Origin of the sequence: Desulfosporosinus sp. HMP52, assembly GCF_000765145.1 — a bacterium.
Lineage (GTDB): Bacteria > Bacillota > Desulfitobacteriia > Desulfitobacteriales > Desulfitobacteriaceae > Desulfosporosinus.
In genome coordinates this window covers 115,343-168,961 of the sequence record NZ_JMGA01000050.1, presented here as the reverse complement: position 1 = coordinate 168,961, position 53,619 = coordinate 115,343, and the positions used below count along the sequence as shown (strand labels likewise).

The following is a 53,619-nucleotide window of genomic DNA, read 5'->3' as shown; positions in this document are numbered from 1 at the left end:
CCTCTCCATGCAATGGGTTCGCTCCTGTGGACGAATCTGCCTTCTTGCGGGGCTAGGGATACTTCTGCACATTATTCGGGTCAATTTTTTAGAGTAGAGTTGAAGTTCGTTTGTTTTAGTTATAAAGACTCAAGGATAAATAAATAAATCAAAAAATAGCGGTTCCGAGAGGTGCCTCTATTTTTTTGAATAGGTGGTGAAATTGTGGAGACAGCTTTTTTTGAACTTAGGGGGATCAGTAAATACTTTGCCAAAGTTATAGCTAATCAAGATGTTTCTTTCTCCATTCAAAGAGGGGAAGTTTTAGCTTTGTTGGGAGAAAACGGAGCAGGTAAAAGTACGATTATGAAGATCCTCTACGGATTATATAAGGCTGACGAAGGGAAGCTATTTAAAGATGGCAAGGAGATAAAAATAGATTCGCCCAAGGAAGCCATGGAGCTGGGGATTTCCATGATCCAACAGCATTTTTCTCTGGTGCCTGCTCACACAGTGACCGAAAATATTATCTTAGGCAATGTTAAGGGAATAATTGAGCAGAAGTTGCTTGGCGAAGAAATCAAAAGGTTGGCCAAGCTTTATGGCTTCGAGCTTAATCCTGATGACTATATCCGCGACTTGGCCGTGGGTGTTCAACAAAAGGTAGAAATTTTAAAGGCCCTGTATCAAAAAACCAATCTGTTAATTATGGATGAACCAACGGCAGTTCTCACCCCTCAAGAGGCTGAAAACCTTATGAGCTTTGTCAGGGATTTTACCGCCCAAGGGAATTCGGTTATTTTTATTACCCACAAGTTAAAAGAGGTCATGAGTGTTGCGGATCGGATTATTGTCATGAGGGCAGGAAGGGTCTATGGAGACATAAAACGGGCTGAGACCAATGAACTGGAATTATCCAAATTGATGATCGGCCGAGATTTAAATTGGGTAACTAAAGATGAGCGGCAGGAATCTCTTGATCAGGAAGTGCGCTTGGAACTCCAACAGGTTACCCTGCAGGAGAAAACCGGGGTTCCGGCCTTGAAGGATATTTCGTTGACCTTGCACAAAGGAGAAATTCTGGGGATTGCAGGGGTTAGCGGCAATGGTCAGCAGGAACTCTGCGAAATAGTGAGTGGTGCTCTTTTGCCCACAAAGGGAAGAGTCTTTTTAGATGGGGAGGATATTACTGAACGGAAAATCAGAGACAGGATTGATTTGGGAATTGGCTATGTTCCTGCGGACAGAAGCAGTGACGGCATGATTATGGATATGTCCATTGCCGAGAATATGCTGCTGAAGAGTAGTTATGATAAAAAATGGCAAAAGCGTGGGTTTATTGACAAGCAAAAGCTTAATCAATACGCCTTACAGGAGATCCAAGACTATTCAATTAAGGCTCCTTCCCCGGAGACCATTGCTCGGGGTTTATCAGGGGGCAATCAACAAAAAGTAGTTTTAGCCAGGGAAGTGGATAATGGAGAGAAGGTAATCGTCTTCGATCAACCGACCAGAGGGTTAGATCTGGGTGCGGTTAACCACATTCACCAAGTTATTCTTAAGGAACGTGCCAAAGGAAAAAGTATTTTACTGGTTTCTACTGAGCTTTCGGAGATTTTTGCCCTTTCTGACAGGATTGCGATCTTGTATAAGGGCGAAATACAAGGGGTATTTAACAGTGCGGAGCTTACCACGGAAAAGATTGGTCTGTTAATGGCCGGATTTCGCGAAGGAGAGGTGAGCAATGATGCAGGCTAAGCTAAGAGATCTCCTGATTACCAATATACTGGCCATTGTCTTAGGACTCGTTGCCAGTGGGTTGATGCTACTTTTTCTGGGCAAAAATCCTGTTAACGCCTATAGCGTATTAATCACCTCGGTGGTGCGCGACGGCTATACCTTTGCTGACATCTTTGTGAAAGCAACCCCCTTAATGTTCACTGCTTTAGCCTTTGCTTTTACCTACAAAGCTAATTTATACAATATCGGTGCCCAGGGGCAGTTTTACATTGGTGCGGTAATTGCCGCCGCCGGATCCTTGTTTCTTCAGAACATCCTACCAGGTTGGCTTGTTCTGATTATTACCTTGCTCCTAACCATTGTTGGCGGAGGCCTCTGGGGGGCATTTGTCGGTTTTGTCAAGGCTAGGTACAATTCCAATGAATTTTTAGTTAGCATGATGTCCACATATGTGGCTTTGGCCATTATGAATTATTTGTTGCGAACCTTTCTCATAGAAGGGAAAGCTGAATACCCTCAAACGGATGCCCTGTCTGCGGCTGTTTGGCTGCCTCGTCTCATTCCCGGTACCAGGCTGCACATTGGTTTTGTTTTGGCAGTGCTGACCTGTGTTGGGGTTTGGGTTCTGCTATACAAGACAACCTTGGGTTATCGCATCCGGGCTGTAGGTTATAATGCGGGAGCAGCAGAGATGTCAGGCATCAATGCCAAGAAACTTTATATCCTGGCCTTTTTTATCAGTGGAGCCTTAGCAGGAGTGGCAGGATTTACGGAAGTTAACGGGGTGCAGCATATGTTGGTTCAGGGCTTTAATCCAGACCTGGGAGCAGCTGGGATTGGCATTGCAATTTTAGCCAATGGCAACCCCATAGGCATAATTTTTGCCGCTACTTTATTTGGTGCGCTGAAGGTTGGTGGTACTATTATGGGGCAAATGTCAGGGATCCCCTCAAGTATCATTGAATTGATGCAAGGCTTTGTGATGGTATTTGTCATTCTTTCGTATTTTGTTCGGACCTGGTTGGAAAATAACCGGGAAAAACGCAAATTACAAAAGGCGGTGGCAAAATGATCTTTTTGTTAAGTACAACAATCATGATGGGGACGCCATTGCTGTTTGGAGCTCTAGCAGAAGTCATTGCCGAACGAACAGGGATGATGGTAACGGCTATTGAAGGGATCTTTTTAATGGGAGCTTGGGCTGGTTTTGTGGGAGGGTATTTAAGCGGTAGTTTGACCCTGGGATTTTTATCGGCCATGCTGGCCGGTTTATTGGTAGCAGCTTTATATGGCTGGATTTGCATCTATTTAAAGCAGCATCAAGTGGTTACAGGGGTGGCCATCAATCTTTTGGCAGTGGGCCTTTGTTCATTTTTGTACCGGGTCATTTTTGGAGTTCCTATAACTCCGCTAACCGTTAATCCTTTAGCAACGATTCCAATTCCTCTACTTTCAGATATTCCTCTGCTTGGGCCAATACTGTTTAATCAAACTATATTGACCTACATTATCTATTTGTTGGCACCCCTCTCTTATTTCATGCTCTATAAAACTTCTATCGGTTTAACCATCCGGTCCGCCGGGGAAAATCCTGAAGCGGTGGATGTGGCAGGCATCAATGTTCTTAGGGTTCGCTTTCTTACGGTGCTGTTAGCAGGGGTTATGGGTGGAGTAGCCGGTGCTTTTTATTCCATTGGTTTTCTGGGCATGTTTACGACGAATATTATTGGTGGTCGTGGCTGGATTGCTTTTGCCATTTGCTTCTTAGGTAATTGGAATCCCAAAGGAGCAGTTATTGGTACCCTGGCTTTCGGATTTGCCGAAGCAATTGCTATTTATATGCAGTCTACAGGGAACAGTGCTTTATTTCCCAACGAATTATTTATTGCTCTGCCCTATATTATGACGATTGTTTTAACGGTTTCCAGAAAATCTTTTAGTGTACCTGCTAAATTGGGAGTTCCTTATGTGAAAGAAAATTAACTCCCTAGTGGCCTCAGCAAGAGCGGGGCACCTCACTGAAGGTAAGCAAAAATAACCATTCAAGATATGAAAGCGGTGGTCTGGATATTCCTGGTACCTCCTTAATCGCGATAAGAAAGCCTGTCCCGGAACGTATTAGTTTCCGGGACAGGCTTTCTTATACTTTCCTTTTATTTGTCGAAAAATAAATATATAGGAGAACGAATAATCGCATTTATATTTAATAGATATTCGAAATAAAGTATATGCTTAATATTTAAAAATACGTTTGTCAAATAATTGGTTAGGGGCTTAACCGGTATCTCAAAAAGCACGACCTGTCCCTCGATGATCTAAAGCCGGCCTGCTATATGGATAGCACACAAGGAGTTATGCAGGCAGTCTCCTGCGGGATGGGGATTTCCTTCCTTTCGAAGGCAGCAACTGCTCCTTATGTGCAAATGGGTCTGGTGAAAACCATCGAGGTTGACCACCAGTTTTTCCTGCGCTGGTTCAACTGTTAAAGAAGGATATGGTGTTATCTCCGGTGCAGAAGCTATTTGTAGATTTTATCGCACAATATTACTACGGAATAAAGGAACCAGCATAGCTTTGTGCGCGTATTTTCCTATATCCTGTCTTTATCTCCGCACTGTGCACAGCTATATAGAGGCAGTTGAACAAAACGGGAGCTGCAATAGTCAGTAACGATAATGCTGCGATGGAATGCACTCTGCATATTCATCGCTTTTTTAGGTCAATATTGGATCGTCCAACATTGAACCATTTAATAATTTAGAAGGATTTTAGCTTTTTTAGCGAATAAAGAGATAGTTATTTAATGATTACTCAGTAAGACTGGAGGAGGACAATAATCTGAAAACTGATAGTAAAACAAATAGCTTTAGGCGGGGAAGAATTCGATTCAAATTTGTAAGCGCTTTAACATTACTGGCATTTATTGTTTCCGTTTGTATGTCTAGTATCATAGTTCTTCCCCAAACGGTCAGTGCTACAGATACTAGGATTACTGCAATTAGTGCGTACCTTACTTATACCTTAGCTTTAAAAAGCGACGGTACTGTTTGGGGATGGGGGTATGGGCCATTAGGAGATGATGATGCGCATTCGGACTCCTTAATTCCGTTTAAGGTTGACAATTTGACAGGAGTAAAAGCTATTAGTGCCGGTGGAGGTGTAGCTCTCGCACTCAAAACTGATGGCACTGTTTGGAGCTGGGGATACAATCTCAATGGCTCCTTGGGGGATGGCACTACAACCTATAGGAATTTGCCAGGTAAAGTTTTAAATTTAAGTGGAATTACAGCCATTTCTGCTGGTTTAGACCATGGTTTGGCTCTGAAAAACGACGGTACTGTATGGGCTTGGGGATCAAATCATTATGGTTCGTTAGGGGATGGCACTACTATTGATCGATGGCTACCAATTCAGGTTCCGGGACTAAGGAATGTGGTAAGCATTGAAACTTATGACCATTCCAGTTATGCGATTAAAGCTGATGGTTCCGTATGGGCCTGGGGGTTAAATCAAGATGGTCAACTAGGAGATGGAACTCGAAACGATCAATGGTCACCAATAAATACAGGAATTACGAATGTGAAAACCGTTATTGCGAGAGGACACTCTGCTGCAGCACTCAAGCTGGACGGGTCGGTTTGGCAGTGGGGTTACGGCGTAAAAGACCAGGGAATAACTCAACAAACCCCGGTTCAAGTCCCCGGACTCAGTCACGTTATAGCAGTCTCAGGAGGAGGAAGCAGTTTTATTGCAATTCTCCAGGATCAAACTGTCTGGACTTGGGGAGCAAATGCGCTGGCCGGGGATGGGACTATGAAGTTTATTCCTGAGCCTGTGAAGGTTCAGGGCCTCAGTGGAAAGTATTCTGATATTGCTGGTATTGGAGGGTTTAACCTAGCGCTCAAAACAGACGGTACGGTCTGGGCTTGGGGAAATAACCAGTCGGGGGAATTGGGAGATGGGACAAGGCTCAGTAAGTTTGTGCCTATTAAGAATTTAGTAGATCAGACTCCGATTGCACCAAGTGTAGGCAGTGTTAACTTCGAGAAGGAACTTTATACTCAACCCTATGAAATCAGCGTCACTTTTACGAAACCTATGCTCGATTCCAGCTTTAATGCCGATAATATCAGACTGACTGGTGATGATGGATTGGAGGTAGCTTTAAACTTAGAGCAAGATATCAATAACTTAAATATGATGAGGGCTGTCATTAAGACCCTGACTCCTTTATCGCTTGGAAAGCATTATACTCTGCAGCTCATTAACCTTATGGATATTGATGGACTAAGATTGCAGGCTTATTCGTATGATTTCTCTGTGACACTCCCATTTGATCCCTACCAAAATGGAGTTAGCGCGGGAGGAATGCACAGTTTATATTCTGTTGATGGTCGTGCATTGGCATGGGGGGATAATTCCTCCGGACAGTTAGGTGACGGTACCAATATCCTAAGATCAACTCCAGTCCAAATCCAAGGGCTGAAAACCCGAACATCCAATGTCGCTGCCGGAGAAACACATAGTCTGGCCTTGCTGGAGGATCAAAGTGTCGCTGCTTGGGGCAGCAATAATCACGGTCAGGTAGGAGATGGTACGCTCACAAACCAGACTACGGCAGTTGAAGTTCAAAATTTAGTCGACATTGTGGCAATAGCCGCAGGTAGTCAGCACAGCCTAGCTCTCAAAGGAGATGGCACAGTTTGGGCTTGGGGAGATAACAGCTCTGGGCAACTGGGGGACGGTACCCAAACGGAGCGCCTGACGCCTATACAAATAAATGGGTTAAATTCGGTAATCAGCATCGCCGCAGGCGGAGATATTAGTATGGCCCTTACTAAGGACGGTAAAGTCTGGACTTGGGGTAGTAATCTATATGGTCAACTTGGTAACGGAACGACAAATAACCAGACGACACCGGTTCTCCTACCCAGCCTAACGGATATTACGGCCGTTTCAGCTGGATGGACACACAGTTTAGCCCTAAAAAAGGATGGCAGTGTCTGGGCATGGGGGGACAACCGTGATGGAATTCTTGGTACGGGAAGTACGAGTGATTATAGTTCAGTCCCCCTTCAGGTTCAGAGCTTATCCAGTATTACTGCAATTTCTGCAGGAAAGCAATTTAGCTTAGCAAATACCAATCAGCAAACTCTATGGGCATGGGGCCGCAACGAATACAATCAATTGGGGGATGGCAGCCCGGCGAAAGTTAAATCGACCCCTGTTAAAGTTGAATCCATTACCGACCAACCCCTTTCTCAGAGCATTTCCGCGGGTGGTTATCACGCTTTATTCGGAACCAGCGATCTATTAGCATGGGGTTACAATGCTTTTGGGCAATTAGGTAAGGGTATTACTGAGCACGTTTCAACTCCAGAGGACACATTTGTCCAGAATTATCCATCTCATTTTCGCGAATCAGGTCAAGAAGCACCGGATACCGCTATACGAATCTCCAAGGCAGGATGGTCCTATGGTACTGAGGCAGTAGTATTAGTGAATCAGAATGCTTATGCTGATGCTCTCCCGGGGACAGTTTTGGCAACGTCAGTGAAGGCCCCTATTCTGCTCACGGATGCTAAGACTTTAACGGCCTCAACGTCTATAGAGCTTCAGCGGCTGCAGCCCAAAACCGTCTTTATCCTTGGAGGAACCTCGGTTGTATCTCAGCAAATTGAGCAAGAGTTAAAAGGCCGTAATCTAAACGTCCTTAGAATTAGTGGGTACGATCAGTACGAAACATCTTCCAAAATTGCCCGGTATTTGCTTGACCATCGGCTTATATCACAGGGGAAAGCAGTTTTAGCTTATGGCGAAAACTTTCCGGATGCCTTAGCAGTGTCATCGTTAGCAGCTTACCAGGGCATGCCGATTCTCCTTACCAGAACACACAGTTTACCGAGTTACACCCAGAAGGTCTTAAAGGAGTTACAAGCATCAGAGACCATTGTTGTCGGAGGTACGGCTGTCATAGGGGCGGAGGTGGCAAATCAGCTGCCAGGCATGAAGCGTTATGCGGGAAATGATAAATACGATACTGCTGTTGCAATAGCTGAAAGTATGCAGGCTGATCTTAATACGATTTTTGTAGCTACAGGTGAGCAATTTCCGGATGCTTTGGCTGGATCTGTCTTGGCAGCCAGAACAAACAGTCCGATCATCCTAGTTAATAAGAATCTCCCAACCGTAAGCGCTTACTTCATTGAATCCCATAAAGATGAAATCAAGAAGACGATGCTCTTAGGGGGCATGGCTGTCGTACCAGGAACGATATTGGATAAAATATCATATATTCTGAATCCGTGGCAAACGTCCCCAGAACCTTCAAATCCCGAATCCGCTCCAACGAATACCCAGTCGCCCTCTCCTGATGTCCCAAGTCTGACTGAGCCGCAAATCTTAGTTGCTTCAGATTCAAGTCGAAAAGTATATGAACCTGTGAATATCAGGCTTGATAAAATGAGTGATGGCAACATTTATCCGAAGAAGGATTTGACCCTAAAATGGAGCGAGGTAGAAGCGCCTAATTATCTTATTAAAGTCCAAACTAAATCCACTGATTCCTCGGAGTACAAGGTAATCTTTTGGGCTTTTGTTGGTCCAGTGTATTCATACACCTTACCGGCGTCGATGCTCACTGAGGGAAACGATTATCGGATTACAGTAGCAGCAACCACAGGTACTAACCGCCGAGCCCCTGACTACAAAGAGTGGTATGCCGAAGGGGGGTATTATCCATCAATGGGGGTTAAGATTTCGATTCACACGTTAATGCCGGCAACATTTGTCTACCCTTCCAGCGGTGCAAATGTACCAAAGGGAGACACAATAATCCAATGGAATACCTTTGATTGGAAAGATAAAGATGGGAATTATGAGGTCGATTACGCTGTGGAGCTTAGAGACTTAACAACAAATCAATGGCTGACTAGTTCTATTGATCCAAATCTAGGCAGGAACCGCCATTTAATTAGCAAGTCTATGCTTACGACCGGCCACACCTATCGGTTTATTGTTAAAGCAGGGATTGATGGGTGGAATTTTTTTCCTGATAATCACAAAGTATCATTTACTACGTTTACTGTAAGATAGCCTTTGACATCCATTCATTGAAAGGGAAAATGATACAGTCTGATTTATCCTACCTGCTGGACATGAGACCGCAATCCTTAGGAGAACTTCTTTCTAAGCTGGAGAGAAAAGCGGGTATATTACTCGCGAACAATCGGAAACCGACCGCCGGGTTATGAATATTAAGCTTACAAAAGAGGGAATTGAGGCAACTGAATCAACGGAGCAAGAATTTAGCTTTGATAAGGTGATTCACGGTTAAGTGAATCACCTTAGGCTTTAGCATATGATATCAGTTTGATCTTGGATTGCCCGGAACAATTTATTGGATGTATATATCCTTTTCAACTAAATACATCCAGTGAGGAAACGAGTCCTGCATAAAGAAGAATAACCTACCCCGCCAAGGAAAGCCTACTCAATCCGAGCTGCAATTGGCATCCAGGTTTCTTTGGTTAGAAAGCTCTCATCCACTTGCGCTTCTAACTCTAAAAACCGTTTATAGGGGATACTGAATGAAAGGATGTCTTTGTCGATAAATTTACGTGCTGAGGGATCAGTTAACCCTACTATGCACTTGGAATTATCATTCTCTACTTGCTCTAGAGCATAGAGTACGGACTGATGACAGCCGGCACCAAAATCAATTTTGACATTGTCTTGAGTCGATTTATCATAATTAGCGAACTGTACCAGTGCAGATATTTGGTCTGCATTCACTAGGAAGATAACGATTTCCGGTGTTTCGCCCTCAGCCAACTCTAGTAAAGGTTTAAAGACAATATAAGTTTTGGGGGTAACTTCCGGTAATCCGGTAGCAAATTTTGCTGCAAGCTCAGGGCTTTTCTTATAGAATTCTCCTTCTCTATTACCGACACCGCCGGTGGACAAAAAATGTTCAATAAAGCCTAATTGAAAGCGGTTAAAACCAAGGCCCACTTTGCCCCCTACACAGGTGGTTGATTTCTCGTCAAAAACAGCGACACGGCCTTTGGCAGCAGCACTTAACATAGAAATCACGCAGCCCCATTTTCCTTCCTTAAACTGTAAGGCCCCTTCGGGTTTGAGATCTGTACGGAATACTGCAACGGGTTGGGTTTTAAGTTTTATGGAATCGGCAATCTTGCTTTTCATACTTACACCTCTTATTCTTCTTTTCCCTTATTAATCTGTAATAACAGGGCGGAATTTATTGAGTATTAAACTAACAATAACGGTGGTGAATGAGTGTAATTTATAAGCAGTTTGTCATATGAATTGCCTCCTTTTATCATCGTTCCAATCTAGTCTGATCTACTTCAGTACTATAGTTGTCAGAACAACTATAAAGATAAAATAAAACTAGCTGATATTATCGTAGATTTGATTTAACAGTTTGATCATTTCTGCGACTTTTTGTTGTTCGATTCCTTTTGTAGCTTCCTCTAATAATTCAACAGCCTTAGGAACTAATTCATCTTTTAATGCCCAACCACTATCAGTTAGAAAAATTTGATAAGATCTTCTATCTATTGGATGAGGCTTACGGACAATTAATTCTTTGGCCTGTAATTTTTCAAGAATGCGATTAGTATTTGGTTTATCTTTAAAGATCATATCAGCCAACTCTTTAGGGGTAAGACCTTCTTGTGTCCATAAACAGTTAAGTACAGACCATTGTTCTGGTGTTACATTATATTCATTGAATCGTTGAAATAACTTATTTTTAAGCTTTGTATTTGTCTTACTTAGGATAAATCCCAATGAATCCTCTAATTTAAACTCCATTAATTATCACCTCAGTTGTCTTAACAACTATATTATAAATGCGTTGTATTATTCAGTCAATATCGAGATATAATCCAACTTTTGAGTTATAATATGTCAGAAAGAAGATTCATTGATTTGCTGCGCAATTAAGCAATACTTATCCAATCAAGAACCGAAGTGGTTGCTTGAGGTTTATGGAACTAAGATAGATGAATCATATCATAGTCTCCTAAAGGAGTAATTAACTTATAAAAGAGAAGATAACATGATTGTGAATGCCAATTAATCATGTTATTATTTTCATAAACTAGGTTATACTGAGATAATCTATGCTAAAGGAGATGTTGTAATGAGTAAAAAGGTACTCATTGTTGGCGGAGTTGCAGGGGGAGCCAGTGCTGCAGCACGCTTGCGCCGGTTGGATGAAGAGGCGGAAATCATTATCTTTGAGCGGGGAGAACATATATCATATGCTAACTGCGGCTTACCCTATTATGTCAGTGGAGTTATTAATGAGCGGGAAGCTCTCTTAGTTTCAAAGCCGGAAGCTATGAGAAACCGCTTTCGTATTGATGTAAGAATCTTTAGTGAGGTTACCCGTATATTTCCTGAGGAGAAGGCTATTGAAGTCCAAGAACAGAATGGCAAGGTCTATCGAGAATCTTATGATCAATTGATCCTTTCTCCCGGGGCAGCTCCGCTGCGTCCGCCGATTCCCGGGATCAATGACATCGAGGCTCTTGTTGTACGTAATGTTACAGATATTGATCAGATTAAACGATTCATCGATGAGCAGAATCCTAAAACGGCAGCAGTCGTAGGCGGGGGCTTTATTGGTTTGGAAATGGCTGAAAATCTTCATGCCAGAGGAGTAGAGACAACGATTATAGAAATGAGCGATCAGGTCATGGCTCCGCTGGATTTTGAAATGGCTGCAATTCTCCATGAGCACATTTTTAATAAAGGAATCAATCTCATTTTGGAAGATGGGGTGAAATCCTTTGCTAAAAAGGATAATGGGACTGTTATTACACTCCAAAGCGGTGGGGAAGTACAAGCTGATTTGACAATCATGGCTATTGGGGTAAAACCGGAAATTAAATTAGCGAAGGAAGCCGGGCTAACTATCGGAGAGTTAGGCGGCATTAAAGTTAATGAACGACTCCAGACCTCAGACCCTAATATTTACGCCGTTGGGGATGTCATTGAAGTAAAACACTTAGTCACAGGACAAGCTGCTCTCTTACCCCTTGCCGGTCCTGCCAATAAACAAGGCCGCATTGTTGCCGACATTATCGCAGGACGGGATAGCCGGTATAAGGGTACCCAAGGGACTGCCATCGCCAAGGTCTTTGATTTAGTGGCAGCGTCGACTGGGGCAAATGAAAAAATGCTTAAGAAATTAGGAATTCCTCATGAGGTGTTGTTTACGCACTCCAATTCTCACGCCGGGTATTATCCCGGAGCAACAAGATTATCCATGAAACTTGTCTTTGATAAAAACAATGGCCGAGTCCTGGGTGCCCAAGCTGTGGGAGCTCAGGGTGTCGATAAACGGATCGATGATATCGCCGGGGTAATCCGTAACCAAGGGACTATCTATGATTTGCAGGACCTGGAACTGGCCTACGCCCCGCCTTTTTCATCGGCTAAAGATCCTGTGAACATGGCCGGTTATGTGGCTGAAAACATCATTAATGGTGATGTTAAAATGATTCATTGGCAGGAACTTAGTAAACTTAATGCAAAAGATATATGTATTATTGATGTACGGGACGAAGAAGAACGTAAAGCTAAATTTATCCGCGGTTCACTGCATATACCTGTCAATGACCTGCGCAGCAAATTATCGGAACTTCCTAAAGATAAGGAAATCGTAGTTTACTGCGAGATAGGGCTCAGAGGCTACGTTGCTTATCGAATCTTGACTCAGCACGGATTTACTCAAGTTAGGAATTTGTGCGGAGGTTGGGTTACGTATTATCCGGCTGTGTTTGGATAAGTTCCACTGAATTACGAGAAAGAATCCTGCCCCGTTGACGTATAGAGGGTATTTGAGACAACCTGTTGTTACTGTGAATTAATGCAAATATAACCTGGCAATCATGATCGTGCCGGGTTTATTTGCGTTAACCTATTAGGCGCGGATGTAAATAACACTATGGGAAGCAAATCTGACAAATAGAAATAACTAATACAACTTATACTAAGTTCCAATTTCACTTCTGGCATCCTTGGTATTATGATAGAGACACTAAGACATCGGCGAAGATAAGGGATGCAGGAGGAGTTAGTATGTACGAGTATTCAAAAGAGGAGATCCAACGTATCAAGGATTCTATCAGAGTTACAACGAATGACGCTGGACAGATTTCCGTAGATTATCAACCGGCAGCGATCAAGGAGGATCATTCATCAATGAGTGCTATTTTGGATTGCGCCTATCAACAGATGTATTCCTTTTCGCTGATCAAAACAATCTATAATGCCCTGTTTAAGAAAACGAAGATTGCTTACTCAACTCCTTGTACAGCTTTCGCTGATTAGATGAGTGAAATTGATCATGCTGTTAGGGTAAAAATAATATGACTCCGCCTTTCTTAATTGAGGGGTGGAGTCTTTCAACTTTCAATCAGCTGTTTAAAATGCTATTATGATTACAGAAAATGGCGTTTTAGAACAATGATTGAGGTGGGCAATGCGCATAGAACAGCTCCAGCATATTATTGAAATTGACGATAAAAAATCCATATCCGAAGCAGCCAAAACTTTTTTTATGAGTCAGCCCCAGCTTAGTCACTCTGTTAAGAATCTGGAAGCTCAATTAGGCTATAAGATTTTTCGGCGTAATAAAGCGGGTCTGATTCCGACCGCTCAGGGTAAAGAAGTTTTGGGACTGGCTCGTGAAATCATCAATAATGTCGAAGAAATGAAAACGATTGGAAGCAGAGAAGCAGAACTCACGGGAAATTTGAGTTTGTCCCTTGGACCAGCTGTTTTTAATGCTTTTGGTTCCCAAATCATTGAAAGCTTTTATCAGATGTATCCGAATGTTAACCTAATGATTACAGAAGATGTAGCTCTAGAAGTCATTGAGAAAGTGGCAAACAGGACTTGTTTATTGGGTGTTACGGGCTGGCCTGATGAACAGGATGATACTAGAAAGATGCTCCTTGATGCTAGCAATATTGCCTATCAAGAAGTGATTAAGGACTATTTTGGCTTGATTGTTGGAAATCAGCATCCTTTAGCTAAAAAGGAAGTCGTCACATTGGCGGATCTTGAAGAAATGACCTTTGTTGATTATTACGGCTTCACGGAAGGCTTTTTAAGAATGTTTGGGATTAAACCAAAGAATCAATCCATTTTTGTTTATAACCGTGAGGTTTTAAAATCGGTTATCGCTGCGAATGAAGGAATTGCAATTTTCCCACGGTTTTTCTTGTTAAATGATATTTATTTTGATCAAGGGCTGCTTAACATACAAGGGATAGAAAATGTTATGGATCGAATGAAAGTGACGATGTATCTTATATATTCTAGGGTTGAACCCTTATCGCCCTTAGCAAAACAATTGATCAAAATGATTATCGAGACCATTCGGGAAACTATGCATAGGAGTCTAACTTACAATGCGCATCGAACAGTTTAAACAAATTGTCAAGATTCAAGAGCAACAGTCCATATCCAAAGCGTCCAGTGACTTGTTTATCAGCCAACCATCGTTAAGTATATCCGTCAATAATCTTGAAGAGGAACTTGGCCTTAAAATATTCGATCGAAGCAATGCAGGAGTTATTGCCACGGAGCAAGGGAAAGAAATATTAAGGCTAGCTGAAAATATACTGAACTTGAGTGATAAGATGGCTGGAATTATGGAGGGATCTAAGGTCTCGATTCGAAATCTCCAGATGGCACTTCCGGCTTCCTTTGCCAAGGCCATTGTTCCAGGGCTTCTTAGACAATTCCGAGAACTTTATCCTAATGTTAATCTTCATATACATGAGGCGTCTTATTATGAAATTGTAGATCTAATGGACAAAGGGATATATTCCATTGGGATTATAAGCTGTAGAGTGGATCTTGAATACAATTTTACCCAACAGCTTAAAGAAAGAGATATCGCCTGGGAGGTTATACCAGGTGGGGAGAGTTTAAGATTGTCCCTTTTTATAAGCAGTAAGAATCCTTTGGCTGCTAAGGAATGGGTCAGTAAGACCGAACTAAAGAATATGAGGATGATTTCGTATAAGGAAAATTATTCCAAGATCTCTAAAGACTTAGAACGCTCCTCGCATAAACCTGTCATTGTTGAAGATGTTGAACTTTTGAAAAAACTGATCAGTAATGACTTTGGTTTTTCAGTCTTTCCCGAAATCTTAGCCTATGATGATTTGTATGTAAAAAGTGGTATGATCAAGGTTATTCCTATTAAAGAGTTAAGTGAGCCCTCGAATCTTTATATACTTTACTCTAACAAGGAGTCCTTGTCGTTTATTGAAAGGGAGTTGCTGACGATCGTCAAAGAGTTGATTACGGATACACTATGATGTTCCGGAAGGGCTTGCGAAACAAGTGATTCTTTGCCCTTCTCCCACTTATAGAAGATGGGGGTCTTACCCATCGGATAAAAGGTTTTTCCATATACTCACGAGGGTGAAAACCCGTGAGTATATTTTTTTTGACATAATACCTATAAGAAAACCTATATTATGCAGATCAATCATTCTAATCTACAATAGAAAAAGATAATCGTTTTATACAGATTGGATTATACCAAATCATGCGAAATTGTGCACAATCACTGATTAGGGAGAGCTAATCCGTAAGCCCATCATTAAACGAAGGGTTGGTGAAGGGGACTTAGATCCTTTGCAGAAAAATGATAGGAGGAGAGGTTTGACAATGGCAGTTAAATTAAAAGAGCAACCAAGCAACGCGCAACCGACAAATAATCAACTGAAAAGTATCGATGCGAAATCAGGCATGAATAAAGAATTATTGAAAGTCTTTGGATTTTTTGTGATTGCAGGTTTAGGCTGGATTTTACCGGCTCCGGCACCTATTACACCCATCGGAATGAAAGTGTTTTTAGTCTTTCTGGCAACGATTTATGGCTGGACGGTAACCAAGCATGTTTGGCCTAGTTTATTAGCTTGTTTAATGTTCCCGCTATCGGGTGTTGTCAATATGAAGCAATTCATCGCCATGGGCTGGGGCAGCGATTCCTTTTATTTTATGATACTCACTTTTGCTCTAATAAAATTCTTAGAGGAAGCAGGAGTCAGCCAATTCTTAGCTTCTTGGCTTATGAGCCGTAAGTTTATCCAGGGGCACCCTTGGCGTTTGATTTTCATGATCTTAGTGACCGCTTATGTCGTTTGCAGCTTAGTCAACACCTTTATCGGTATTTTCTTAGTCTGGGAAATCGTTTACACCATTACTAAAACCATCAAGCAAAAACCTTTTGACAAATTCCCAACCCTAATGATCTTCGGGGTTGCCATGATGGGGGCTTTGAGCCTTTCGGCAATGCCTTGGGGTAATAATGCTATTGTAAACTTAGGGGTTTATGCTAACTTGATGGGTGAACCAGGTAACATGATTCGATATATTATCTACACCGTCCCGGTAGGGATCCTTTCCATAATTGCTTATCTTCTACTTTGTAAGTATGTCTTTAAATTAGATATCACACCCCTCAAAGAACTAACGGGTGACATGATTGACCCAGAGGGTCTCCAATTAACTAAAGTGAAAAAAATTGCTTTAGTTGCTTTGGGAAGTTTTATTGTCCTCTTGCTTTTGCCTAGCCTGTTGCCAACAGGCACGCCGCTCTGGTATCTGCTCAATAACATGGGTATTGTTGGGGTTATGGTATTCCTCTTTGCCGTTCTTTCGTTAATCAAAGTCGATGGAAAGAACATCTTCGACTTTGTCGCCCTCGCTCGTAATGGGGTACCTTGGAATATGATGGTTATGGTTTTGGTAATCTTAGCCATCGGTGGCTGCTTAATGAGCCCTTCCACTGGGATTAATGACTTCCTTCTACAAAACATGGCCCCCCTCCTCACTAGCTTGTCTCCGGTCATGTTTGTGATTGCCATCACGACAATCACACTTGTGCTGACCAACTTCATGATTAATATGGTGATTGTGGCTATCTTCTTACCCGTAGCAATCAGTATGTCTGCAACTATTGGCATCCATCCGGAACAAATTTCCTATTTAATTATGGTGGTTAGTACCATTGCGATTTTGACCCCCGCCGCCTCTGCAGCATCGGTTCTCTTGTTCCCAAATACTCAATGGATTCGTGCGAAGGATATTTATCAGTATGGTGGAATTACAGTGCTTGTGGTCACGGTTATCGCTGTTGCGGTTAATTACCTCTTCATGGGTTTCTTCTATTAAAAGGATCTTTCAGAGCATCCAATATCCACTTACAAGAAGTGGGTAAACGTAGATAAAGTGTTAACGGCTTTTACCCATTACACTTTTCCGAGGAAGTAGGGGGAATTTATGAAATACAAGGCATGGTTGGTGACAATAATTGTATTTCTGGCTGGAGTATTGTTTGCTGCTGGGAATTTTAAAGTTCCTCCGACAATGGTCGCTGTTTTAGGAGAAATGAAGGTAAGTATAATCATGGGGGGCTGGCTAATGTCATCGTCAGCCCTGGCTGGAATCGTACTGGCGTTACCGGCTGGCGGGATTATGTCGAAAATAGGACCGAAAAAGCTAGGGCTTTTTGCTTTGTTCTGTGCCTTGATCGGTAATATTGTCGGGGCGTTAGCCGCAAATTTCATGATGTTGATGGTTGGGCGATTGATCGAGGGAATAGGATTTGGTTTGATCGGTGTCGTCGCCCCAGCCATTATTGCCCTTTGCTTTCCTGCTGAAAAACGTGGGTTACCCATGGCGATCTGGTCAGTCTGGGTAGGTACTGGTATGTTGCTCATCTTTTCTGCGACCAATGTTATTATGCCGCTCTTTAGCTGGCGTGGTGTTTGGTGGTTTGTAGCCATCTTGGCTGCCATAATGCTGGTGCTATTCGCAGGGGGGGTTCAAGTTCCTGTTCAGGTTGCCAAGGCTGAATCTGTAGTTTTAAAGCAGGAAACAGCAGCTTTGAAGCCCGATTTGCCCTATGAAGGCTTCAAATCTCCTGCTTCCTGGCTGCTCAGCCTAATTTTTCTAATGTTTGGTTTTGGGGTTGGGGCCATGTTGACTTTTGCGCCGACGTTCATGGTTGAAGAAGTGGGGATGGATGTGGTAAACGCCAATATGAACACTAGCGTGATGACCTTTGGTATGATTAGTGGCGGCATCCTTATGGGCTTTGTTTTGAACAAGGTGAAAAACCGTTCATTGCTGTTGATTGTCAGTATGGCTTTATCGGCGATCTTCATGGGTCTAACTTTCGAGGTGACCTCTCCGAACTTGATATTACCCTTTATGCTGATAATGGGCTTAACCTACTCCATGGTTCCCGCAGTAATATTTACTATTTCTCCTGAAGCGGCGGTTTCGCCAGCTACGGTGGGGATCACCATGGGTATTATCGTTTTGGGACAAAATTTATCCGGTTTCATCGGGCCTGTTTTTATTGGGGCGATAGTGGAAAGGGGTGGAGGAGCATGGAGTGCGGCAACCCTGCCCTTTGTTGTGGCTGGCATCATTGGAGTGATTGCCTCTGTATTGTATGGTCTGGTGATGAAGCAAAGAGCATCTGACCAGAGCTCGCAGTTAAGCGGTCTCCTCAATAAGAAGACGGGTGCTGCATAAGTTAATAAGATTGTCAGACTCCGGCTTCTTCGAGGGAGTGGGTCCCGTTCTTTTGTAAGGAGATATATTTTTCGCATATCAATAATGACAAAACCTATATTACGCCCTGAGAGTGGTTTTGGGCTACTATTACAATAGCTAATAGAAGCACACAGTTTTTTGAATTTTAATTCTTATGTACCTAGTAATTATTCCATACTTTGTGACTTTCCTAAACCTTGTGTCAACTATAATACTCTGCTCATCAAGCGGAAGTGGAACCGCGAATCACGTAAATTTGAAAGGGGTTAAACAATGACAAATCAAATTAAACATGAACAAATTGCCCATATTATCACGAAGCAAAATAACTTAGAGCAAGCAATGCTAGCAGAATTTGAAGCCGGTAACTATACCATCGATAACCCTCTGGTTAAATTAAACCCTTATGGGGTTTGCCCTTTGACGGCTATGGTTTTATTCGAAACTCCAGTCATGACGGAAGCTGCTATCGTTGTTAAAGGTAAAGAACACCCTGGAGATATCCGCCATACCTTCCCGGCTGGCAAGACGCATATCCTGCCTGTTTACGGCCTTTATGCTGATTATGAAAACACCGTTGAAATTGTGATGGCTAATGGTGAGAAAAACTCGATTCGCATTCAAACAGGTCCTATCCACCCTGATGTACCCTTGGCAACCTCGATTAAGACCACGTCTGAGTATATGGGACATAATATGATGTTTCTGACAGCTGCTATGCGATCTATGCCTGCAGGCTACGACTATGCAGGGGATGTTCGCTGGTATGCCAGCGAGAATTTTGCCTTCGATCTGAAGCGCATGCCGAATGGACATATATTGATTGGAACTGAACGATTGGTTAAAATGCCTTATTTTACAACAGGACTTTACGAAATGGCCTTTAGCGGTAAGATCTTTAAAGAATACCGTACACCCAGTGGTTATCACCACGACCAATTTGTCATGGACGATGGCAATATCCTGGTGCTGTCCTTTGATTTTTATTCAGGTACGGTTGAAGACGTGTGCTTACTCATCGATCCCAACACGGGTGAAGTCCTAAAGTCATGGGATTACAAAAACGTCCTGCCTCAGAATGTCGCAGGTTCGGGGAGTCAAGATGAGCATGACTGGTTTCATAACAATGCCGTTTGGTATGATAAGAAAACCCACAGCCTGACTTTCTCCGGTCGTCATCAGGACGCCGTGATTAACCTTGATTTCGAAACCGGAGAGTTAAACTGGATTCTTGGTGACCCTGAGGGGTGGCCCCAGGAAATGGTTGAGAAATATTTCTTTACACCGGTTGGCGATGGAGAGTTTGACTGGCAATATGAACAGCATGCTTGTGTTATTTTGCCAGACGGGGATGTTATGCTCTTTGACAACGGGCATTTTAGATCAAAGAATAAAGAGAACTACCTGGCCAACAGCAAAAACTTCTCCCGTGGCGTCCGATATCGCATTGATACGGAAAAAATGACCATCCAACAAATTTGGCAATACGGTAAAGAGCGGGGCGCTGAATTTTTCTCTCCTTATATCTGCAATGTAGAGTATTATAATGAAGGCCATTACATGGTTCATTCCGGAGGAATCGGCTACGAGAACGGTGAAACCTGCGAGGGAATGGCTGTTATGAAAGTAATGCAGCCGGAATTTAAGGATAGTATTACCTTCAACTCCATTACCTGTGAACTTAAAGATGATGTCTTAATGTATGAATTACAAGTACCTGCCAATTGCTATCGTGCAGAAAAGCTGCCCCTTTACTATGCTAATGAGACCGCTGAGTTAGGTGCCGGAAAAGTTCTTGGCAGTTTAATCGAGACCCAAACCACGAAAATGAAGATTAAAGCTCAAGAAACCGGTCAATTAGTACCCGATCATTACGAGGCATCCATCATCGAGGAAGAGGACCGCATGACCTTTAATGCCATCTTTGAATCAGGGGAAATGGCTCAATTACTCTTGGTAGACGAGGCCGGCGAGGTAAGACGTTATCCGATTAATACCGTCGCTCAGAACTTCCAGGCTATGTGTGTAGGTACCTTCCAGAAGGCTGATCCCAGGAATGTCGACGTCTTCATCAACAAAACAGGTCTATCCGGGAAATATCAAGTCAAATTGGTTGCCGAAGAAAAAATTTACGAAACCGGCGTGACGATCTCTGCCTAAAATTTGAGGAGTTGAGTGGGGGCTAACCTCCACGCAATGGGAAAGGATTCTGGCCAGTATGATCGTCCTCAGTTAAAAATCGTGGTAAGAGATGAAAACTAGTATAGGTGAGCTGCATGACAACCTAAATTAGCGACTGAGAAGTAACAATCGAGGATATTTACTTCTCAGTTGCTTTCAATGTTTCATATGAAGGAGTTGGAGACTATGTCATTAAAACAATTAAGAACTGCAGGTTTTGAGGAAGTTATCTATGATAATGGTGAACCATGTTTAGTCATATTTTCAAGAAAAGACTGCCATGTCTGTAAAGAAGTTGTACCAGTCTTAGAAGAATTACAACCGAAATACGAAAACAAGTTTGGTTTCTATTATGTTGACGTCGAAGAAGATAAGGCCTTATTCCAACGGTTCTCCTTAAAAGGGGTTCCCCAGCTTCTGTTCTTTAAAGATGGTGAGTACCTTGGTAAACAAGCCGGCAAAGTTGAGGAAGACCAAGTGGAAGAAAGAATCGCCGATATCCTCGAGTAGGAATTGTATGACCTCCACACAATGGGAAAAGATCTGATAATTAAAAAGAGGAAGTGACAGGTATGGCAAATAGCTATGATTTAATTATAATTGGTGGGGGTCCTGGGGGACTCTCTGCTGCGATCTATGGGGGAAGGGCTAAGCTTAAGACCCTGGTCATCAACAAAGGGGCTATTGGGGGCTTAGTTAATACGACTCGGGAAATCGTCAATTATCCGGGATATGGGCAAATCAGCGGACCGGATCTGATGAAGGATTTTAAGAAACATGCAGAGACCTTTGGAGTTGAATTTATAAAAGGCGAGGTTACCCAGACGGATTTTTCGCAAGCGGAAAAGAAGGTTGTGACTAAAAAGGGCCAGGAGTTTTTAGCGAAAGCGGTAATCGTGGCCTGTGGCAGCGAGCCTAGGTTGCTCAATATCCCGGGTGAAAAGCGACTAAGGGGGATGGGTGTAGCCTATTGCGCGACTTGTGATGCCGAGTTCTTCGAAGGGGAAGATGTTGTTGTCGTGGGAAGCGGTGACCAGGCTATTGAAGAAGGCATGTTTATTACCAAGTTTGCCCGTAAGGTCACGGTTGTCGTTTTACATGATGAAGGAATTCTGGATTGCAATAAGGTCAGTGCAGAAAGAGCCTTAAATCATGAGAAAATGGAGTTTATCTGGAACTCGACCATTGAGGAAGTTGTAGGTAAGGAGAATGTCGAAGGGGTAAAAATCAAGAATTTGAAAACTGGTTCGACGTCAGAGCTTAGCTGCCAGGGGGTCTTTTTCTTCGTGGGTATGGTCCCCTCGACGGGCTATCTTAAAGACAGTGGTATAGAAATGGATAAACGAGGGTATATCCCCGTCAACGAGCTGATGGAAACCAACCTTGAAGGGGTCTATGCAGTGGGAGACAACCGAGTAAAATATCTCAGACAGGTTATCTCCGCCGCTGGGGACGGTGCGACTGCCGCCGTTGCAGCAGAGCGCTATATAGAAGAAGTTAATGACTTTAACAGCAATGTTTTGCAAAGCGATAAAAAGGTTCTGTTATTATTCTTTAATGCCCAGGACAATGAAAGCCTTAAGTATCGCACAGCTTTGGAAGAACTGAACGAGAAATTGGGTACGGACTATAAAATCCTCAGCGTCGATATGGCAACGAAAAAAAACCTTGCTGAAAAATATGCCATAAAAACCATCCCCTCAGTCGTTGTGCTTGATAAGGGGACGGAGATCAACCGCCTTGAAGGATTAGAGGAGAGCCTAGAGAGGCTGATCTAATGGACAATGAACTGTGCAGCAAATTATCTTGAGATTAACCTGTTGTTACTGTGAATAACGCAAAAAGACCCCGGCAATCGCGATCATAACGGGGGTTTTTTGCGTTAACAAAACATTCAGTCCTTAGGGGAGGTTCACTTCTTTGGAGAAATCAACTTAGTAAAGCTTTCCAGACTAAGAAGTGCTATTATATTAGTAGTATTTCAGGAATGGAGATAATTACAATGCCAACAGGAAAGAAGCTAATTTATCCGATATTATTGTCTGTTGTCCTATTATGGGGCCTAAATGTTGTAATGATTAAATTTTTAACCCAGCAAATGTCCCCGATCTTGGTAGCTGCAGTACGAATGCCCCTGGCTGGAATTGTATTGCTGTTGTTCGTTTTTAAGAAATATGGGTTGTACAATCCAAGTAAAAAACAATGGGGATTGCTTTTTTGTATAGGACTAATCTCTGTTTGCCTGCATCAATTGCTTTTAGGGTACGGAGTTTCTGTGACATCATCCACCAATGCTTCACTTATCCTGGCCTTAAATCCTCTGACTACCGCGCTTCTGGCGTCCATATTTGTTCAGGAGAAATTTACTAGGAATCTAGGGCTTGGCATACTACTAGGATTTGCGGGGGTTGTGTTGGTTGTGTTTTCAAAATCCCCGGAGGGTAGTATCCAATTTTCCTTAATCGGAGATGTTGCGATGGTATTAGCCATGTTGACCTATGTTATTGGGGGATTGCTTATTAAAAAGCTGTTAGAAAACCCGATTCCAACCTTAGTAGTGACTGCCTATTCTACCTTAATAGGGGGGCTTTTGTTAAATTTGGGGACGCTGGTTTCCTTTGGACCTGCGGTTTATGGACAGATTCACTTATCATCTACAGCAATAATTGTCTTATTAATATCAGCCTGGGGAGCTACTGCTTTAGGTACCTTAGGATGGAATGACGGTATTAAACAGTTGGGGGCCAACAGAACGGCTATGTTTTTAAATGGTATGCCTTTTGCGAGCATGTTCGGTGGGTTTGTCTTTTTAAACGAGAAGATCGCCGGGATACATATCTTAGCACTTATCCTCACTACGTTAGGGATTGTGATTGGGAGTATTCCAAAAAAGAAGGTTATTCTTTTGGAGTCCTGCAAACAGTAGATAGCAGCTGCTCTTTGTGGCCCCACTGATGGTAAATTCGTGAGCGTATTTACCTTACAGAACAATAAGCGCTATGGACGGCCAGCTGTTTATTCAGATGAAGAAAAAATAACCGTGAGCGCCTTACCGGACTTGATAATTGATCTTAATCCGGTTTTTGCTGCTCTGTAAAAGGGACTTTGATATGCCAGATTTTAATGAAGAAAAAGTTGAAAGTCTGCCATAATCTTATGCTAAAGCCTAAAGTGATTCACGCTTAAGTGGATCACTTTAGGCTCTTCAACTTGCCCCGATGGGGTATAGAGGGTATATTGAGGCTAGACCTGTGGTCCCTCAGTCAATGGGGAGCACGCAAAGACCGGATAAGTAAAGCGAAGTCCTTTATGATTGAATCAGAAGGGAGAGGTACAATGGAATGGCTTAGAGCAATGAATAGGGCAATTGACTATTTAGAAGCAAACATGACCCAAAAGCTGGATATCGAAGAGGTGGCAAAGCTGGCCTTTTCTTCCCAATTTCACTTTCAGCGGATGTATCATATGCTTACGGGTGTAACAGTGGCCGAATATGTGCGTAGACGACGACTAACTTTGGCCGCCCAAGAAATCATGTCTGGAGATAAAGTGATTGATGTTGCCTTAAAGTATGGTTATGAAACCCCCGAAGCCTTTTCTAAAGCATTCCGGAAAATGCATGGTATGAGCCCTTCCGCCGCTCGAGAGCCGGGGACAAATCTTAAAGCATTTCCAAGGCTTTCCTTTCATATTTCAATCAAAGGAGATAAGGATATGGATTACAAATTAATTGAAAAAGGCTCGTTTAGAGTCATCGGTAAGACTAAAAGAATAACAACTCAGGATGGAGAAAATTTAAATCTAGTGCCACTTTTTTGGAACGAATGCCAGGCAGACGGATCCTATGAAAAGATTTGCTCAATGACAGGCGGCATGGGGGTTTTGGGTATCTGTATGGATTTTGAACCCAACTATGAAGCTTTTACGTATATGATTGCTGTTGAGGACAATGGGGAACCTCCGGAAGATTTTTCTTCTGCTGAGATACCTGGTGCCAGGTGGGCCGTTTTTGAGTCAGTTGGTCCTATGCCGGGTGCCATACAGAAGGTATGGGAACGGATTTATTCCGAGTGGATTCCGGCAACGGGTTATCAGCAAGAGGAAGGACCACAACTGGAGGTTTATCCCCTGGGAGATATAGCTGCTCCGGATTATAAGTGTGAGGTTTGGATTCCGATAAAAAAGTAAGGTTTATGACACCTTAACGTGCTCACCGCGATTACGCAGTTTTTTCATTTCCTGTTTATTGGTGCTGTTAAGCGCTAAAGATCTAATTTATGTTATTGTGATAAGGAAAACCACTGAACAGTTTCAGTGGTTTTCGTCTTGCCGGGCGGGCTTGATTATCGGTAACTTTAATCTTACTTGAAATTGAAAATTATCGGAAAGAAAATGGTAACGATCAGAGCCCACAGTGAATAAATCGGCAAATATCGCGTAATGGCAGCTTCAATCATCTCCACATTAACTTTTCCCAGAATAAACCGAAAATAATTAACCGTAATCCTCACTAAGTGAACAAATACAATAAGATTCATACCTAAAACGGCCAAGCGGTTCGGAGTTATGCCATATGAAGTTAATCTGAATAAGATAGCCGATAATGCTACGCAGTCAATTACTATAGCAACTGTTAACAATGCGAAGATTATTCGGTCATTGAAAGTTATTTTGGGGCCGGTTTCTCTTCCTGCGACTGAAAAAATCGTGATCGCTAAGACTAAGATTAGCATTAAGTTAAATATTAATAAGAATTCTCTATCAGTATAAGGATTCTTCTGGGTTACGATCATTGTAGCTAAATAGACACCTAAGGTTATTAAAACTAAAGGACTAAAAACCTTTGCTAAGTAAGGCGCAATATTTTTAGTTATGCCTCTGGCCCTCGCTAAATAAGTGCCAACAAAGGGTGCAGCAGCAACTCCATAAATTGCAATGTTGTTCATATAAAAATCTTCTATTTTAACTTGAATTGCCGCAAATAAACCAATGGTCAAAGCTGTTAAAACGACACCACAAATAAGTAACAGACCGGCACTAATTAAAAGCTCACCGTTGTACTTCAGGTATTCCAATACTTTTCCTGGTTGCAGGCGATAGTCTCCCGTGAAAGATATGGCAACTAACGACCATAAGAAAAAGGGTAAATGCAGATTTGCCAAAATAATACTGTCTGTGAATTTTACAGGTAGAAAGTTTAGGTAAATCAATGCCACCAGGTAGAATAGGCTAATTGACAGAATAAGCTTTTTCGAAGGGCGGTTCTTTAAAAGAAAATAGACTGAAAGCAAAGGAAAAATCGAAAAAACAATGTTTGCCGGATTAATTAATTCTTTTTCAATGGATGGTAACAAAAACCTGGCAATTGTTCCCGCCAGCAACGAAATCACAATTACTAGCAGAAGGTCTTTCCACCTAGTATCAGTTTCCATCTGTTCATCCCTTGGCATATCAAAATTTAGCCTTTCCTGCCAAACTTTCAGGATGGTTAGATTCTGATTTTCTCTAAGTACCTCGGGAAAGGCTTTAATAAATTTCTCGGGCTCCTGCCGATAATACCTTTCCAACTCAGCTGGCTGTTCAAGATTTTCAGAAATGAAGTTTTTCATAATTCCTCCAATAAATTTAATGATTCTTGCTATATTAAACGTTAACGTATTTAAGTGAATTGTAATACATTATTTATTGAATATCAATAAATAAATATTGGTATTTGTTATTTTATCATTGTAATACGATAATTATATATAGACGCAATTGAGGGCGATTTTTGGTTAGACTTACTTGAAAGACGAGAGGCCACTTTGTAAACCAAGAAGCATTTTTTGTAACCGACAACTGAATATTTGTAAACGAAACGCAGTTTTTGTATCCGAAAAGCCAGTTTTGAAAACGAAAAGCAGCTTTTGTAACCCAAATGCAGTTTGATTTATTCGTTTTTCTGGCGTATCATGAAAAAAATGGGCATGCCAAAGGGAGATCGACTCCCTCTCGATTTAATTGTAATCGGAGAATCCACCCCTATTTATGGATGTGCATGGAGGGTTGCCGGCAACCGGCGAACATCCGAGTTTGTGCAAAACCTCTTCTCCATGGTAAAAGCTGAACGTTTCGTAAGGGCTACGATTGTTCAGCTTTTTTCTTTTAAAAGATATAAGATGCCACTATCTCATTTTAATGAGGTAGTTTTTTAGTTAGTAAGTTCTTGTTATTTATTTCCCGTTGACCCCCATAACCCCGGGGGGTATAATATGATTAAAAGCGAGTAAGCTTGCTGTTGATACTCGAAATGGAATCGGAAATAAACTTAGTATTTAAATGTCAGACTATATATTAGCAATCTTTGATGGAGGGATATTCTATGACAAAAAAAGTACTCATAGTCGGGGGTGTAGCTGGGGGAGCTTCCGCTGCTGCACGTCTTAGAAGACTAGATGAACAAGCTCAGATCATCTTGTTTGAAAGAGATGACTATATTTCTTTCGCCAACTGCGGTCTGCCCTATTACATCGGTGAAACGATCAAGGAACGGGAGAAACTTCTCGTCCAAACTCCTGAAGCTATGAAAGCCAGGTTTAACATTGATGTGAGAATTAATAGTGAAGTGGTTGGCATTGACACAGAAAAGAAAATCGTAACAGTCAGAAGTAAGGATCAACGGATCTACGAAGAGTCCTATGATGCTCTTGTATTATCACCGGGGGCCAAAGCTCTTCGGCCCATTATCCCGGGGATAGACAGTTCGAAAATATTTACTTTGAGAAACATTCCGGACACAGATAGAGTCAAGGCCTATGTTGATCAAAAGGGTACCAATAGCGCTATAGTTATTGGCGGAGGTTTTGTGGGTGTTGAAATGGCTGAAAATCTGATCGAAAGAGGTTTGAAAGTTACGTTAGTCGAAGCCGCTCCTCACATTTTAGCTCCTTTTGATTCAGACATGGTGGTTATGGCTGAAAAGGAATTAGCTGAAAATGGCGTGGATCTTATCTTGGGTGACGGAGTTAAAGCCTTTAAAGAGGTTGGCAGTCAAATCGAAGTAACCTTGAGCAGCGAAAAAATAATGACTGCTGATCTGGTGATTCTGGCCATCGGGGTAGCCCCTGACACTGCTTTTTTGAAAGACTCGGGAATAGGGTTAGGCCCGAAAGGGCATATCATCGTTGATGAAAGAATGCAGACCAATGTGAATGATGTTTACGCAGTAGGAGATGCCATAGAGGTTGTCGACTTTATTACCGGGGAAAAGACAGCTGTCCCTTTGGCAGGACCCGCCAATAAGCAGGGACGAATCGCTGCGGATAATATTGCGGGTTTGAATTCCATTTATAAGGGTACTCAAGGAACCTCGATCCTTAAAGTTTTCAGCTTGACGGCTGCCAGCACAGGGGCCAATGAGCGCAGTCTGCAAAAAGCCAATCTGCCTTATCGGGTTGTCCACGTTCACCCTGTGGCTCATGCCTCCTATTACCCGGCAGCTTTACAGCTGACTTTGAAACTGATTTTTAATGATGAAGGCCGAGTGTTGGGAGCACAGGGAATCGGTTACGATGGTGTTGACAAACGAATTGATGTTATTGCTGCTGTCATTCGCTTAAAAGGTACGGTAGACGACTTAGCTGAATTAGAATTGGCCTACGCTCCGCCATTCTCATCGGCCAAAGACCCGGTAAATATGGCTGGGTTTTCAGCTCAAAACGTGCTGTCCGGAAGAACTCGTGTAACAGCCTGGAAGGATGTGGAGTCGTCTGAACTTAAGGATTCAATCCTTCTGGATGTGCGAACGGAAGAGGAATATAACAATGGACACTTGCCCGATTCCATCAACATTCCCTTGGACAGCTTAAGAGACAGGATGGACGAGTTAGACAGGAATAAACAGATAATAGAGTACTGTCAAGTAGGCTTAAGGGGCTATATAGCAGACAGGATCTTAAGTCAAAATGGTTATAACGTCTTAAATATTACCGGCGGGTATAAAACTATTTCCCTGCAAGAATTCCAGCCGCAAAGCCCAGGCACTGAGAGCCCCTATTCAGATCCGGGAATCAATGAAGTTGATAGCCCTCATGGGCATTATGATAAAAGCATTGATGCTTGCGGTCTGTGTTGCCCCGGGCCATTAATGCAGGTTAAGGCTGCTATGGATCCGTTGAAACATGGGCAAATCCTGAAAATTTTGGCCTCTGATCCGGGCTTTTATGAGGATATTAAAGCTTGGAGTAAAAGAACTAATAATCAACTGATAGACGTGGCCAAGGCCGGAGGAGTTATTACGGCCTTCATTAAAAAAGGTGCGCCAAGGGACTCAGTTCAGCAAGAACCGGCAGCAGCAGCTTTAAAGGATAATAAGACAATAGTGGTTTTTAGCGGAGATTTGGATAAAGCTATAGCCTCCTTCATCATTGCCAATGGAGCTGCGTCCATGGGCAAGAAAGTTACGATGTTTTTCACCTTTTGGGGATTAAATGTGTTGCGTAAACATGAAAAGGTCAGCACTCAAAAGGGCTTTATGGATAAGATGTTCAGCATGATGATGCCAAGGGGAAGTAAACGTCTTAAGTTGTCAAACATGAATATGCTGGGCATGGGCGGAAAAATGATCAGAAAAGTTATGAAGGACAAAAATGTTTCTTCCCTGGAAGATCTTATCAGTGCCGCAATGTGCAATGGAGTAGAGGTTGTAGCCTGCCAAATGTCAATGGATGTCATGGGCTTAAAACAAGAGGAATTGCTGGACGGCGTTAAAATTGGCGGGGTAGGTTATTATTTAGGAGAAGCAGAGGATTCGAATGTTAATTTATTTATCTAAACTCGTCAAAGCCTACTAGTCATTATTTGTCAAAAGCTAAGCCTGGAGATTTTTATCTCTGGGCTATGTTAATTCAACTGGCTTATGAGATGACCAAGTATGCTTTGATTGACCCGGATGTGTATGCAAAAAGATTTATTTATTATCAAAGAGGTTGCGGTCGGGTTTTGTGTTTATCTGGGACTATTTTCAATGATCTCGGGAGGAAAACGTTGAAAAATGTGGAAGGTGTAAAGTACCTATCAGGGGAACTCGTTGGGGTGAAAGGAATTTGCTTGCTTTTGATGCAGCCAAGGTTACCGAAAATTAAACAAAAATAGTAAGAGGAGAGGTTGGAAATGGAAGTAGTCCTACGAAAATATCAGGATACGGATATACCTGCAATGGTGGAGATTTGGAATCACGTTGTTCAAGAGGCCAATTCATTTCCCCAAATAGAACAACTAAGTGAAGAGGGGGCTAAAATTCTTTTTGACGCTCAAACCTTTACTGGAGTGGCAACAGTCGAGAATCAAGTTTTGGGGTTGTATATTTTACACCCCAACAACATAGGAAGATGCGGACATATTGCTAACGCCTCTTATGCAGTTAGTGAAAATTATCGAGGACTTCATATCGGAGAAAAGCTGGTGCGTCACTCCATGAAAGTAGCGCGAGAATCTGGATTCTTGTTATTGCAATTTAATGCGGTGGTCAGTACGAATGTCGGAGCTATTCATCTTTATGAGCAAATGGGATTTCATAGATTAGGTGTCATCCCGAAGGGTTATTTGCTTGGCAACGGAAAGTATGAGAATATTATCCTTTACTATATTGAATTGTAGGATCATTGAGGAGTAATCTCCTTAAGATGGATATAAGCGGAAGAGTGATAGATAACATTAAGATGGGACTTCATAAGGGTAAACAACGAAGAGTGACCGGCCTTGGGGTAGGGCGGTCACTCTTCTCGTCTGTGATCTAGTTATTCGGCGAAAGATCCTGGGTTATCAAGAATGAATATTAGAGATATTGCCATAATATCTGAATATATTTAAAATTCTTTTTATAAATGATAAAATACAGTTGGTTGCAGTATGCTTAAGAACCATGTTGTACTCAAAGACATTACAATTGAGGTGTGCTATGATGCTCCTTAAAGATGGAACTAATCCTCGGATTTCATACCTGAACCTCGGCGACAGTATCGGTAAAGCAGTAAGAATTTTCATGGAGCTGAAGATTGCTATTATTCCAGTGTTAAATGGAGAGGGCGGACTTTTAAGTATTTTTAGCAGGAGTAGTCTTTATCGGGCAATCTTAGATGGTGCAACCCATAAGGATATCATTGATCCTTACCTGATACACGAAGTGATCAGTATCTCGGACGATATCCCAGATGATCAGTTAGCTAATTTTGTGAAGATGAGTCAAGTAGGCTCCGTTCCGGTTGTTAACAGAGAGGGAAAGGTCGTTGGTCTGTTATGTAAAGCCAATATGGTTATGACTCTATTCAGACATTCGGAGTTATTAAACGTACAGTTGAAAGCCATTTTGGATTCCATGCATAATGGTGTGATTGCTGTCGACAGCCAGGGGAACGTCACACATCTTAACATCGGGGCTAGTCGAATATTAGGCTTGAAAGCGGATACATCTCTTAATCAACCCTTTCAGCAATTACTGCCTAAATTAGATTTAACCCCAGCATTAGTTAAAGGTGAGGTTAAAATCGGGCTAAGGTACAGACATCGTAATGTTACAATGGTTGTCAATATTACGCCCTTAAAAATTGGCGGAAATATTGCTGGAGGAATTGTTATTTTTCAAGACCTCACTGACTTAGAACAAGCAGCAAAAGAGTTGGAAACTGTTAAAGCCCTCAACAAAACCTTCGATACAGTTCTCAATATTATTCATGACGGAATCATTGTGGTGGATGAGACGGGAAAAACTACACTTATAAACCAAGCAATGGCGGATTTTTTAACAATAACTCCCCAAGAAGTGATTGGTAAACATATTACAGACATTATTGAGTCAAGCAGGTTACACATTGTGGCAAGCTCCGGCATTTTGGAAACAAGTGAGGTGCTTACAATACGAGGCAAACCGTTAATTGTATCACGCTTGCCCATCATCAAAGAAGGAGAAGTGGTGGGAGCCGTGGGGAAAGCGGTATTTCCTCAACTTGCTGAAGTACGGGAGCTGGCTGAAAAGATTAGGCTATTAGAAAATAAGGTGAATTTTTTCCAGGAAGAATTACAGAAAAACAAAACGGCGCAAGAGATTATCAAAGATATTGTTGGCGAGAGTACTGAAATGAAGAAGCTTAAAGAGGAGATAACCCTTGTTGCCTCGAGTCGTTCAACAGTGTTAATCACTGGGGAGAGCGGTACTGGAAAGGAAGGTGTGGCTCATGCGGTTCATCTTTGCAGCGACCGCTGCCAAGGCCCCTTCATAAAAGTAAACTGTGCGGCAATTCCAGAAAATTTAATTGAGGCAGAAATGTTTGGTTATGTTGGTGGTGCCTTCACCGGTGCGGCTAAGGCCGGCAAACCGGGGCGTCTGGAGATAGCAGATGGAGGAACCCTCTTTCTGGATGAAATAGGGGATATGCCTCTGGCTTTACAATCCAAGTTATTGAGGGTATTGCAAGACCGTGAATTCGAACGGTTAGGTAGTACGAAGACGATTAAGGTGAATGTCCGCATTTTAGCTGCTACTAATAAAAACCTTTATCAAGGGATTTCTGAAGGAGAGTTCCGCGCGGATCTTTACTATCGGTTAAATGTGATCAATTTGCATTTGCCGCCTCTACGTGAACGTCCGGACGATATTCAGCCCTTAACCCATTTTTTTATTACAAAATTTAATAAGATTCTGAAACTAAACGTCAGTGGTATTGCTGATAATGCCATGAAGACTTTGTTGAACTACTCCTGGCCGGGGAATATTCGTGAACTGGAAAATGTCATCGAAAGGGCTGTGAACTATTCACGCAGTGGTTTGCTTCTGTTAGAGCATTTACCCGGTCAATTACGGAACTGCAGTTCTTGTGAAAACCCTCTATCCTCCGGAAATATTCGTCACCAAGAGAAAATTGCCGGGATTGAAAGAAATATGATTGTTCAAGCCCTAGAAAAGGCGGGAGGGAATAAGACGAAGGCCGCAAAACTACTAAATCTTAGTCGGTCAAGGCTATACGATAAATTAGATAAATACGATCTCAAATATTGAAAATAGAGTAAACAAACGTCCCGGAAGCGGACACATTTAGAACAAATGTGTCCGCTTCCGGGACGTTTTTCTTGTTTCAAGACTTAGTTGGATTAGAAACTACGAAAAAAATTAAACAACAATGAATTTTCCTGAGTGGTGAGTAACAAGGCGTAGGGCTTAACAAATGCTGTAAACCCTAGTGAGTCATGAATTTTTACGCAGAAAGAAGTCTGTTAAAAGTTAGTTGGCACATTAATTGCAAAATAGTTATATTATTCAGAATTAACAAATAACGCAAACTGAATTAATCACTTTTCAAACATTATTGTTTCTGGAGTCTGATCAACTAACAAACTGGAGGGGTTAATTATGAAAAACAGTCTGGGTCAAGGCTTCAACGAATAGTAAGGAGGAAACATTAAATGTCCAAAGTAATTCAAAAGCTTGAATTAACCAGAAAAACCTATTATAAGGGTGCAAAAATAAGCGCCTTTGGTGAAAGAGTACCAGATTATTCAACCATGGGCAGAAAAATTGGCAATACCTTTGCTAAACAACGAGAAGTTGTTTGTGTGGAAGCCTGTAGAACTCCTTATGGGAAATCCTTAGGAGCTTTAGTTGAGTTTGATGCTGCCCAATTAGGAGCATTGGCTATCAAGGAAGTCATTCGCAGGACAGAGGGCAAAGTTGCTCCCGGCGATGTGGATTATGTAATCATGGGTCACGTGGTTCAGGCCGGCTGTGGTCAAGTTCCAAGTCGGCAAGCTACTCTTTTGGCGGGACTTCCTGAATATGTGCCTTCCATTACGGTTAACAAGGTTTGTTCCTCTGGGGTTAAAACCATCGACTTAGGAGCCCAGATGATCGCTTTGGGAAGAGCTGAGATCGTCATAGCAGGGGGACAAGAAAGCATGAGCAACATTCCCTTCGCCCTTCCTGATATGAGACGGGGAAAAAAGATGGGCTTTCTTAATGCTGATTGCGAAGACCTGATGGTTAAAGATGGACTCTGGGACTCTATCTACAACCGTCATATGGCTATTCATGGTTCAGAAGTGGCGGATGAATTTGGGTATAGCCGTGAAGAACAGGATGAATGGGCCTTACATTCTCAATGGGCCGCGGCAGAGGCCATGGCGGCTGGAAAACTTGATGACGAAATATTCCCTATTGCAGTCCATAAAGGAAAAGATATTTTTGAGCAAGATGAAGGGCCACGGGGCAACTCCACAATGGAAGGTCTAGCTAAGCTGGGACCGGTTTTCAATCACTCAAGCGCCGTTACGGGAGAACTAGGCAGTGTAACCGCCGGAAACGCGCCAGGAACTAATGATGGCGGAGATGTTTGCCTGCTCATGAGCCGGGCTAAGGCAGAAGAATTAGGTATTAAGCCTCTATTTACCATCGTGGATTACGCAGAAGTATCCCAACCTACCAAAGATATTGCCACGGTTCCGGGACTTTCCATTAAGAAGGTTTTGGAACAAAACCAGATGACCTTGGATGACGTTAAACTTATTGAGATTAATGAAGCCTTTGCAGCTGTAGCCCTGGTTAGTGCGCGAAGCATCTTAGGAATGACGAAGGATGAGATGTTGAAAAAGGTTAATGTAAATGGCGGTGCAATTGCCTATGGTCACCCCATTGGAGCAACGGGAGCCAGGATTGTTATGACTTTAGCTTATGAGCTAAAACGTCGCGGGGGCGGATATGGAGTCTGTGGAATCTGTGCCGGTCATGCCCAAGGGGATGCCATGCTTATTCGTGTCGATGCTGACTAAGAGAGATTTTTGATAACTATTAAGATTGGAGTGGAGTTAAATGGAATTTCGACTTAGTGAGGAAACCCTTATGGTTAAAGAGATGGTCAGGAAATTTGCCAAGAGCCAAGTTGAACCCATGGCTGAAAAAATTGATAAAAGTCATGAGTTTCCCGTGGAAACCTGGAATAAGATGAGAGAGCTAGGGCTGACAGGTTTTCCTATTCCCGAAGAATGGGGTGGGGGTGGAGGTACTTACCTAGACTTTGCTATTATCGTTGAAGAATTGGCCAAAGCTTGTGCCTCAACGGCGGTTATCACCAGTGTACACACTGGTTTAGGATGTATGAGTATTTACCTTTATGGCAGTCAGAGATTAAAAGAGAAATATCTGAGAAAGCTCTCCACCGGTGAAATTATTGGGGCCTATGCCTTGACTGAGCCTAACGCTGGATCTGACGCCGCTGCTCTAAAAACAAGGGCGGAGGATAAAGGGGATCATTTCTTAGTCAACGGCAGCAAAATATTTATTACCAATGGCGGGCATGCCACCACCTACTGTACCTTTGTTAAAACAGATCCTTCTCAGCCAAAAGGCAAAGGAATAACCTGTTTGATCATTGAAAAAGACACCCCTGGCTTTACCATTGGTAAACCCGTTGCCAAGATGGGGATGAATGCTGATCCCACTTGTGAACTATATTTTGAAAATGTAAAAGTACCGAAAGAGAATGTCTTGGGCGAAGTCAATAATGGCTTTTCCGTTGCTATGGGATTACTGACCGGTGGCCGCATTACCATTGGAGCTCAAGGGTTAGGGATCGCCGAAGGGGCTTTGGATTATACAAACCATTATATTAAGGAACGACAGCAATTTGATAAGCCCTTGGCAGCGAACCAGGGAGTTCAGTTTATGATGGCAGACATGGCAACAAAAATAGATGCCGCCCAAATGCTTATTTACCGGGCTGCATGGCTGAAGGATAATCATCTGCCCCATAACAAAGAAGCTTCGATGGCTAAGCTCTTTGCTACAGATACGGCTATGGAGGTAACGACGAACTGCGTGCAGTTAATGGGTGGATATGGCTATTGTTCAGAGTTTCCCGTTGAGCGTATGATGAGGGATGCAAAAATCACCCAGATTTATGAAGGGTCTAATCAAATCCAACGGATGATTATTGGACGTGAAGTCATCGGACGGTTTTAGTAATCCTGAAAACTATGCTTGATAAATCGCATTAAGCTCTTATGGTCTGATGAATAAATTACTATCTTTAAAGGGGGTTTTAGGAATGGCTAGGCCTAAAATTGTGAGTCTTACTGAAGCAGTAGGACAGATTAAGGACGGAGATATGTTAACCTTTGGAGGGTTTACGGTTTGGCGTCGACCTATGGCAGCTATTTACGAGTTAATTCGCCAGAAAAAGCGCAATTTGCATCTCGTCGAAGTTAATGGCGGAACTCATGATGACATGCTCGTAGGGGCCGGATGTGTGGGAATATGGGAATCGAGTTGGTGCGGACATGAGCTTTATGGGAAATTCGGCAGTAATCTGGCTCGTAAAATAGAAAAAGGAGAGATTCTCTACGAAGACTGGGCACATATTCATATCTTAAACAGGCTGACTGCCGGATCGAAAGGACTGCCCTTTTTGCCCACCTATGCTGCAATGGGGAGTGATATGTTAAATCCCGAGAACGATAACCTTGGTAAGGCCGGACTCCGTGACGGATCAAACCCTCATATCGGTAAATTGAAATATGCCATGTACCAAGAGCCTTTTACGAATTCGGAAATTGTTTTAGTTCCGGCTGCTAATCCGGATTGGTGTATTACTCACGTTCAGATGGTCGGCGCGGAAGGCACGGTTCGAGTGGATGGCCTAAAATTCAGCGATCAAGAAGTTATCAAGGCGTCTAAGCACAACATTATTATTGCTGAACAAGTGGTTCCGGAAGAATATTTGCGTCGAGAACCTACCCGCAACATGATTGGGGGTTATCTGGTAGATTATATTGTCGAGCAGCCTTGGGGTGCTCACCCAACAGGTTTGTATGGCGTACACGAACCAGACGGAGAATTTATCTCTAACTTCTTTAAGGCAACCCGCACACAAGAGGGTTTTGATCAGTGGGCTGAAGAATGGATCTTTGGGGTCAAAGACTTCCAAGAATATCTGAGCAAACTGGGAATTACTCGTTTGGAATCTCTCAAAGCCAATCCGGCTCTAGGCTATTCTTCCACCATGAAAAGGGGGTCAAGATAATGGAAAGCAAAAAAGGCCATTCTAAACCCGGTGAGTTTAAGCCCATGGATCTTTTGGCTTGTGCTGCAGCTCGAGAAGTAAAGGATGGAGAGATCGTCTTTGCGGGAACAGGCCTCCCAATGTTAGCCATCATGGTAGCTCAGCATACCCAGGCACCTACCGCGGTCTGTATCTATGAATCAGGCTCCATTGACGGTAGACCTATAGATCTGCCAACCTCCGTTGCCGATGCCCGCTGTAGTTATCAGGCAGCAGTTGGCGATGGCCTGACTGACGTTTTCGGTCAGCTCCAGTCCGGTAAAGTGGACTTAGCCTATTTGGGTGGTGCAGAAGTGGATCTCTATGGCAATGTCAATTGTACCTTTATGGGCGGTCCTACAGGGAAAAGGCTGACAGGCAGCGGTGGTAACTCTGATATTCATTCCCTTGCTAAGCGCAGCGTTTTAATCATGCCTCAATTCGGTCAAAAACGTCGTTTTGTTGAGAGAGTCAGCTATATTACCTCGCCTGGCTGGAAAATCCCACATTGGCCGGATAAAGAATGGGTTCCCAAACAGCAGGTCTATGGACCGGCGTTCAATGGCGGGCCGGCTGCTGTTATTTCTGATATGGGTGTCTATCGTTTTGATGAAAAGGGCGAAATGTATCTGGATACAGTACACCCCGGATTTACACCGGAAGAATGCCGGGAAAACTGTAGTTTTGATCTGAATATTTCTAAGTGTAAAGGTGAAACTCTAACACCTACTTATGAGGAATTAGAACTGCTCTATAAAGTCATTGATCCCGAGGGAATTATTATGAAGTAATGATAAAAAACCATTGACGTCAGTAAGATTTTGTAATAGGCTTGATCTAAATCAATAAATGAAATGCTATAACTTTTGCTGTTTCTGATATCAAACAGCCAGGAGTTATAGCATTTTTTATGTGGGAGGAAGAGATAGCTTGAAACTTAAAAACTTTGCCGAGATGGCCTATCTGTTGGGGCTGATTATTCTGGCCCTAGGCGTGGCACTTATGGAAAAAGCCGATCTCGGCATATCTATGGTAGTTGCCCCGGCCTATTTGATATCCTTGAAAGTTGATTTTCTCACATTTGGCATGGCTGAATATACTCTCCAGGCCGTTCTGCTAATTTTTGTCTGTCTGTTGTTGGGCCAGTTTAAGCTGTCCTACTGTTTTTCTTTTGTCACGGCTGTTATTTATGGCTTGGTATTGGATGGTTGGATCTGGATGCTGAATGATGTAACCGCTGCTACGCTGAGTATCCGCATCCCGCTATATTTAGTAGGTATGCTCTTCTGCGCCATGGGTATCTCTCTGCTCTTTCACACCTATCTTTCTCCCGAAGTTTATGAGTTGTTCGTAAAAGAAGTGTCTAAAAAGTATCGGATAGATATTAATAAGTTTAAAATTGGCTATGACTGCACCAGCTGTGCCGTTGCCGTAGCCATGTCTTACCTTTTCTTTAATAGCCTGCGTGGTGTTGGTATCGGCACGGTAATCTGTGCTCTGGTCAACGGCCTCATAATTGCTCAATGCAGCAAGTTTTTTGAAAAACATATTGATTTCTCTCCAAAATTACCTTCTGTGCAAAAGTATTTTTGAGTAGGCTTTTTTCAGTAATTAAACGTGTTTTCCTCTGCTACAATTGACATTTGCTACAGAAATGTAATAAACTAGGGTATACCTAAAAATGAGAGGATGGTTTTTTTGTTAAATGTGTCTGTAATGGTGATTTTCAACTAAACAGTTGAGAGAGGTTACTTCATAAAACGTGGGTGTTAAACCTGCTTTTTTAAGTGCACCTTTCTGAAAGCGCAACCTTTGCGTTTTTGGATAACGCCTTACAGATTACGTCCTACAATAACCATTTGAGTTATAAACAGTGTCACCTTGTCGACCCTTTGTTGTAAGGTCAAAAAGGCTGATATTGTAACTATGGCGATTATTATCGTATAGTTTTGTAGAGTGTAACAGGCATGTCCTGTTGCACTCTATTTATTTTTTCTCAATAGTGTTAGGTGATTTTATACGTCAGTTAAAATCATTGCCCACAGGAGTATTCTGCGTATTTTTAGGAATTAAATGATCCTGAAAATAAGGTAATCTCTCTTGTGGGCATTTTAATTGTATAAGGAGGATCTTTGATGAATGCCAACAATACATTGGAATTTAATATTATACTTGAAACTTTAGCTGAGCATGCACTTTCCCAAAAGGCAAGAGAAAAATTGCTCTCCCTAAAGCCATTTTTAAATGAGCGAGAGTGTAAAGCCAAAATGCAGGAAACAACAGAGGCACGCAATATTTTAGAGGGTATAGGCACACCGCCCCTGGCCTCAATGAAAGAGCTGGATAAAATTCTGGATTTAACAGAGAAAGGCTCAATGCTGACCCCTGAACAGCTCACAGGTATCTGTGGTTTTATTGCTTCCTGCAAAAGAATGAAGAAATATCTTAAAAAGGCTGAAGCCTTCAATACGGATATAGGGTTTTATGGTCATTCTTTAAGTCCACTGGATATGCTTTTTGAGGAAATTGAACGCTGTATCAGAAATGAAGGGGTTGACGATGGTGCTTCTTCTGTCCTTCGTGATATCCGCAGAAAAATAGAAAACACAAAATCTGCGGTAAAGATAAAGCTTGAAGGTATACTGCGCAGTAAAAAGGAATGGTTCGCAGATGGATATGTCACCATCCGAAATGGGCGGTTTGTCTTGCCGGTCAAAAAAGGCTATAAGAATCAGTTGAGCGGAACAGTCATTGATACTTCAAGCACTGGCAGCACCTGCTTTATTGAACCGACAGCAGTGAGAAAGCTGCAGGAGGAATTGGCGGTTTTACAAATTGATGAAGATAATGAAATTAGAAAAATATTGTACACCCTTACCGTGCTTGTTGAAGAGCATATTAATGAGTTGAGAATCAACAAGGACTGCATGGAAACCTTGGACTTTATATTTGCCAAGGCAAAGCTGTCTATCGAGATGAAAGCAGTTTCTGTTTCCATTACAACAGAACGAAAAATCATCATAAAGCAGGGGAGACACCCTCTATTGAAGCCGGATCTCTGTGTTCCTCTTGATTTTGAGATTCGAGGGGGTATGAGTGCTGATGCTATTAACGGTGTTGTGATTACCGGGCCGAATACAGGGGGAAAAACCGTTGCCTTAAAAACCATTGGCTTACTGTCAATTATGGCTCAAAGTGGACTTCATGTTCCTGTGTCCCCAGGCAGCGTATTTTGTATGCACAACAGTGTTTTCTGCGATATCGGGGATGGGCAAAGCATTTCCGAGAATCTATCTACTTTTTCATCTCATATCCAAAATATTGTAGCTATTCTCCAGGAGGTATCAAGGGAAAGTCTGGTTTTGCTGGATGAGTTAGGCTCCGGTACAGACCCTGCTGAGGGAATGGGACTGGCAATTGCAATTTTAGCGGAATTAAATCAGAGAGGCTGTCTTTTTGTGGCCACCACCCATTACCCGGAAATAAAGGATTTTGCCAAGAACACAAAAGGACTTATGAATGCCCGAATGGAGTTTGATCGGGAAAACTTACAGCCCTTATACAAACTGCAAATTGGCGAGGCCGGGGAAAGCTGCGCCTTATACATTGCTCAAAGATTAGGCTTTCCGGGGCATATGCTGAAGCGAGCACAAAAAGAAGCTTATGGCGGTAGATCTTCTGAGTCAAGGGATAGACCCACGATTATGTTTGATGAGGATAACACTAATGATGAGGACAACAATAAAATTGACACTATTTCCCACAACAAAATTCAAAAGGAAGTTCCGAAGGAAAAAACACCCTCACGGAGCGAAAGCTTTAATATAGGCGACTGTGTTAGGGTTTACCCTCAAAAATACCTAGGGATTGTTTACAAGAGAACCAATGAAAAAGGCGAGCTTGGCGTGCAGATCAAAGATAAGAAGCAACTGATTAATCACAAGCGGCTTAAGCTTTTCCTTCCCGCCAGCGAACTCTATCCGGAAGATTATGATTTCTCAATTATTTTCGATTCGGTGGCAATTCGCAAGGCCAGACACCAGTTAGAAAAAGGGCACGATGTAATAATAGAATATGAGGAGCGTGATTAAGAGGCAAACAGAGATAGAACTGGGTAATATATTTAAACCTGCTCAAGCTAAACAGTCATTTAGTCAAAAGTAAAACAGTATAGCCCGGAGATTTTGTCTCCGGGCTATACTGTCTTTTAGTTTCCTAGGGCATTTTCAACACAAGTGTATAAGTTATCCTACATATAGTTTCGAGAAGGAAAAATAGAGATTAATAGAGAAAGTTTATAAATGGCGAAATAAACACCTTTAGCTTTATAGAGTAAAATGGAGGAAAATTTTATGAATTTGGAAAGGAAGATTATTAAGATTTTGGTATTAACCCTGATCTTAAATTTAACAATGGTCACAGCCGTAATGGCTAAGCTGCCCAAAACAACAACCTCTCCGCCCACACCTCAAACGCTGCCCGGAGTGAAACCGATTTTCAGCAGTTCTTTTATCCAGTATTGGTATGCTCAAGATTGGGATTTGAACCGCTGGACCCAGGAATTAAGTATGCTTCACAACACAGGGATTAACGAGATTATTTTGCAAGATATTGCAGATACAAAAGCGATGTATGCAGCATACCCCACGCAGATTCCTGGATATACATTTAATGAAGTGGATATGGTCGGTAATGCTTTAACCGCTGCCGATTCCCTAAACATGAAAGTGCGAATTGGATTAGGATTTAACGGGGATTGGTGGAAGGTTAATGCCAGCAACATGAATTGGCTCAATGTTGAAGCCTCAAAGAATAAGCTGATCGTGGACGAGATTGTAGATGTTTATGGAACGCATCCATCCTTGGGGGGCTGGTATATTCCCTATGAATTCTCGCAATTAAGTGCTCGAAGCATGATCTACCAAAACAATCTTAATAATTTTTATAAGCAGGTTGCCGCCGAAATTCAGCTTAAAAGCACTTTGAATATCATGATTGCACCTTTTTATAATTCTAAATACTCCTATTTAGTTTCGTTATCTGGCTGGCCAAAAATGCTTAAAAACATTTTAAACGGTACTGGAATCCAGATTGTTGCCCTTCAAGACAGTGTAGGTGCGGGTTACAATACTTTATCTCAAGCCAAAAACCTCTTTAAGTATACTAAAAAGGCAACGGATGACATGGGTATGACGCTTTATGCGGATAATGAAACCTATACCTCGAAATCATCCGGTAATGTTACAGCAACCCAATCTGATATTCAAGGGAGAATTTCCGCCGCTGCCCCCTATGTTCAAGGGTTTATTGCATTTAGTATTGACCACTACCAAAACAAAAATGAGACTTCTCAAGTTTCTAACTATAATTATTACTACAATTATTATCTAAGATATAAATAATTCTGTTTGATTTGAAATCGTATAATCAGTAGCATGGTGTCCATATAGGATTAGCCGTTACAGAAATTGTAGCGGCTTTTAATATTAGGTAAAGATTAGGAAGGACTTTCGCAAAAAATGTTGAATTCTAGTAATTTATGTTAATAAGAATCACTTTGCATAGTAAAAGAGTCTCGAAAAAGTTTAGGGTGTGGTTTCATGAAGTTTACCCAACGAGCATTAAATATCTCAACGGCAATTTCTGAAAATCTTATTGTAAAATCAATTAACAAAGGGTTAATACTAATCATCCCATTAATTATTGCTGGATCCGTAGCTCTAGTTATTAATAATTTTCCCCTTGTACAGTACCAGGATCTAATGACCTCGCTGTTTGGACCTGATTGGAAAACCTTTGGCCAAAGTGTTTGGAATTTGACATTTGGCTTGATGGGGCTGGCCCTTTCTGTCACAATATCCTATTCTCTTGCCGTAGCTGATCCTCAGATGTCTAAGGACAAGGTCAATCCCATCATAACTTCCCTTGTCGCTCTTATCTCTCTGTTAACTATTATTAACACAGGAAGCTCAGGAATACATACAAGCAATGCTGGAGTAACAGGTATATTCTTATCTATTATAGTGACAGTTCTCTCTACAGAATTATTTATTCATCTTAATAGGTGTTTGGATAAGTATTATCTATCGTTTATGGTAGATGCCGATCCGGTTATCCCTAAAGTCTTATTCTTAATTTTTCCCTTTTGCTTAACTCTCGTCGGAGTTTCCTTGTTGCGAGTCCTACTCACCTATCTGGGTATTGAAGATATTAACCAACTAATTACTGATTTAACCATGAACATTTTTTTAAACATCGAAAATCAGTTTGCAGCTTCTATACTCTTTGTTTTCTTGAATCAGGTCTTCTGGTTTTTTGGTATTCATGGGAACAATATCTTGTATTCCGTTTCTCAAGATATCTATTTCAAAGCAATAGATCTAAATATCAGTGCCCTATCCACAGGAGGGGAACCGGTACATATTCTAACTAAACCTTTTCTCGATGTGTTTGTCCTGATAGGCGGCTCAGGTTCAACATTATGCTTGTTGATAGCAATTTTTCTGGCTGGAAAAAACAGCAGTACTTTAAAATTAGCCAAGATAGCTTTTCTAACCTCAATTTTTAATATTAACGAGATAATTGTTTTTGGTTTGCCTGTTGTCCTTAATCCACTATTTTTGATCCCCTATATACTAGTTCCCCTTATCCTAACTATTATTGCTTATTTAACAACATATATAGGCCTTGTCCCTGTAACCATAGCACCGGTTGACTGGACGACACCGCCCCTTCTGGGTGGTTGGCTGGCGACCTCTTCATGGAGGGGCATGGCCTTGCAAATTTTAAACATAATAATTGGTACCTGTTTGTATTACCCCTTTGTTAGGCTCTATGAGCTTCAAAAACGAAAAGCAATTATTAATAACTATGAACAATTAGTTCAAACAGTTCTCAGCGAAGATTATAGTACAAAAAAGAGAATTTTAACCAGAAGTGATCAGATAGGGAATACGGCCAATGCTCTAAGTTACGACATTCAAGTAGCACTTGAAAAGAGAGAGTTTTTCCTTGAGTATCAGCCCCAGGTTGATGAAAAGGGAGAAGTTATTGGTGTAGAGGCCTTGCTTCGGTGGAATCATTTCTTGTATGGAAAGGTGAACCCACAGGTAGTTGTTGCTATAGCCGAAGAGGCTGGAATTATTAATAAACTAGGTCGATGGGTTATAGAAGCAGCATGTTTTCAACTGGGGGAATGGAATAAGCAGGGTATTGTTGATATTCGAATGGCCATCAATATTTCGCCGACCCAATTGAATGATCAACTATTAGATATACTAGTCAATATCTTTAGGATTACTCAACTAAATCCCAGAGACATTGAATTAGAAATTACTGAAACAGTTGCCTTTGGAACCAACACTCAAACCGTAGATTTATTAGAAAAGATTAAAGGTCTGGGTGTAAGTATAGCAATGGATGATTTCGGAGCGGGCCACGCCTCTCTTTATTATATGAAGTATTTTAACTTGGATAAGATCAAAATAGATGGTTCCATCACGAAGGATGTTATCGACAATAAAAGTTGCCAGGATATTATTTCCTCAATCACTTACCTAGCTGAATCAATGGAAATCACGGTTCTTGCCGAATACGTAGAAACATTAGAGCAAGCAGAGGTTTTGAAAAAACTCCGTTGCCAGCAATTTCAAGGTTATTATTTCAGCAGGCCCCTTAGTGTATCTCAATGTGTGAAAGTCATTGGAAACTGTAGGCAGGAAATTGAGGGCGATAATGGAATATTTAATAAGGACTAATACTTCTGATACGATAACCTTAAGTTTAAGGAGGAATAAATGATGGAAAATTTTCGCGCCCCCGAACTTCTTATTGATCAGGATGGGCTATGGTATGCTGACGGAGTACTTATGATTAATAAAGAAATCATTAAGCTATTTGCTTCCCATCTAAAAAAAGATGATAATAAACAATTTTATATTGACTGGCAGGATCATTTGTACCCTGTGAGGGTGGAGGACGTACCTTTTTTCGTTCCATCGTTAACTGGGCAGGATGGTCAGTTTATGGTGCAGCTTTATGATGGCCGAATATTCCCCATGCCCCTTGGAAATATTCTCATAGAAAACAATATCCCCTACATTTCTCTGTTCTGGGAGCGTGATACGAAACTGTCTCGACCCGCCTATGCTGAGTTGTGTAAAAGCCTGATCGAGCGAGAGGGTCAGTTTTTTATCAAATACGGAGATGATGAATGGCTCGTTGAAGAGATTGAAGAGAGAGATGATATAAATAAAGGCTGATTTCCATTCTTGTAAAGGAAATCAGCTTTTAACGGTTTGCGAGCAATATAATAGTTTATAATTTAATGTGCAAGTCTATTCTTGAATATTTCCTTTGGTCTTTCATGGTCGTTACGGTAGTGAACAGAGTAGCTAATGTTATTCTCTACCTCCGTAAAGAGTCTTCAATTCTTCTTCTTTCATCGTAAAACTATGTTGATCGTTAGGAAAAAGTTCACTTCTTACTTCGCTTACATATTCACGTAAGGCATTAGTCATTTGTTCATCTGCATTTGTGTATGATTTAACGAATTTTGGAGCTCGATTCACTCCATAAGTAAGAATGTCATGGTACACCAGAACTTGTCCGTCAGTATGGACGCCTGCTCCTATTCCAATGGTAGGGATTGCCAGGGATCTTGAAATTTCCTTGGCTAGCTGTTGCGGAATACATTCAAGAACAATTGCAAAGGCTCCGGCTTCCTGGCAGAGTTTTACGTCTGCTAGCATTTTTCTTGCGGCTTCAGCATCTTTGCCTTGTACTTTAAATCCACCAAGAACTGCGGCGGATTGCGGGGTAAGCCCCAGATGGGCAACAACAGGTATGCCTGCTTTTACAAGCGCTTTTATATGGGGGAGTACATCATCAGCTCCCTCTAGTTTCACTGCATGAGCACCTGTTTCCTGAATAAGCCTTGCGCCGTTTATTAATGTATCTCTGACAGACAGGTGGTAGCTCATAAAGGGCATATCTACTACTATGAAAGTGTTAGGGGCCCCGCGCTTGACAGCTTTAGCATGATGAAGCATATCTTCCATTGTTACATAGATTGTTGAGTCATAGCCCAGCACAACATTGCCAAGAGAATCACCTACAAGAATCACGTCCGCCTGAGCTTGCTCAACTTGCTTGGCCGAAGGATAATCGTAGGCTGTAACCATTACAATCTTTTTTCCCTGGCTTTTTTGTACCCAGAAGTCTTTTGTTGATTTCATTCTTCTTCCTCCTTTTTTAGGAGAGGTGATAAAACAACTTTGCAGCAAAAAAAGTCCCTATCAGAAGGGACTTTTAAAACATGAAAATGTTTTATCCCTCTGTCCCGGTCCGCAACGGATACAGGCAGTATAATTTAAATGGTTTTCCCGAGGTGCAGTTCTATGGATACTGCCCAACTTAAGTATATCAGATCAATTCTAACTGGGCTACACTAAGGTATTCGTGCTTGAAAGAATAACGCGAGGCAACTTTTGCTGTTTCGCGTTATTTTCGGCCAATCTTAGCTTTTAGCTTCTATTATTCTAGTTATCCAGTCCAGACGGTACATGATATTAGGTTATCTGTCAATTGTTAAATGGTTATAATATTGTGGAAAGAAATAGTACTGAAAATGAGTTGAAGCAGGAAAATTCAGCGGATATGTGGAAGGTTTAAAGGTATCGTTCACTAGAAAACAGGAGGGTAAGACTTTGAAAAAGAACTTTTTCATGTTGGATTCATATCATACTGCCGAGAATACGCCGCGTTTCCTGCTAGATAGATTACTGATCAATACACGTCTTTTTTTTATGCTTAACTTCTTTAAAATTGTTCTTAAATCCCGAAGTGCTGCCGTAAAGGGCCACTACGATACAGAGGCCTGGATATTATCTTCCTATGATATTTTTAAGTTGATAGAGGGCTGTGGGGGGAGGTTCCATATCACAGGGCTTGATAATCTGCAAAAGTGTAAAGGGCCTGTGGTTTTTATCAGTAACCACATGAGTACTCTCGAAACGATGATTTTTCCTTGTCTGATTGCTCCACTTATGGATGTAACCTTTGTGGTAAAGGACAGCCTGGTTGAACATCCTTTCTTTGGCCCTATCATCAGTGCTCAAAATCCAATTGTCGTAAGCAGGAAGAATTCAAGAGCTGATCTTCAAATTGTCATGAAAAAGGGACAAGAATTATTAGCCAATGGAATATCGATCGTTGTGTTTCCGCAAAACACCAGGACAGTAAGTTTCGTGCCAAAGGAATTTAATTCACTGGGAGTAAAGCTGGCCAGCAAAGCCAAGGTTGAGGTGGTTCCCATTGCAATAAAAACGGATTTTTGGGGGAATGGTAAATACTTAAAGGATTTAGGTCCCATCAATCGTAAGCAACCCATTCATATGGCTTTTGGAGAACCATTGTCCATCAATGGTTTAGGGAAAGAGGAAAATAGCCAGATTATTGAATTCATTGCTGCTCATTTAGAGGAATGGAACAAAGGATAACAGATCAGCTGCCGTTATTAATTTAGCCGATAGGGTTTTTTATATAGATCTTTTTTCTTCAGGCCGTTTTTTCGAGCTAATGTAATCCAGCCTCTGCCGCCCATGAAATAATAGATGCGTCTTAATAAAGGATAATTAACCCCAATATAAATAGCATCCATCGGTGTTGAATTCTCAGCTTGAATATCTGCTGCTATGGAGGTAAAAGCAGAGTTGAGCTTTTGGACAGCTTTTTTCATAAAAGGTGCTTCTTTGGCGGCAATCATCATGGGACCTCCGCCGATGAGAACGCCGAACCGGAACTCGGCGTTTAGGTGTTGACTAAAACTCTTGATAACTCTGACAGCCTCTAGGTTTATTTCTGGTTCGGGAAACCCACAATTAACCATAGCATATACTTTGACATGTTTTTTAACCTTCCCGCTGGCCGTGTAATAATTATGATAATCAACTAAAAATCGTGTTAACATCCCTGGCAGGCAAAAATAGTAAAGAGGAAATGAAATGATTATGGCATCGGCCTTGGCAAGGTTTTCAAAATCTTCTGTAAGGTTATAACTTGAAAAGCTTTTCCTGACATCAATAAATGTTTTACTCAATAACTGAGCATTGATTTGGCTTCCCAACATTTCTAAGAATTCCTTAGAGACGGATTGTTCGTTTATCTTAGGGCTGGCGCTGACTAAAACAACATTTTTCACAGTAATCCACCTACCCTTACAAGTTCCAGCTTGTTTAAGGCCTCGATGGTGTTCTCCTTTGGTTCCTGAAAGATCAGGACTTCAATACTTCTCCGATGTTTTTTGGTGACATCAATGAACAGTTGTTTATCCTCATCTGAAATTTCATCTCCGTAACCGACGATAATCTGACTGGGGTAGGTATCATAACGGGGTGGGTGCATTGTAGAGCCATCCGGTCGTTTTTCGAAAAATGGCAGCATATTAGGTAAGCCCTTATCTATGACATTTTTGATAGTTGGGCTAAACTGTCCAAAGACGATCGGACTGAGATAAATAACTACGTCGCTGTTCATAACCCTGCGGTTGATCTGGGCCATCCCGTCGTTGATAATGCATTCCCCCGGCTTTTTGATCCAGCAACCAAAGCAACCCCTACAAAAGGTCAGATCTTTCTCCCTTAGTTCCGTCATCTCTATCTCATATCCCTTTTGTTTCAAGAACTTGCCTATCAAATCTTTTAGACCTTGATAGGTTTTGGTCAGATACTCCTGATCTGAAATCAACAAGGCTATCATTCAATTCACTCCTTATCGAATTATGTTTACAGTGTCAACATAATAATAGCACGGTATGTTTACGGTGTAAACATTTTATTAACTTGTGGTATAATATATTTATCCGATGACTACCAGCCGTAAGACTCCCATCTTCTATAAGTACGAAAGCATCCAGTGACGAAACCCGGGTGAGGGTTTCGCCCAAGCCGCCTACTCCAAAGAAAAGCATAACGGCGCAGGTTGCTTTCGCCGAACCGCAAACTACACAGAACAACTTTAGCGGTGAGGATGAGATAACGGCTGCTACGTCCCTGGATAAGTTCTTCTAAGCTTCAGATGGAGTAAGTATTCCTCTTAGGCAAACTCCATCTGAAGCTAAGAATCACTTGATGCTTGTTGAGAGGAAGTATGGTTGAGTGTCAAACGAAAATTACCATCATGAAAATTTAAAGGCTGATTTGATTAGTAAAGGTTTGAAGCTGCTAGATGAAGAAGGATACGAAAACTTTTCCTTGCGCAAAGTGGCAAAAGCATGCAGTGTAAGCCACACGGCACCCTATAGGCATTTTGATAGTAAAGAGGATCTAATCCTGGCAATTGCTATCGAAGCCCACCATAAATTCAACCAGTGCCTAGAGGAAGCAGTTAATAAACATCCAAAGGACAATAAGAGCCAGCTTAAAGAAATGGGTTATGCCTATGTTAAGTTCTTTGTGGAAAATCCTGAATACTTACGGCTGTTTTTCCTAAGCGACTTTGCTAATAATCTTAAAAAGATGAATCACGAAACTTTGCTGAATGGGGAGCAACCTTTCAATACTTTTTATCAGGCCATAGAACGCTGCCAAGGGGAGATCCAAAACAGGGAAGGTGAAAGTGTTGACCCAAATGCCTTGGCCTTGTCCTGCTGGGGTTTGGTGCATGGAATGGCCATTTTAATCGCCAAAAAGGATTTTTCTTATGACGGTGATTATCTGGAACTGGTTCGAAAGGTACTTTGGGGTGGAACATTTCTAGATTTATAGGATGATTGTTTTGCTCTAACAGGCCAACTTGAAGGGCAAAAATTTTATTGCTTTACTTTGGTTAAGATAGTTTTTAAAATAGAGAAACAACCTAAAGCTAAGGCGCAATTAGGAGGAAAGACATGAATTGGAACTATGAAAAGGGACGTATCTATAGCACTGATGAAAAAGGGGAATTGCTCAGTGAGACTACTTTTATTAGCAAAGAAAATGGAGAGGTGAATATAGATCATACTTATGTAAATCCTGTTTTAAGAGGTCAGGGGGTTGCTGGACAGATGATGGAAGTAGTGGCTGAGTATTTTAGGAAAGAAGGATTTAAAGCTACAGCGACCTGTTCCTATGCCAATATTTGGCTAAGACGACATCAGAAGCAGTATCCGGATATCCTTTCTGAGGATACCCTAGATCAAGCTGTGGCCTGCAAGATTGACGGAAAACATTAAAGGGAAGAAGTTCTTTAAGATGGAGTTTTCTTCTTTTGGCATCAATTTATTGATAAGAAAAATGAACTAGTGTGTTTTCCGCTAGCTGATATGCAAGAATCAACTAGCGGATATTTACTGTGTCGGTTCAATACTGGGAATGTACATCAGGACTTGGGTTGGTGAAGCATATATCCGGTGTGATATACTTATTGCATGTACTATTTGGGTAATTAAGCATGCTAGGAGTTCTGTCAATCATGAAGTTAAATGAACTGAGGGAAATTCCGCTTTTTTGGGCTTTAAGCGATGACCAATTGGAAATTCTTCAAGGCAATGCTCAGAAAAGAGATTTTAAAAAGAATAAACGTATTTTTGAACCAGACAGCAAAGATAATTTCATCATGATCGTGCTGGAAGGTAAAGTCCGGATTTATCTGGCCTATCCGGATGGAAAAGAGTTCACCATCTCTTTTTTGGAACCAGGGGATATTTATAGCAGTCATTCAAAGACCTTCGCCGAAGCGAGAGAAGCTACCAAGATTTTGGCAATAAATGCTCAGGCTTTTCATCTTTTTATGCTTAATAACCCTACCATACTCATCAGTATGGTTAAGGCTTTAGGAGATAGCTTAGGAAATACACTTCGGATTATTGAAAATCTGGCCTTCCTTGATATCGATAAACGACTTGCTCGCTTTTTACTGGATGCGGCCAAGGAAAAGGGAGTTGTTAGACAAGAGGGCACGTTTATTAATCTGGGTTTATCGGTGGAGGACCTTGCCTTGGCCGTTGGGAGTTCGCGGCAGACCGCTTCTATGCTATTGAACCGCTGGGAAAGGGATGGAGTTATCAGACGAAACCGCAAAACCGTGTTCTTACTGGATATGCTTAAGTTGCAAGAATTGGGAGGAAGAATAGAATAAATTAATATTGTCGAAAGAGTATGAAAACCGTCAGATATTTGATGGTTTTTTTATTTGTGATGACCTAAGATATTGTCAGAGAAGAGAAACTTTTTCGACAAGGAGAGGATAAGATGTCAAGACAAGTATTAATTACTGATCTTACTATGGATACTGGGGTACAGGAATTATTAGTAAAAGCAGAACAGGAAAATATTGAAACAGCTTTTCAAAGGGCTAAGGAGCAAGAACCCCATTGTAAATTTGGCTTAACGGGTGTTTGCTGCCGCCGTTGCCTGCAAGGGCCCTGTAAAGTAACTTTTAATGGAAATAAAGGGATAAAACGTGGAGTGTGTGGAGCTACAGCGGACCAGATTGTGGCACGAAACTTACTGTCTTTAATCGTGGAAGGCACCACCCCCCACGTAGAACATGCCCGGGAGATTCTCCATACCCTTTTGGAAACCGCCGAAGGAAAAGCTCCTTATGAAATTAAGGGCAAAGAAAAGCTTATAAGTATTGGCAAGAAACTGGGGTTAACGGTTGATGGAGTAGAGTTGGATAAATTAGCCCATGAAGTTGCTTTAATTGCTTTACAAGATTTCCAGCAGCAATCCGGAGTTTCCCACTGGCTGCGTCTTCGGGCCCAGGATAAATCCATTGAAACCTGGGAAAAACTGAATATTTTACCCTCCAACGCTCACCTGGAAATAGCCAATGCCATCAATAAAACAGCTATGGGCTGTGAGAGCGATCCCGTTAGTCTTTTGCTGGGGATTATGAAGATGGGATTAGTCGAAGGATATGATGGACTGCATCTTTCCACAGATCTCCAGGATATTTTGTTTGGAACTCCACGGCTTGTCAAAACCCAATACAGAATGGGCGTTATCAAAGAAGATTATGTCAATATTGCCGTTCACGGTCATATTCCCATGGTCTCTGAAAAAGTCCTGGAGTGGAGCCGAAAATTAAATAATGAGGCCAAGGCTTTAGGGGCTAAAGGGATTAACATTGTGGGGATTTGTTGCAGCGCCAATGAACTGTTAATGCGCCAAGGAGTTTCCGTAGCCACAAACTATGCCAGTCAGGAATTAGCGATTATTACCGGTGCTCTGGAAGCCATGGTGGTAGATGCTCAATGTATCATGCCTGGTCTGGCTCAAGTAGCAGATTGCTATCACACAGAACTTATTTCCACCTTGCCAAATATTAAGATCGAAGGAGCTAGTCATATAGATTGGACCCCGGAAGAGGCGGATAAAATGGGAGAGGAGATTGTCCGTCGTGCTCTGGCCCACTATCCGGAGAGAGACCAATCTAAAGTCCAGATTCCAGAGGGTACAGTAGAAGCCTATGCTGGTTTTTCCGTTGAGCAGATTGTGGAGCTTTTGGCTGCGTTAAACGGGTCAGACCCTTTACTTCCCTTGATAGAAGCCATTGCTAAAGGTGACATCTTAGGTGTTGTTGCTATTGTCGGATGCACAAATCCTAAAGTGAAACAAGACTGGGCTAATACGGAAGTGGCTAAAGAACTAATGAGAAATAACGTTTTAATCGTTGCTACCGGATGTTCAGCTCACTCCTTAGGGAAGAATGGCTTATTGTCACCTGCTGGTTTAGAGTATTGCGGAGAAAAACTAGCCAGTGTGCTGACAGCCATTGGGCAAGCAAACGGTTTACCGGCCTTGCCTCCTGCTCTGCACATGGGAAGTTGTGTGGATAATTCCAGAATTGACGATTTGCTGGTTGCCCTAGCCAATAGATTGGGTGTAGGGGTGAGAGAATTACCCGTGGCAGGCTCCAGTCCTGAAAATCATAGTCCTAAAGCCTTATCCATTGGAACTTTCTTTATTGCTCAGGGAGTGGATGTTCACATCGGGGTTAATGCCCCTATCACCGGTTCACCGCTGGTGGAACAAGCTCTCACCGCAAATAAAGGCGAGTTCCCCGTGACTACTGATGAGCTTTTTGGGGGAAAACTAATTTACGAAGCAGATCCCCTTCAGGCCGCCCAAACAATGATTGCTCGAATTATTCAGAAACGTAAGGCTTTAGGACTTGTCTGTCCGGAAACCACAGAAAGTGCCGCAGAATAGGAACATCCACTTATAAAAGAGGGAGTTTCAGAGTTGATGAACTCATTAATAATTGACGAAACAGACTAACGGGGCTCTCACCTCCCAGAAGTAGAAGTGGGAGCCTACTATTCATAAAGGACGGGGTGAGTATATGAGGGAAAAAAGCCTTAAGATTGCCATTTCCGGTAAAGGTGGCGTGGGTAAAACGACGTTGTCGTCACTACTATGCTATCTTTACTCTCGAGATGGACAGAGAGTTCTGGCGGTAGATGCAGACCCGGATGCCAATTTGGGAACGGCTTTAGGCTTTCCTCCAGAAATGTTGGCAAAGCTAACCCCTATTTCTGAAGAGCGGAAACTAATCAAAGAACGTACCGGAGCTGAACCGGGAACGATTGGAGCTATTTACAGCCTTAATCCCCAGGTGGAGGACATTCCGGATACCTATGTTGCCGAATATCGGGGAATTAAACTTTTGCGGATGGGGTCAATTACCCAAGGAGGAACCGGCTGTGCCTGCCCGGAAAATACTCTCTTAAAAAGTCTCTTGGATCATATTGTCCTGGAAAGAAATGAAATTGCGATTTTAGATATGGAAGCAGGACTTGAGCATTTTGGACGGGGGACAGCCAGAGGTGTGGATGCCTTTATTGTTGTGGTGGAACCAGGACGACGCAGTATTGAGACAGCTCAGGCGGTAGTAAAACTTGCCAATGACCTAGGGGTACAAAATGTTTACGCCGTCGTTAACAAAGTGCATGAAGGGCAATTGGCAGAGCTAGAACAAGAGATTAACTTTCTGCCGATTTTAGGGCATTTTCCCTATGATCCTGTTGTTGTAGAAGCTGATTTTC

At 42.0% G+C, this 53,619-nt stretch carries 41 protein-coding genes and 1 pseudogene (1 of these 42 running past the window's edge); 36 read left to right on the top strand and 6 right to left on the bottom strand.

Features of this window, described 5'->3' with window-relative positions; all coding sequences use genetic code 11:
• Positions 1-204 precede the first annotated feature (204 nt).
• The 6 genes and pseudogenes from DP73_RS17620 to DP73_RS24005 form a co-directional block, all read left to right on the top strand.
• Complete coding sequence (locus DP73_RS17620) at positions 205-1,737, top strand: ABC transporter ATP-binding protein (RefSeq protein WP_034601261.1); 1,533 nt, start codon at positions 205-207, stop codon at positions 1,735-1,737.
• A complete protein-coding gene (locus tag DP73_RS17615; protein ID WP_348982456.1) occupies positions 1,724-2,791 on the top strand; it encodes an ABC transporter permease in 1,068 nt (355 codons plus the stop codon). Before DP73_RS17620 ends, DP73_RS17615 begins: the two co-directional genes overlap by 14 nt.
• Positions 2,788-3,702: an ABC transporter permease gene (locus DP73_RS17610; RefSeq protein ID WP_034601260.1), complete on the top strand. Its 915-nt coding sequence runs from the start codon at positions 2,788-2,790 to the stop codon at positions 3,700-3,702. The genes DP73_RS17615 and DP73_RS17610 overlap by 4 nt, the downstream gene beginning before the upstream one ends.
• Positions 3,703-4,052: 350 nt before the next feature.
• A complete protein-coding gene (locus DP73_RS23575; protein ID WP_165574427.1) occupies positions 4,053-4,205 on the top strand; it encodes a hypothetical protein in 153 nt (50 codons plus the stop codon).
• Between the two features lie 451 nt (positions 4,206-4,656).
• Positions 4,657-8,814, top strand: coding sequence for a cell wall-binding repeat-containing protein (locus DP73_RS22145; protein ID WP_052090803.1), 4,158 nt, complete (start codon positions 4,657-4,659; stop codon positions 8,812-8,814).
• A 17-nt stretch (positions 8,815-8,831) separates the two neighbouring features.
• Positions 8,832-9,043: pseudogene (locus DP73_RS24005) on the top strand (MarR family transcriptional regulator); the annotation flags it as partial.
• Positions 9,044-9,207: 164 nt separating this feature from the next.
• On the opposite strand, the gene DP73_RS17600 reads toward DP73_RS24005, so the two are convergent.
• Both DP73_RS17600 and DP73_RS17595 read right to left on the bottom strand, forming a co-directional pair.
• Entirely contained in the window at positions 9,208-9,927 is a 720-nt protein-coding gene (locus DP73_RS17600) for a DUF169 domain-containing protein (protein ID WP_034601259.1), read from the bottom strand.
• A 207-nt stretch (positions 9,928-10,134) separates the two neighbouring features.
• Entirely contained in the window at positions 10,135-10,560 is a 426-nt protein-coding gene (locus DP73_RS17595; RefSeq protein WP_034601258.1) for a MarR family transcriptional regulator, read from the bottom strand.
• 331 nt (positions 10,561-10,891) lie between these two features.
• On the opposite strand from DP73_RS17595, the gene DP73_RS17590 reads away from it, so the two are divergent.
• The 12 genes from DP73_RS17590 (at position 10,892) to DP73_RS17540 (ending at position 24,717) form a co-directional block, all read left to right on the top strand.
• Positions 10,892-12,544, top strand: coding sequence for an FAD-dependent oxidoreductase (locus tag DP73_RS17590; RefSeq protein ID WP_034601256.1), 1,653 nt, complete (start codon positions 10,892-10,894; stop codon positions 12,542-12,544).
• 293 nt (positions 12,545-12,837) lie between these two features.
• Complete coding sequence (locus tag DP73_RS17585) at positions 12,838-13,089, top strand: hypothetical protein (protein ID WP_034601255.1); 252 nt, start codon at positions 12,838-12,840, stop codon at positions 13,087-13,089.
• A gap of 151 nt (positions 13,090-13,240) precedes the next feature.
• Positions 13,241-14,194: a LysR family transcriptional regulator gene (locus DP73_RS17580; protein WP_034601253.1), complete on the top strand. Its 954-nt coding sequence runs from the start codon at positions 13,241-13,243 to the stop codon at positions 14,192-14,194.
• Positions 14,175-15,092, top strand: coding sequence for a LysR family transcriptional regulator (locus DP73_RS17575; RefSeq protein ID WP_034601252.1), 918 nt, complete (start codon positions 14,175-14,177; stop codon positions 15,090-15,092). The genes DP73_RS17580 and DP73_RS17575 overlap by 20 nt, the downstream gene beginning before the upstream one ends.
• Positions 15,093-15,447: 355 nt before the next feature.
• Positions 15,448-16,956, top strand: coding sequence for an SLC13 family permease (locus DP73_RS17570; protein WP_128751431.1), 1,509 nt, complete (start codon positions 15,448-15,450; stop codon positions 16,954-16,956).
• A 108-nt stretch (positions 16,957-17,064) separates the two neighbouring features.
• Positions 17,065-18,327, top strand: coding sequence for an MFS transporter (locus DP73_RS17565; RefSeq protein ID WP_052090800.1), 1,263 nt, complete (start codon positions 17,065-17,067; stop codon positions 18,325-18,327).
• 294 nt (positions 18,328-18,621) lie between these two features.
• On the top strand, positions 18,622-20,508 hold the full coding sequence (locus DP73_RS17560; RefSeq protein WP_034601251.1) for an aryl-sulfate sulfotransferase: 1,887 nt from the start codon (positions 18,622-18,624) through the stop codon (positions 20,506-20,508).
• Between the two features lie 207 nt (positions 20,509-20,715).
• Complete coding sequence (locus DP73_RS17555; protein WP_034601250.1) at positions 20,716-21,039, top strand: thioredoxin family protein; 324 nt, start codon at positions 20,716-20,718, stop codon at positions 21,037-21,039.
• A gap of 62 nt (positions 21,040-21,101) precedes the next feature.
• Positions 21,102-22,307, top strand: a complete 1,206-nt coding sequence (locus tag DP73_RS17550; protein ID WP_034601248.1) for an FAD-dependent oxidoreductase — start codon at positions 21,102-21,104, stop codon at positions 22,305-22,307.
• Between the two features lie 224 nt (positions 22,308-22,531).
• On the top strand, positions 22,532-23,455 hold the full coding sequence (locus DP73_RS17545; protein ID WP_034601247.1) for a DMT family transporter: 924 nt from the start codon (positions 22,532-22,534) through the stop codon (positions 23,453-23,455).
• Between the two features lie 39 nt (positions 23,456-23,494).
• On the top strand, positions 23,495-23,626 hold the full coding sequence (locus DP73_RS23145; protein WP_348982455.1) for a hypothetical protein: 132 nt from the start codon (positions 23,495-23,497) through the stop codon (positions 23,624-23,626).
• Between the two features lie 239 nt (positions 23,627-23,865).
• Positions 23,866-24,717, top strand: coding sequence for an AraC family transcriptional regulator (locus tag DP73_RS17540; RefSeq protein ID WP_034601284.1), 852 nt, complete (start codon positions 23,866-23,868; stop codon positions 24,715-24,717).
• Positions 24,718-24,890: 173 nt separating this feature from the next.
• Here the strand turns inward: DP73_RS17540 and DP73_RS17535 are convergent, their stop codons facing one another.
• Positions 24,891-26,138 (bottom strand): hypothetical protein, encoded by a 1,248-nt coding sequence (locus DP73_RS17535; RefSeq protein WP_034601245.1) that lies wholly within the window; start codon positions 26,136-26,138, stop codon positions 24,891-24,893.
• 752 nt (positions 26,139-26,890) lie between these two features.
• Here DP73_RS17535 and DP73_RS17525 point away from each other — a divergent pair.
• The 12 genes from DP73_RS17525 (at position 26,891) to DP73_RS17465 (ending at position 44,851) form a co-directional block, all read left to right on the top strand.
• A complete protein-coding gene (locus DP73_RS17525) occupies positions 26,891-29,341 on the top strand; it encodes a DsrE/DsrF/DrsH-like family protein (protein ID WP_034601241.1) in 2,451 nt (816 codons plus the stop codon).
• 338 nt (positions 29,342-29,679) lie between these two features.
• The gene (locus tag DP73_RS17515) at positions 29,680-30,165 is read left to right on the top strand and encodes a GNAT family N-acetyltransferase (RefSeq protein WP_034601238.1); all 486 of its coding nucleotides are present in this window, start codon (positions 29,680-29,682) and stop codon (positions 30,163-30,165) included.
• Between the two features lie 304 nt (positions 30,166-30,469).
• Positions 30,470-32,560, top strand: coding sequence for a sigma-54-dependent Fis family transcriptional regulator (locus DP73_RS17510; protein WP_034601282.1), 2,091 nt, complete (start codon positions 30,470-30,472; stop codon positions 32,558-32,560).
• Between the two features lie 404 nt (positions 32,561-32,964).
• Complete coding sequence (locus tag DP73_RS17505) at positions 32,965-34,323, top strand: thiolase family protein (RefSeq protein WP_034601235.1); 1,359 nt, start codon at positions 32,965-32,967, stop codon at positions 34,321-34,323.
• Positions 34,324-34,363: 40 nt separating this feature from the next.
• Entirely contained in the window at positions 34,364-35,512 is a 1,149-nt protein-coding gene (locus tag DP73_RS17500) for an acyl-CoA dehydrogenase (RefSeq protein ID WP_034601233.1), read from the top strand.
• Between the two features lie 85 nt (positions 35,513-35,597).
• Positions 35,598-36,572 (top strand): CoA-transferase, encoded by a 975-nt coding sequence (locus DP73_RS17495; protein WP_034601232.1) that lies wholly within the window; start codon positions 35,598-35,600, stop codon positions 36,570-36,572.
• The gene (locus tag DP73_RS17490) at positions 36,572-37,381 is read left to right on the top strand and encodes a CoA-transferase (RefSeq protein WP_034601231.1); all 810 of its coding nucleotides are present in this window, start codon (positions 36,572-36,574) and stop codon (positions 37,379-37,381) included. Before DP73_RS17495 ends, DP73_RS17490 begins: the two co-directional genes overlap by 1 nt.
• 139 nt (positions 37,382-37,520) lie before the next feature.
• Positions 37,521-38,183, top strand: a complete 663-nt coding sequence (locus tag DP73_RS17485) for a DUF6198 family protein (protein ID WP_034601230.1) — start codon at positions 37,521-37,523, stop codon at positions 38,181-38,183.
• A gap of 542 nt (positions 38,184-38,725) precedes the next feature.
• A complete protein-coding gene (locus tag DP73_RS17480) occupies positions 38,726-40,681 on the top strand; it encodes a DNA mismatch repair protein MutS (protein WP_034601228.1) in 1,956 nt (651 codons plus the stop codon).
• 261 nt (positions 40,682-40,942) lie between these two features.
• The gene (locus DP73_RS17475; RefSeq protein WP_034601226.1) at positions 40,943-41,992 is read left to right on the top strand and encodes a DUF4434 domain-containing protein; all 1,050 of its coding nucleotides are present in this window, start codon (positions 40,943-40,945) and stop codon (positions 41,990-41,992) included.
• A gap of 198 nt (positions 41,993-42,190) precedes the next feature.
• Positions 42,191-44,347, top strand: coding sequence for an EAL domain-containing protein (locus DP73_RS17470; RefSeq protein ID WP_034601224.1), 2,157 nt, complete (start codon positions 42,191-42,193; stop codon positions 44,345-44,347).
• 42 nt (positions 44,348-44,389) lie between these two features.
• Positions 44,390-44,851 carry a DUF1285 domain-containing protein gene (locus DP73_RS17465; RefSeq protein ID WP_034601222.1) on the top strand — a complete coding sequence of 154 codons (462 nt, stop codon included), beginning with the start codon at positions 44,390-44,392 and terminating at the stop codon, positions 44,849-44,851.
• A 138-nt stretch (positions 44,852-44,989) separates the two neighbouring features.
• Here DP73_RS17465 and panB read toward each other — a convergent pair whose 3' ends face one another.
• Entirely contained in the window at positions 44,990-45,826 is an 837-nt protein-coding gene (gene panB, locus DP73_RS17460; protein WP_034601220.1) for a 3-methyl-2-oxobutanoate hydroxymethyltransferase, read from the bottom strand.
• Between the two features lie 471 nt (positions 45,827-46,297).
• On the opposite strand from panB, the gene DP73_RS17455 reads away from it, so the two are divergent.
• Positions 46,298-47,089: a lysophospholipid acyltransferase family protein gene (locus tag DP73_RS17455; protein WP_081963080.1), complete on the top strand. Its 792-nt coding sequence runs from the start codon at positions 46,298-46,300 to the stop codon at positions 47,087-47,089.
• A gap of 17 nt (positions 47,090-47,106) precedes the next feature.
• On the opposite strand, the gene DP73_RS17450 is transcribed toward DP73_RS17455, so the two are convergent.
• Together DP73_RS17450 and DP73_RS17445 are read right to left on the bottom strand one after the other, a co-directional pair.
• Positions 47,107-47,790, bottom strand: a complete 684-nt coding sequence (locus DP73_RS17450) for an NAD(P)H-dependent oxidoreductase (RefSeq protein ID WP_034601218.1) — start codon at positions 47,788-47,790, stop codon at positions 47,107-47,109.
• Positions 47,787-48,347, bottom strand: coding sequence for a flavodoxin family protein (locus DP73_RS17445; protein WP_034601215.1), 561 nt, complete (start codon positions 48,345-48,347; stop codon positions 47,787-47,789). Before DP73_RS17445 ends, DP73_RS17450 begins: the two co-directional genes overlap by 4 nt.
• A 398-nt stretch (positions 48,348-48,745) precedes the next feature.
• Here DP73_RS17445 and DP73_RS17440 point away from each other — a divergent pair, with 398 nt between their 5' ends.
• From DP73_RS17440 to DP73_RS17420, 5 genes are all read left to right on the top strand, one after another.
• On the top strand, positions 48,746-49,354 hold the full coding sequence (locus DP73_RS17440; protein ID WP_034601213.1) for a TetR/AcrR family transcriptional regulator: 609 nt from the start codon (positions 48,746-48,748) through the stop codon (positions 49,352-49,354).
• 122 nt (positions 49,355-49,476) lie between these two features.
• A complete protein-coding gene (locus tag DP73_RS17435; RefSeq protein WP_034601211.1) occupies positions 49,477-49,800 on the top strand; it encodes a GNAT family N-acetyltransferase in 324 nt (107 codons plus the stop codon).
• A 239-nt stretch (positions 49,801-50,039) separates the two neighbouring features.
• Entirely contained in the window at positions 50,040-50,705 is a 666-nt protein-coding gene (locus DP73_RS17430) for a Crp/Fnr family transcriptional regulator (RefSeq protein ID WP_034601209.1), read from the top strand.
• A gap of 113 nt (positions 50,706-50,818) precedes the next feature.
• Entirely contained in the window at positions 50,819-52,783 is a 1,965-nt protein-coding gene (gene cooS / locus DP73_RS17425) for an anaerobic carbon-monoxide dehydrogenase catalytic subunit (RefSeq protein ID WP_034601207.1), read from the top strand.
• A 133-nt stretch (positions 52,784-52,916) separates the two neighbouring features.
• Positions 52,917-53,619, top strand: partial view of a carbon monoxide dehydrogenase accessory protein CooC gene (locus tag DP73_RS17420; protein WP_034601206.1) — the 5' portion only. It continues 86 nt past the right edge of the window; only the first 703 of its 789 coding nucleotides appear in the window; its start codon is at positions 52,917-52,919; its stop codon lies off the right edge, out of view.

Excerpts from the sequence above, each read along its gene's own strand:
- cooS (WP_034601207.1), top strand. The coding sequence starts at position 50,819 with ATGTCAAGACAAGTATTAATTACTGATCTTACTATGGATACTGGGGTA.
- DP73_RS17470 (WP_034601224.1), top strand. The coding sequence starts at position 42,191 with ATGAAGTTTACCCAACGAGCATTAAATATCTCAACGGCAATTTCTGAA.
- DP73_RS17575 (WP_034601252.1), top strand. The coding sequence starts at position 14,175 with ATGCGCATCGAACAGTTTAAACAAATTGTCAAGATTCAAGAGCAACAG.
- DP73_RS17465 (WP_034601222.1), top strand. The coding sequence starts at position 44,390 with ATGGAAAATTTTCGCGCCCCCGAACTTCTTATTGATCAGGATGGGCTA.
- DP73_RS17560 (WP_034601251.1), top strand. The coding sequence starts at position 18,622 with ATGACAAATCAAATTAAACATGAACAAATTGCCCATATTATCACGAAG.
- panB (WP_034601220.1), bottom strand. The coding sequence starts at position 45,826 with ATGAAATCAACAAAAGACTTCTGGGTACAAAAAAGCCAGGGAAAAAAG.
- DP73_RS17545 (WP_034601247.1), top strand. The coding sequence starts at position 22,532 with ATGCCAACAGGAAAGAAGCTAATTTATCCGATATTATTGTCTGTTGTC.
- DP73_RS17525 (WP_034601241.1), top strand. The coding sequence starts at position 26,891 with ATGACAAAAAAAGTACTCATAGTCGGGGGTGTAGCTGGGGGAGCTTCC.
- DP73_RS17555 (WP_034601250.1), top strand. The coding sequence starts at position 20,716 with ATGTCATTAAAACAATTAAGAACTGCAGGTTTTGAGGAAGTTATCTAT.
- DP73_RS17565 (WP_052090800.1), top strand. The coding sequence starts at position 17,065 with ATGAAATACAAGGCATGGTTGGTGACAATAATTGTATTTCTGGCTGGA.
- DP73_RS17570 (WP_128751431.1), top strand. The coding sequence starts at position 15,448 with ATGGCAGTTAAATTAAAAGAGCAACCAAGCAACGCGCAACCGACAAAT.
- DP73_RS17590 (WP_034601256.1), top strand. The coding sequence starts at position 10,892 with ATGAGTAAAAAGGTACTCATTGTTGGCGGAGTTGCAGGGGGAGCCAGT.
- DP73_RS17430 (WP_034601209.1), top strand. The coding sequence starts at position 50,040 with ATGAAGTTAAATGAACTGAGGGAAATTCCGCTTTTTTGGGCTTTAAGC.
- DP73_RS17515 (WP_034601238.1), top strand. The coding sequence starts at position 29,680 with ATGGAAGTAGTCCTACGAAAATATCAGGATACGGATATACCTGCAATG.
- DP73_RS17475 (WP_034601226.1), top strand. The coding sequence starts at position 40,943 with ATGAATTTGGAAAGGAAGATTATTAAGATTTTGGTATTAACCCTGATC.
- DP73_RS17610 (WP_034601260.1), top strand. The coding sequence starts at position 2,788 with ATGATCTTTTTGTTAAGTACAACAATCATGATGGGGACGCCATTGCTG.
- DP73_RS17585 (WP_034601255.1), top strand. The coding sequence starts at position 12,838 with ATGTACGAGTATTCAAAAGAGGAGATCCAACGTATCAAGGATTCTATC.
- DP73_RS17495 (WP_034601232.1), top strand. The coding sequence starts at position 35,598 with ATGGCTAGGCCTAAAATTGTGAGTCTTACTGAAGCAGTAGGACAGATT.
- DP73_RS23575 (WP_165574427.1), top strand. The coding sequence starts at position 4,053 with ATGGATAGCACACAAGGAGTTATGCAGGCAGTCTCCTGCGGGATGGGG.
- DP73_RS17480 (WP_034601228.1), top strand. The coding sequence starts at position 38,726 with ATGAATGCCAACAATACATTGGAATTTAATATTATACTTGAAACTTTA.
- DP73_RS17580 (WP_034601253.1), top strand. The coding sequence starts at position 13,241 with ATGCGCATAGAACAGCTCCAGCATATTATTGAAATTGACGATAAAAAA.
- DP73_RS17535 (WP_034601245.1), bottom strand. The coding sequence starts at position 26,138 with ATGAAAAACTTCATTTCTGAAAATCTTGAACAGCCAGCTGAGTTGGAA.
- DP73_RS17595 (WP_034601258.1), bottom strand. The coding sequence starts at position 10,560 with ATGGAGTTTAAATTAGAGGATTCATTGGGATTTATCCTAAGTAAGACA.
- DP73_RS17445 (WP_034601215.1), bottom strand. The coding sequence starts at position 48,347 with ATGATAGCCTTGTTGATTTCAGATCAGGAGTATCTGACCAAAACCTAT.
- DP73_RS17490 (WP_034601231.1), top strand. The coding sequence starts at position 36,572 with ATGGAAAGCAAAAAAGGCCATTCTAAACCCGGTGAGTTTAAGCCCATG.
- DP73_RS17540 (WP_034601284.1), top strand. The coding sequence starts at position 23,866 with ATGGAATGGCTTAGAGCAATGAATAGGGCAATTGACTATTTAGAAGCA.
- DP73_RS17500 (WP_034601233.1), top strand. The coding sequence starts at position 34,364 with ATGGAATTTCGACTTAGTGAGGAAACCCTTATGGTTAAAGAGATGGTC.
- DP73_RS17435 (WP_034601211.1), top strand. The coding sequence starts at position 49,477 with ATGAATTGGAACTATGAAAAGGGACGTATCTATAGCACTGATGAAAAA.
- DP73_RS17600 (WP_034601259.1), bottom strand. The coding sequence starts at position 9,927 with ATGAAAAGCAAGATTGCCGATTCCATAAAACTTAAAACCCAACCCGTT.
- DP73_RS17550 (WP_034601248.1), top strand. The coding sequence starts at position 21,102 with ATGGCAAATAGCTATGATTTAATTATAATTGGTGGGGGTCCTGGGGGA.
- DP73_RS17615 (WP_348982456.1), top strand. The coding sequence starts at position 1,724 with ATGATGCAGGCTAAGCTAAGAGATCTCCTGATTACCAATATACTGGCC.
- DP73_RS17510 (WP_034601282.1), top strand. The coding sequence starts at position 30,470 with ATGCTCCTTAAAGATGGAACTAATCCTCGGATTTCATACCTGAACCTC.
- DP73_RS22145 (WP_052090803.1), top strand. The coding sequence starts at position 4,657 with ATGTCTAGTATCATAGTTCTTCCCCAAACGGTCAGTGCTACAGATACT.
- DP73_RS17505 (WP_034601235.1), top strand. The coding sequence starts at position 32,965 with ATGTCCAAAGTAATTCAAAAGCTTGAATTAACCAGAAAAACCTATTAT.